At 67.6% G+C, this 56091-nt stretch carries 49 protein-coding genes, 2 tRNA genes and 1 riboswitch (1 of these 52 running past the window's edge); of the genes, 38 read left to right on the top strand and 13 right to left on the bottom strand.

Annotated elements, in window-relative coordinates:
• A riboswitch (cobalamin riboswitch) is annotated at window positions 1-133 on the top strand (it extends 122 nt beyond the left edge of the window).
• Between the two features lie 102 nt (window positions 134-235).
• The 17 genes from BLQ28_RS16475 (at window position 236) to BLQ28_RS16395 (ending at window position 17565) form a co-directional block, all read left to right on the top strand.
• A complete protein-coding gene (locus BLQ28_RS16475; protein ID WP_093241319.1) occupies window positions 236-2155 on the top strand; it encodes a TonB-dependent receptor domain-containing protein in 1920 nt (639 codons plus the stop codon).
• Window positions 2140-3579 carry a cobyrinic acid a,c-diamide synthase CobB gene (locus tag BLQ28_RS16470; RefSeq protein ID WP_093241316.1) on the top strand — a complete coding sequence of 480 codons (1440 nt, stop codon included), beginning with the start codon at window positions 2140-2142 and terminating at the stop codon, window positions 3577-3579. The genes BLQ28_RS16475 and BLQ28_RS16470 overlap by 16 nt, the downstream gene beginning before the upstream one ends.
• Window positions 3569-4141, top strand: a complete 573-nt coding sequence (locus BLQ28_RS16465) for a bifunctional adenosylcobinamide kinase/adenosylcobinamide-phosphate guanylyltransferase (RefSeq protein WP_093241314.1) — start codon at window positions 3569-3571, stop codon at window positions 4139-4141. The genes BLQ28_RS16470 and BLQ28_RS16465 overlap by 11 nt, the downstream gene beginning before the upstream one ends.
• Window positions 4138-5007, top strand: a complete 870-nt coding sequence (locus BLQ28_RS16460; RefSeq protein ID WP_093241311.1) for an ABC transporter substrate-binding protein — start codon at window positions 4138-4140, stop codon at window positions 5005-5007. Before BLQ28_RS16465 ends, BLQ28_RS16460 begins: the two co-directional genes overlap by 4 nt.
• An 11-nt stretch (window positions 5008-5018) precedes the next feature.
• Window positions 5019-6029, top strand: coding sequence for a FecCD family ABC transporter permease (locus BLQ28_RS16455; RefSeq protein ID WP_093241308.1), 1011 nt, complete (start codon window positions 5019-5021; stop codon window positions 6027-6029).
• A complete protein-coding gene (locus BLQ28_RS16450) occupies window positions 6026-6811 on the top strand; it encodes an ABC transporter ATP-binding protein (protein WP_093241305.1) in 786 nt (261 codons plus the stop codon). Before BLQ28_RS16455 ends, BLQ28_RS16450 begins: the two co-directional genes overlap by 4 nt.
• A gap of 238 nt (window positions 6812-7049) precedes the next feature.
• Complete coding sequence (gene cobO, locus BLQ28_RS16445) at window positions 7050-7619, top strand: cob(I)yrinic acid a,c-diamide adenosyltransferase (protein ID WP_093241302.1); 570 nt, start codon at window positions 7050-7052, stop codon at window positions 7617-7619.
• Between the two features lie 5 nt (window positions 7620-7624).
• Window positions 7625-8323, top strand: coding sequence for a 5,6-dimethylbenzimidazole synthase (gene bluB / locus BLQ28_RS16440; protein ID WP_093241299.1), 699 nt, complete (start codon window positions 7625-7627; stop codon window positions 8321-8323).
• Window positions 8323-8796: a MotA/TolQ/ExbB proton channel family protein gene (locus BLQ28_RS16435; RefSeq protein WP_093241296.1), complete on the top strand. Its 474-nt coding sequence runs from the start codon at window positions 8323-8325 to the stop codon at window positions 8794-8796. The genes bluB and BLQ28_RS16435 overlap by 1 nt, the downstream gene beginning before the upstream one ends.
• Window positions 8793-9146 carry a DUF2149 domain-containing protein gene (locus BLQ28_RS16430; protein ID WP_093241293.1) on the top strand — a complete coding sequence of 118 codons (354 nt, stop codon included), beginning with the start codon at window positions 8793-8795 and terminating at the stop codon, window positions 9144-9146. Before BLQ28_RS16435 ends, BLQ28_RS16430 begins: the two co-directional genes overlap by 4 nt.
• Window positions 9143-13183 (top strand): cobaltochelatase subunit CobN, encoded by a 4041-nt coding sequence (gene cobN / locus BLQ28_RS16425; RefSeq protein WP_093241290.1) that lies wholly within the window; start codon window positions 9143-9145, stop codon window positions 13181-13183. The genes BLQ28_RS16430 and cobN overlap by 4 nt, the downstream gene beginning before the upstream one ends.
• Window positions 13184-13204: 21 nt before the next feature.
• Complete coding sequence (cbiB, locus tag BLQ28_RS16420) at window positions 13205-14179, top strand: adenosylcobinamide-phosphate synthase CbiB (RefSeq protein ID WP_093241287.1); 975 nt, start codon at window positions 13205-13207, stop codon at window positions 14177-14179.
• The gene (locus BLQ28_RS16415; protein ID WP_093241284.1) at window positions 14176-15198 is read left to right on the top strand and encodes an aminotransferase class I/II-fold pyridoxal phosphate-dependent enzyme; all 1023 of its coding nucleotides are present in this window, start codon (window positions 14176-14178) and stop codon (window positions 15196-15198) included. The genes cbiB and BLQ28_RS16415 overlap by 4 nt, the downstream gene beginning before the upstream one ends.
• Before the next feature lie 25 nt (window positions 15199-15223).
• Window positions 15224-15574: a CidA/LrgA family protein gene (locus tag BLQ28_RS16410; protein ID WP_093241281.1), complete on the top strand. Its 351-nt coding sequence runs from the start codon at window positions 15224-15226 to the stop codon at window positions 15572-15574.
• Window positions 15575-15641: 67 nt separating this feature from the next.
• Entirely contained in the window at window positions 15642-16370 is a 729-nt protein-coding gene (locus BLQ28_RS16405) for an LrgB family protein (protein ID WP_093241771.1), read from the top strand.
• A gap of 61 nt (window positions 16371-16431) precedes the next feature.
• Window positions 16432-17022, top strand: coding sequence for a GNAT family N-acetyltransferase (locus BLQ28_RS16400; protein ID WP_256327325.1), 591 nt, complete (start codon window positions 16432-16434; stop codon window positions 17020-17022).
• 78 nt (window positions 17023-17100) lie between these two features.
• Window positions 17101-17565, top strand: a complete 465-nt coding sequence (locus tag BLQ28_RS16395) for an OsmC family protein (RefSeq protein ID WP_093241275.1) — start codon at window positions 17101-17103, stop codon at window positions 17563-17565.
• Between the two features lie 45 nt (window positions 17566-17610).
• Here the strand turns inward: BLQ28_RS16395 and BLQ28_RS16390 are convergent, their stop codons facing one another.
• Window positions 17611-18525 carry a LysR family transcriptional regulator gene (locus tag BLQ28_RS16390; RefSeq protein WP_093241272.1) on the bottom strand — a complete coding sequence of 305 codons (915 nt, stop codon included), beginning with the start codon at window positions 18523-18525 and terminating at the stop codon, window positions 17611-17613.
• 237 nt (window positions 18526-18762) lie between these two features.
• Here BLQ28_RS16390 and BLQ28_RS16385 point away from each other — a divergent pair, with 237 nt between their 5' ends.
• The 4 genes from BLQ28_RS16385 to BLQ28_RS16370 all read left to right on the top strand — a co-directional run bounded on the left by BLQ28_RS16385 (window position 18763) and on the right by BLQ28_RS16370 (window position 25879).
• Window positions 18763-19647, top strand: coding sequence for an alpha/beta hydrolase (locus tag BLQ28_RS16385; RefSeq protein ID WP_093241269.1), 885 nt, complete (start codon window positions 18763-18765; stop codon window positions 19645-19647).
• 147 nt (window positions 19648-19794) lie between these two features.
• Entirely contained in the window at window positions 19795-21045 is a 1251-nt protein-coding gene (locus BLQ28_RS16380) for an efflux RND transporter periplasmic adaptor subunit (protein WP_093241266.1), read from the top strand.
• A gap of 40 nt (window positions 21046-21085) precedes the next feature.
• Window positions 21086-24361: an efflux RND transporter permease subunit gene (locus tag BLQ28_RS16375; RefSeq protein ID WP_093241263.1), complete on the top strand. Its 3276-nt coding sequence runs from the start codon at window positions 21086-21088 to the stop codon at window positions 24359-24361.
• A gap of 24 nt (window positions 24362-24385) precedes the next feature.
• The gene (locus BLQ28_RS16370) at window positions 24386-25879 is read left to right on the top strand and encodes an efflux transporter outer membrane subunit (RefSeq protein ID WP_093241260.1); all 1494 of its coding nucleotides are present in this window, start codon (window positions 24386-24388) and stop codon (window positions 25877-25879) included.
• Window positions 25880-25949: 70 nt separating this feature from the next.
• Here BLQ28_RS16370 and BLQ28_RS16365 read toward each other — a convergent pair whose 3' ends face one another.
• Complete coding sequence (locus BLQ28_RS16365) at window positions 25950-26177, bottom strand: hypothetical protein (RefSeq protein WP_093241258.1); 228 nt, start codon at window positions 26175-26177, stop codon at window positions 25950-25952.
• Window positions 26178-26264: 87 nt separating this feature from the next.
• Here BLQ28_RS16365 and BLQ28_RS16360 point away from each other — a divergent pair, with 87 nt between their 5' ends.
• The 4 genes from BLQ28_RS16360 (at window position 26265) to BLQ28_RS16345 (ending at window position 30463) form a co-directional block, all read left to right on the top strand.
• Window positions 26265-27725 carry a cobyric acid synthase gene (locus BLQ28_RS16360; RefSeq protein ID WP_093241768.1) on the top strand — a complete coding sequence of 487 codons (1461 nt, stop codon included), beginning with the start codon at window positions 26265-26267 and terminating at the stop codon, window positions 27723-27725.
• A complete protein-coding gene (gene cobT / locus BLQ28_RS16355) occupies window positions 27722-28768 on the top strand; it encodes a nicotinate-nucleotide--dimethylbenzimidazole phosphoribosyltransferase (protein ID WP_093241255.1) in 1047 nt (348 codons plus the stop codon). Before BLQ28_RS16360 ends, cobT begins: the two co-directional genes overlap by 4 nt.
• 340 nt (window positions 28769-29108) lie before the next feature.
• Complete coding sequence (locus tag BLQ28_RS16350; protein ID WP_093241252.1) at window positions 29109-29903, top strand: adenosylcobinamide-GDP ribazoletransferase; 795 nt, start codon at window positions 29109-29111, stop codon at window positions 29901-29903.
• Window positions 29900-30463, top strand: coding sequence for a histidine phosphatase family protein (locus tag BLQ28_RS16345; RefSeq protein WP_093241249.1), 564 nt, complete (start codon window positions 29900-29902; stop codon window positions 30461-30463). The genes BLQ28_RS16350 and BLQ28_RS16345 overlap by 4 nt, the downstream gene beginning before the upstream one ends.
• 12 nt (window positions 30464-30475) lie before the next feature.
• Here BLQ28_RS16345 and BLQ28_RS16340 read toward each other — a convergent pair whose 3' ends face one another.
• The gene (locus BLQ28_RS16340; RefSeq protein WP_093241246.1) at window positions 30476-33244 is read right to left on the bottom strand and encodes a LuxR C-terminal-related transcriptional regulator; all 2769 of its coding nucleotides are present in this window, start codon (window positions 33242-33244) and stop codon (window positions 30476-30478) included.
• 142 nt (window positions 33245-33386) lie between these two features.
• Here BLQ28_RS16340 and BLQ28_RS33450 point away from each other — a divergent pair, with 142 nt between their 5' ends.
• Window positions 33387-34949: a methyl-accepting chemotaxis protein gene (locus tag BLQ28_RS33450; protein WP_093241243.1), complete on the top strand. Its 1563-nt coding sequence runs from the start codon at window positions 33387-33389 to the stop codon at window positions 34947-34949.
• 28 nt (window positions 34950-34977) lie between these two features.
• Here BLQ28_RS33450 and BLQ28_RS16330 read toward each other — a convergent pair whose 3' ends face one another.
• Window positions 34978-35820, bottom strand: coding sequence for an Ivy family c-type lysozyme inhibitor (locus tag BLQ28_RS16330; RefSeq protein WP_093241240.1), 843 nt, complete (start codon window positions 35818-35820; stop codon window positions 34978-34980).
• 15 nt (window positions 35821-35835) lie between these two features.
• A complete protein-coding gene (gene nth / locus BLQ28_RS16325; protein ID WP_093241237.1) occupies window positions 35836-36483 on the bottom strand; it encodes an endonuclease III in 648 nt (215 codons plus the stop codon).
• Between the two features lie 141 nt (window positions 36484-36624).
• On the opposite strand from nth, the gene BLQ28_RS16320 reads away from it, so the two are divergent.
• The gene (locus tag BLQ28_RS16320) at window positions 36625-37812 is read left to right on the top strand and encodes an aminotransferase-like domain-containing protein (protein WP_093241235.1); all 1188 of its coding nucleotides are present in this window, start codon (window positions 36625-36627) and stop codon (window positions 37810-37812) included.
• A gap of 15 nt (window positions 37813-37827) precedes the next feature.
• Here the strand turns inward: BLQ28_RS16320 and BLQ28_RS16315 are convergent, their stop codons facing one another.
• On the bottom strand, window positions 37828-38055 hold the full coding sequence (locus BLQ28_RS16315) for a hypothetical protein (protein WP_093241232.1): 228 nt from the start codon (window positions 38053-38055) through the stop codon (window positions 37828-37830).
• Between the two features lie 61 nt (window positions 38056-38116).
• Between BLQ28_RS16315 and BLQ28_RS16310 the strand changes: the two genes are divergently transcribed.
• Window positions 38117-38443: a DUF6172 family protein gene (locus tag BLQ28_RS16310; protein WP_093241230.1), complete on the top strand. Its 327-nt coding sequence runs from the start codon at window positions 38117-38119 to the stop codon at window positions 38441-38443.
• Window positions 38444-38447: 4 nt separating this feature from the next.
• Here the strand turns inward: BLQ28_RS16310 and BLQ28_RS16305 are convergent, their stop codons facing one another.
• From BLQ28_RS16305 to mfd, 3 genes are read right to left on the bottom strand one after another with little or no spacing between them, the layout of a single operon-like run.
• Window positions 38448-39530, bottom strand: a complete 1083-nt coding sequence (locus tag BLQ28_RS16305; RefSeq protein WP_093241227.1) for an Ldh family oxidoreductase — start codon at window positions 39528-39530, stop codon at window positions 38448-38450.
• Entirely contained in the window at window positions 39527-40240 is a 714-nt protein-coding gene (gene serB / locus BLQ28_RS16300; protein ID WP_093241763.1) for a phosphoserine phosphatase SerB, read from the bottom strand. The genes BLQ28_RS16305 and serB overlap by 4 nt, the downstream gene beginning before the upstream one ends.
• A gap of 5 nt (window positions 40241-40245) precedes the next feature.
• The gene (mfd, locus tag BLQ28_RS16295) at window positions 40246-43740 is read right to left on the bottom strand and encodes a transcription-repair coupling factor (RefSeq protein WP_093241224.1); all 3495 of its coding nucleotides are present in this window, start codon (window positions 43738-43740) and stop codon (window positions 40246-40248) included.
• 116 nt (window positions 43741-43856) lie between these two features.
• Here mfd and ispD point away from each other — a divergent pair, with 116 nt between their 5' ends.
• Window positions 43857-44579 carry a 2-C-methyl-D-erythritol 4-phosphate cytidylyltransferase gene (ispD, locus tag BLQ28_RS16290; protein ID WP_093241221.1) on the top strand — a complete coding sequence of 241 codons (723 nt, stop codon included), beginning with the start codon at window positions 43857-43859 and terminating at the stop codon, window positions 44577-44579.
• Entirely contained in the window at window positions 44576-45064 is a 489-nt protein-coding gene (gene ispF, locus BLQ28_RS16285; protein WP_093241218.1) for a 2-C-methyl-D-erythritol 2,4-cyclodiphosphate synthase, read from the top strand. The genes ispD and ispF overlap by 4 nt, the downstream gene beginning before the upstream one ends.
• 46 nt (window positions 45065-45110) lie before the next feature.
• On the opposite strand, the gene BLQ28_RS16280 is transcribed toward ispF, so the two are convergent.
• Window positions 45111-46535: a sensor histidine kinase gene (locus BLQ28_RS16280; RefSeq protein ID WP_093241760.1), complete on the bottom strand. Its 1425-nt coding sequence runs from the start codon at window positions 46533-46535 to the stop codon at window positions 45111-45113.
• 74 nt (window positions 46536-46609) lie between these two features.
• Complete coding sequence (gene ompR / locus BLQ28_RS16275; RefSeq protein WP_007837017.1) at window positions 46610-47341, bottom strand: osmolarity response regulator transcription factor OmpR; 732 nt, start codon at window positions 47339-47341, stop codon at window positions 46610-46612.
• 193 nt (window positions 47342-47534) lie between these two features.
• On the opposite strand from ompR, the gene BLQ28_RS16270 reads away from it, so the two are divergent.
• Together BLQ28_RS16270 and BLQ28_RS16265 are read left to right on the top strand one after the other, a co-directional pair.
• The gene (locus tag BLQ28_RS16270) at window positions 47535-47870 is read left to right on the top strand and encodes a hypothetical protein (RefSeq protein ID WP_256327323.1); all 336 of its coding nucleotides are present in this window, start codon (window positions 47535-47537) and stop codon (window positions 47868-47870) included.
• Between the two features lie 50 nt (window positions 47871-47920).
• A complete protein-coding gene (locus tag BLQ28_RS16265; protein ID WP_093241212.1) occupies window positions 47921-48628 on the top strand; it encodes an SIMPL domain-containing protein in 708 nt (235 codons plus the stop codon).
• A gap of 146 nt (window positions 48629-48774) precedes the next feature.
• On the opposite strand, the gene BLQ28_RS16260 is transcribed toward BLQ28_RS16265, so the two are convergent.
• Complete coding sequence (locus BLQ28_RS16260) at window positions 48775-49545, bottom strand: 3-hydroxybutyrate dehydrogenase (protein WP_093241758.1); 771 nt, start codon at window positions 49543-49545, stop codon at window positions 48775-48777.
• Window positions 49546-49571: 26 nt separating this feature from the next.
• On the opposite strand from BLQ28_RS16260, the gene BLQ28_RS16255 reads away from it, so the two are divergent.
• From BLQ28_RS16255 to rimO, 6 genes are all read left to right on the top strand, one after another.
• Window positions 49572-50567, top strand: coding sequence for an alpha/beta fold hydrolase (locus tag BLQ28_RS16255; protein WP_093241209.1), 996 nt, complete (start codon window positions 49572-49574; stop codon window positions 50565-50567).
• Window positions 50568-50611: 44 nt separating this feature from the next.
• Entirely contained in the window at window positions 50612-52816 is a 2205-nt protein-coding gene (locus BLQ28_RS16250; protein WP_371126674.1) for a RelA/SpoT family protein, read from the top strand.
• A gap of 48 nt (window positions 52817-52864) precedes the next feature.
• Window positions 52865-52941: transfer RNA gene (locus BLQ28_RS16245), tRNA-Val, on the top strand.
• 170 nt (window positions 52942-53111) lie between these two features.
• Entirely contained in the window at window positions 53112-53480 is a 369-nt protein-coding gene (locus BLQ28_RS16240; RefSeq protein WP_093241203.1) for a hypothetical protein, read from the top strand.
• A gap of 75 nt (window positions 53481-53555) precedes the next feature.
• Window positions 53556-54116 carry a polyhydroxyalkanoate synthesis repressor PhaR gene (gene phaR / locus BLQ28_RS16235; protein WP_093241199.1) on the top strand — a complete coding sequence of 187 codons (561 nt, stop codon included), beginning with the start codon at window positions 53556-53558 and terminating at the stop codon, window positions 54114-54116.
• A gap of 99 nt (window positions 54117-54215) precedes the next feature.
• Entirely contained in the window at window positions 54216-55622 is a 1407-nt protein-coding gene (rimO, locus tag BLQ28_RS16230; RefSeq protein ID WP_093241196.1) for a 30S ribosomal protein S12 methylthiotransferase RimO, read from the top strand.
• Window positions 55623-56006: 384 nt separating this feature from the next.
• Here rimO and BLQ28_RS16225 read toward each other — a convergent pair.
• Window positions 56007-56091 (bottom strand) — tRNA-Leu (locus BLQ28_RS16225).

The raw sequence follows: 56091 nt of genomic DNA, 5'->3' as shown, positions 1-56091 counted from the left end.
GGTCAAGCAGACGGCGCCGCAAGGCGCCAACCCCTTTCCATCCAGCCACTGGGCGCCCTGAAACAGGCGCCTGGGAAGGCGGCGAGGGGCCGTTCTGCCAGCCCGGATACCGGCCAACGAGGCGGCTGCCGCATGCATGACGATGAATCGCATCATCGATGCACCAGGCAGCCATGGCGCCCAGGCGCCGGCGGGGAGGCCGGCAAGGGGCATTGATGTTCGTCCGGCTCAATTCATGATTTCCTGCGTTTCTCTTTCTCGCGGCCGCGCCCCTGTGCGCCGCAGCCACCTCGCGTGCCTGCCGCTCGCGCTCGCCTCGGCCTTCGGTGGCCTCGCCCATGCCCAGGAGGCGCCGACGCTCGGCGAAACCGTGGTCACCGCGAACCGCACGCCGCAGGCGCTGTCGGACATCGTGGGCGACGTGTCCATCATCGACCGCCAGACCATCGAGCGCAGCGGCGCGACCGGCGTGGCCGACCTGCTGGCGCGCCAGCCGGGCATCGAGATCACGCGCAATGGCGGCATAGGCAACAACACCAGCGTGTTCATCCGCGGTGCCGAAACGCGCTTCACGGCCGTGTACATCGACGGCGTGCGCATCGACTCGCAATCGACCGTCGGCGCCGGCTGGGAAGGCATTCCGCTCGCTCAGATCGATCGCATCGAAGTGCTGCGCGGCCCGGCCGCCGCGGTGTACGGCTCCGACGCCATCGGCGGCGTGATCCAGCTTTTCACCAAGCGCGGCGAAGAAGGCGTGTCGCCCTACGTGGGCGTGGGCATCGGCAGCAACGACCTGCGCAAGCTCGAAGCGGGCCTGAGCGGCAAGTCGGGCGCCTTCGACTACTCGCTCGGCGTGGCGCATGAAGAGAGCAAGGGCTTCAACATCCAGCCGGCGTCCAAGCGCGTGCTGTCGAAGGACGGCTACACCAGCCCCGACCGCGACGGCTATCGCAGCAACTCGGGCAACGTGAAGCTGGGCTACCAGATCACGCCCGACCAGCGCATCGAAGCCTCGGTGCTGTCCAGCGACATCCTGGCGGGCTACGACACGACGATCCCCTTCAGGACCAAGCTGCCGTTCCTGTTCAAGGACGACCTGTCGAGCAACACCTTGCGCACCGCCGCCCTGACGTGGTCGGCCAAGTGGAACGAGATCTACAGCACCCGCGTGCAGGTGACCGATTCACGCTCGACCTACGAGACCGATCCTGCCTACTACCGCACCGAGACGCACCTGCGCGGCTACCTGTTCCAGAACGAGTTCCGCTTCGGCCCCCATCTGGTGACGGCCGCGCTCGAACGCCGCGAAGACGGGCTGGTGAACCCGGCCGCCACCACCACGGCCAAGCTGCTGGCGCGCGACCGGTCGCAGGATGCCATCTCGCTCGGCTATGGCTTCGTGCAAGGCCCGCACTCGCTGCAACTGCATGTGCGCCACGACAAGGACAGCGAGTTTGGCGGCAAGACCACCGGCAGCGCCGCCTACGGCTACGCCATCACCCCCACGCTGCGCGCCACCGTGTCGGCCGGCACGGCCTTCCGGGTGCCCACCCTGTACCAGCGCTTCAGCGAGTACGGCCTTGCGAGCCTGAAGCCCGAGTCGAGCCGCAACGTCGAGCTGGGCCTGAAGTACACCGAAGGCGCCACCAGCGCGGGCATCGTCGTCTACAGCAACCGCGTGCAAAACCTGATCGTGTTCGACGGCAGCGCCAAGGGTTGCGCGTCGTCCTTCGGCTGCTATGCCAGCACGGCGCGCGCCCGCTACCAGGGCGTCACGCTGTCGGGCGGCCATCGCATCGGCGACGTGACCCTGCGCGCCTCGCTCGACTACCAGGACCCGCGCGACCTCTCCACCAACAACCTGCTGGCCCGCCGCGCACAGCGCCATGCCACCTTCGGCGCCGACTGGCGCGTTGCCGGCTGGACGCTGGGCGCGGAAGTGCAAACCTCCAGCAAGCGTTACGACGATGCCGCCAACACCGTCAAGCTCGGTGGCTACACCCTGCTGAATCTGTCGGCCAGCACGCAGATCACGCGCGACCTCAACCTGATTGCGCGCGTCGACAATGTCGGCAACAAGGACTACCAGTACGCACGGCTCTACGCCACGGCGGGCCGCACCGCCTACGTCGGTCTCAAGTGGACACCGCAATAAGCCAACCCTCGCAACGAAGCGACGCCGACGGCGCCGCGGCCCCCGCCTGCGCCGCGGTGCTGGTGGCGGCCCCTGCCTCGGGGCAGGGCAAGACCACCGTCGCAGCCGCGCTCGCGCGGCTGCATGCGCGCCAGGGCCGGCGCGTGCGGGCCTTCAAGTGCGGGCCCGACTTTCTCGATCCGCACTGGCTGGCGCTAGCCACCGGCGCACCGGTGCATTCGCTCGACCTGTGGATGACGGGCGAGGCCGATTGCCGCGCGCGCCTGCGTGCCGCGGCGGCCGAATGCGACCTGCTGATCGTCGAAGGCGTGATGGGCCTGTTCGATGGCACGCCCAGCGCGGCCGATCTAGCCGAGCGCTTCGGCCTGCCGGTGCTGGCGGTGATCGACGCGGGCGCCATGGCCGGCACCTTCGGCGCGCTGGCTTTCGGCCTGCAGAACTTCCGCCCCGGTTTGCCGTGGGCCGGCGTGCTGGCCAATCGCGTGGCCAGCGAGCGCCATGCGGGCATGCTGAAAGACGCATTGCGCGAACCCTCGCAATGGCTGGGCGCCTTGCCGCGCGACCCGGCGTTCTCGCTGCCCGAGCGGCATCTGGGCCTGGTCCTGGCGGCTGAACTTGGGGACGCTATGGCCCGGCTCGATGCGACAGCCGATGTGCTGGCCGCAACGCCGCTGGGCCGGATGCCGGTCGCGCAATTGCCGCAGGTTCGCTTCGAAGCAGAAGCTTCGGTGGCGCCCGTGCCGCCTCTGCTGGCCGGCCGCACCATCGCCATTGCGCGCGATGCGGCCTTCTCGTTCATCTACCCCGCGAACCTCGACGTGCTCACCGCGCTCGGTGCGCGGCTTTCCTTTTTCTCTCCGCTCGCAGGCGATGCCTTGCCGGCCTGCGATGCCGTCTGGCTGCCCGGCGGCTACCCCGAACTGCATGCCCAAGCCCTGGCCGGGTGCTCGCAGATGCGCGATGCGCTGGCCAGGCACATCGCGGACGGCAAGCCGATCTGGGCCGAATGCGGCGGCATGATGGCGCTGTTCGACGAACTGGCCACGCACGCCGATGCCACGCGCCCGCCAGACGTCCACCGGCTCTGGGGCCTGTTGCCGGGCCGCGTGACGATGCAAAAGCGCCTGGCCGGCCTCGGCCCGCAGCAGCTCACGCTCGGCAGCCACACCTTGCGCGGCCACACCTTCCACTATTCGAGCTGCGACACGCCGCTCGTGCCCGCCGCCCACACCGGCCGGCCCGATACGGCCCAGGCCGTGGGCGCGCGCGGCGGCGAAGCCTTCTATGTGCATGGCCCGGTGCGCGCGAGCTATTTCCACGCATGGTTCGCCTCCAGCCCCGAAGCCACGGCACGGCTCTTCGGGGCCATGCCGATCGAACTCGACGGCCACGACGCCGAGAAGGAAGACAGCGATGCCCGTTGAACGTGAATTCATCCTCGGCGGCCAGAAGAGCGGCAAGTCGCGCCGCGCCGAGCAGCGTGCCATCGACTGGCTCGCCGCCGAATCGAAGGGTCGCCGTGCCGTGCTGATCGCCACCGCGCAGGCCTACGACGACGAGATGCAGGAGCGCATCGTGCGCCACCAGGCCGACCGCGCCGAGCGCGTGCCCGGCATGCGAACCATCGAAGAGCCCATCGAACTGGCGCGGGCCGTCGTCACGCAGAGCACGCCCGAGACGCTGGTGGTCATCGACTGCCTCACGCTGTGGCTCACCAACCTGCTGATGCCGATGGAAGACGCGCGGCCCGCCACGCGCACGCCGGCCACGCACGTCGCCATGCTGCTGATCGCACTGCGCGAGGCGCGCGGTCCCGTCGTGCTGGTCGGCAACGAGATCGGCCTCGGCGTGATTCCCCTGGGCCGCGAGACGCGCGCCTTCGTCGATGCGCTGGGCCGCCTGAACCAGGAAGTGGCCGCCGCCTGCGACCGCGTCACACTGATGGCGGCCGGCCTGCCGCTGAGCCTGAAAGCACCCGCTGCATGAAGAAACTGATCCGTTCGCTGTCGTTTGCCCTCGGCCTGGCCGCGTTCGCGCTGGGCGCGCACGCCTTCGACGTGGTCGACGAACGCGGCGTGACCGTGAGCCTGCCGCAACCGCCGCAGCGCATCGTCTCGCTGCTGCCGTCGCTCACCGAGTCGGTCTGCGCACTCGGCGCCTGCGCGCGGCTGGTGGGCGTCGACCGCTATTCGAATTCGCCCGAGCAGGTGAAGGCGCTGCCGCAGGTCGGCGGCGGGCTCGATCCGAACGTGGAGGCCATCGTCGCGCTCAAGCCCGATGCGGTGCTGCTCGCCAAGTCGTCGCGCGTCACGCAGCGGCTCGAAGCGCTGGGCATGAAGGTGCTGGTGCTCGAGCCCAAGAGCCATGCCGATGTGCGGCGCGTGCTCGACAAGCTCGACCAGGTGCTCGGCACGCACGAGGCACCCAAGGTCTGGCGCGTGATCGATGCCAGCGTGTCGGCCGCCGCGCAGTCGCTGCCGCCGGGCGCGAAGGGCCTGCGCGTGTACTTCGAGGTCAACAACGCGCCCTACGCGGCAGGCGAATCGTCGTTCATCGGCGAAACGCTCACGCGGCTCGGCGTGAAGAACATCGTGCCGGCTGCGCTCGGCCCGTTCCCCAAGCTCAACCCCGAATACGTGGTGCGCGCCAACCCCGACCTCATCATGGTGAGCGTGCGCAGCGCGCAGGGGCTGGAACAGCGCCCCGGCTGGGCCGGCATCCGCGCGGTGCGCGAGGGCCGCATCTGCCGCTTCAGCGCGGAGCAGTCCGACGTGCTCGTGCGCCCCGGCCCGCGCATGGACGAGGCCGCGCGCCTGATGGCGCAGTGCCTCGCCGACAAGGGCAAGAGGTGAGCGGGGCACGCATGCACACCGCCCATCTGCGCCGCGTGCTGCTGCTCGGCATCGGCCTGCTGGTGCTGGGCGCCGCGCTGCTGCTGTTCGGGCTGGGCATCGGCAGCACCGGCTTCGAGAGCCTGCTGTCGGCGCGCCACGACCCGGTCGCGCTGCAGATCGTGTGGGACATCCGCCTGCCGCGCACGCTCGGCGCGTGGCTTGCCGGCGCACTGCTCGGACTGGCGGGCGCGGTGGCGCAGGGGCTGTTTCGCAACCCGCTGGCCGACCCTTATCTGCTGGGCAGCGCCTCGGGCGCCTCGCTCGGCGTGGCGGTGGCGCTGCTGATGTTCGGTGGCTCGGCCGCGAGCATGCAGTGGGTGATGCGGCTCGGGCTCACGGGTGCGGCCTTCATCGGCGCGGTGCTCGCGGTGATGCTCACGCTGATGCTGGCGCGCGGCGTGCAACAGACGCTGCGCCTGCTGCTGGCGGGTGTGATCGTCGGCGTGGTGCTCGGCGCAGCGAAAGACCTGATCACCATTGCGTCGGCCGACATCCTGCAGGCCCTCCAGGGCTTCGTGCTCGGCAGCACCGGGCTGGTCGGCTGGAGCGCCTGCGCGGTGATGGCCATGGTCGGTGTGGTCTGCGTGCTGCTGGGCTGGGCGCTGGCGCCGGTGCTCGACGGGCTGGCGCTCGGCGAGGCCACCGCGCGCAGCCTGGGCCTGCCCTTGGGCGCGATGCGCGCGGCCCTCGTGGTGGTGCTGGCGCTGGCCACCGGCGCGGCCGTGGCGCAGACCGGGCTGATCGCCTTCGTCGGGCTGGCGGCGCCGCATCTCGTGCGCTCGATCGTCAAGACCACGCATGCGCGGCTGATCGTGCTGTCGACGCTGATGGGCGGCCTGCTGCTGATGGCGGCCGACCTGCTGGCGCGCTGGCTGATCGCCCCGCAAGAGCTGCCCGTGGGCGTGCTCACTGCCGTGCTCGGTGGCAGCTACCTGCTGTGGCTGATGCATCGCCGCAGCGCAAGAGGTGGCCTGGCATGAGCGACAACGACCTCGTTCCGGCCCTCGAAGCACGCAGCGTGAGCGCCACGCTCGGCATGACCGAGGTGCTGCACGGCATCGACTTGAGGCTTTCTTCCGCACGCTGGACCAGCATCGTCGGGCCGAACGGCGCGGGCAAGTCGACGCTGCTCAAGGCGCTGGCCGGCCTGCTCGCCCACCGTGGCGAAGTGCGCCTGTTCGGTGAAGCGCAAGGAAAGATTCCGGCCCGCGTTCGCGCCCAGCGTCTCTCGTGGCTCGGCCAGAGCGGCTCGGGCGAGGGCAGTGCCGACGACCTGATGGTCTACGACATCGCCATGCTCGGGCGCCTGCCGCACCAGCGCTGGCTGGCCGCCCCGAGCCCAGCCGACCGCGAGGCTGTCGAGCGCGCGCTGTGCAGCACCCAGGCCTGGGACTGGCGCGACCGCCCGCTGGGCCAGCTCTCGGGTGGCGAACGCCAACGTGTGCTGTTGGCGCGGGCGCTGGCGGTCGAGGCCGATCTGTTGCTGATGGACGAGCCGCTCGCCAACCTCGACCCGCCGCATCAGGCCGACTGGATGCAGACCGCGCGCGCTCTCGTTGCCGAAGGCAAGACGGTGGTGAGCGTGCTGCACGAACTGCCGATGGCGCTGGCCGCTGATGAACTGGTCGTGATGAATCTTGGCCGCGTGGTGCACCACGGAGGCTGTGGCGACCCCGTCACGCATGCGGCGCTGGAGCAGGTGTTCGACCATCGCATCCGGGTGCATCGTGTGGCCGATCAATGGATCGCGTTGCCGTTATGAAATGCGCGGGCGAGCTCGTTGGTATGCGGAAGGGCCATTCAAGGCGCGCGCACGCCGACGGCGTACTCTGCTCCGCGAATGTCCCCCGGGGCTTCGCCCCTCCTCCTTTATTTCGCTGCGCAGAGCACACCATCGACGTGCGCGTTTTCAGAGCACGAGTTGATCGGCTGCACACCAGCAGCGCGCCCCGAACCTCCACGCCTCTAACAACAGCCAGCGCAACCGAATTGGAGTCCCCATGCAAATAGAAACCCCTCCCAGCGAAAAACCCTACGAAAAGCCAGAAGGCGAACGCCGCGGCATCGTCATCGTCAACACCGGCGACGGCAAGGGCAAGAGCACCGCGGCCTTCGGCCTTGCGCTGCGCGCCCATGGACGCGGCAAGGCCGTGAAGATCTACCAGTTCATGAAGGTGCCCTCGGCGCGCTTTGGCGAACACCGCATGTTCGAGCAGATCGGCATTCCGATCGAAGGGCTCGGCGACGGCTTCAGCTGGAAGAGCCAGGACCTCGAACGCTCGGGACAGCTCGCGCGCGACGGCTGGGAAAAAGCCAAGGCGGCGATCCTCTCGGGCGACTTCTTCCTCGTCGTGCTCGACGAGATCACCTATCCGCTCATCTACGGCTGGCTGCCGCTCGAAGGCGTGCTTGAAACACTGCGCGCGCGGCCCAAGCACGTGCACGTGGCGCTCACCGGCCGCCGCTGCCCGCCCGAGATCATCGAGCTGGCCGACACCGTGACCGAGATGACCATGGTCAAGCACGCGTTCAAGGCCGGCATTCCTGCCCAGCGCGGTATCGAGGACTGAGCCCGATGGCGCAGGCATTTGCAGCCGATGAGGTGGACGCGGTCTACCGCGCCATCCACGAGCGGCGCGATATGCGCCACTTCGCGGGCGGAGAGGTCGCGCCCGATGTGCTGCGCCGTTTGCTCGAAGCCGCGCACCACGCGCCCAGCGTCGGGTTCATGCAGCCGTGGCGTTTCATCCGCGTGCGTGGACAGGCTTTGCGCCAAAGCCTGCACGACACCGTCGAGCGCGAACGCGTGCTCACCGCCCGTGCACTCGGCCAGCGCGAAGACGAGTTCATGCGCCTGAAGGTGCAAGGCCTGCTCGATGCAGCCGAGCTGCTGGTGGTGACGCTGGCCGACGGCCGCGAGAAGCACATCTTCGGCCGCCGCACCTTGCCGCAGATGGACCTGGCCTCGGCCTCTTGCGCCATCCAGAACCTCTGGCTCGCGGCGCGCGCCGAAGGGCTGGGCATGGGCTGGGTGTCGCTGTTCGATCCGGCCGAGGTGTCGGTGTTGCTCGGCCTGCCGGACGATGCCGAGCCCATCGCCTTGTTGTGCCTGGGCCCGGTGCACGATTTCTACGAAGAGCCGATGCTGCAGCGCGAACGCTGGGCCCGGCGCGAGCCGCTGTCGGCACTGGTGTTCGACGAATGCTGGGGCCGGGCGGCGGACCTGTTTGCCGATGGGCCATCCATCAATCCGTCGCTTGTGGAGCCCACCTGATGCTGGCCTTCGATACCGTTCTGTTCGAGCTGGCGCGCCTGTTCCTCTGGCCCGTGACGCTCGGTGTGCTGCTGTCCTTTGTCTACGCGGTGTATTGCCTCGGTGCCTTCGGCATCGAGTACCTGCAGCGCCGCCGCGACCCGGCACGTGTGCTGACGCTGCAGCGCCATGCCGATGCGAGCCAGGAGCAGATGGAGCTGGTGGTGCTCAAGCAGCTCGAAGGCGTGCGCCTGTGCAGCCGCGTGGCGCCGATGCTGGGGCTGATCGCGACCATGATCCCGATGGGTCCGGCGCTGGTGGCCGTGGCTTCGGGCGAATCGCAAGGCGTGGCGCAGAGCCTGGCACCCGCGTTCGCGAGCGTGATCGTGGCGCTGGCTTCGGCCTCGATCACCTTCGTGGTCTACACCGTGCGCCGGCGCTGGCTGATGCGGGAGCTGGTGACGGTGCTCGATGCGCGGGATCGGCTGTCATGAGTCGTCGCCAGTTTTCCATTCTGAGCAGCCTCGACAGCGATGACGACGACCCGGTGTTGTCGACCATCAACCTGATCGACGTGTTCATGGTGGTCATCGGCATGCTGATGATTGCGGTCATCAACAACCCGATGAATCCGTTCGCGCAAGACAAGCTCACCATCATCCGCCACGAAGGCCAGCCGGACATGGAGATCATCACGCGTGAAGGCCAGAAGATCACGCGCTTCAAGGCCAGCGGCGCGACGGGGCAGGGCGATGGCGAGAAGGCCGGCACTGCTTGGCGATTGAAAGACGGCACGATGGTCTATGTGCCGGCTGATGCGGTGCCTGCGCAGGGCGGGAAGTGACGCGGTTCTTTTTCTGGCTCCTGCTGATGGGGCTGGGCTTCCTGGCGCCGGCACAGGCCGGGCAGACGGCGGCTTCGCGCGTCGTGGTGTTGAGCACATCGCTCGTTTCTCCGGCGCGCGTGGTGCGACTGCAGGCGGCCGCACGCGAGGCGGGGCTGCCGATGCAGGTGGTGTCCGCTTCGCAGGATGCTCCTGAGGCGTTGTCTGCCGCACTCGAAGGCGCGCGGTTGCTCGTGATCGACGCGCCGCACATCAGCGTGGCACAGGCCGCCGCGGCACGTTTCGGTGATGCGATCTCGCGCAGCGCCGTGCCCTATGTGCTGATCGGTGAGTTCGCACCCGTGGCCAAGGGACAGGCTTCCAGCGCCCCTCCGTTGATGGCCGAGCGCGGTGTCGATGCCGCATGGGCGCAGCGCTTGCGCGAGTACTGGCGCTTCTCCGGTAGCGCGAACCTCGATGCGGCGATGAAGGCGATGGCGCAGGTGGGCGACCTCGCTCGATTGCCCGAACCCGTGCCACTGCCGCTAGCTGGTCTCTATCACCCAGGCTGGCCGCGCATCGAAACCGACATCACCGCGCTGGACCGCCTGCCGGGCGCGAATGGCACGGTCGCCATAGCGATCAACAGCGCCACCGTGACCAGCGACGACACCGGCTGGCTCGACCGCCTGATCGCCTCGCTCGAGCAGCGCGGCCTGCGGGCCTATACCTTCTACGGCCCGCGCCAGCAGAAGGATCTGTTCTTCCGCATGACCCACCGCACGAGCGCGGACGAGAAGCGCGTGGCCGACCTGATCGTCAATGCCTCGCTGGTCTTCAGCCCCAACGAACGCAAGGCCGAGCTGGAGCGCATAGGCGTGCCCGTCCTGCAGACGCTGCCTTCGCTGGCGATGGATGCCACGCAGTGGGCGCAGAGCAAGGACGGGTTGGCGCAGACCGACATCGCGTCGTACTACAGCCCGAGCGAGCTGGCCGGCATGACCGACCCCATGCTCGTGAGCGCCCGCGATGCCGCGAGCGGCACGCTGCAGCCGCTGCCCGCGCAGATCGATGCGGTGGCGGACAAGGCCGCCGCCATGCTGCGCCTGCAGCGCACGCCCGCGGCGGATCGCCGTGTCGCGATGCTGGTCTACAACTACCCGCCGGGCGAGGCCAACTTCGGCGCTTCTTTCCTCAACGTGCCGCGCAGCGTGAACAACATGTTGGCGGCGATGAAGTCCGCGGGCTACCGCACGGGCATTCCCGGCGCCGACGCGCTCATCGCGCAGGTGCAGGCCACGATGAAGGCCTACTACCCGACGGCGCAGGGCGATTCGCTGCAGCCGCTGCTCGACAAGGGGCTGGCCGATGCGCTGCCGCTGTCGCACTATGTCGCGTGGTTTCGCGCGCTGCCTGCGGACACGCAGCGCCGCATCGAAACTTACTGGGGCCCGCCCGAGAAGTCGACCATGCTGCGCCCCGTTGCGGGCGAGCCGTCTTTCGTGATCCCGCGCGTGCAGTTCGGCAACGTGGTCGTGCTGCGCCAGCCACCGCGCTTCGAGCCCGGCACGGCGGTGGCGGGCAAGGCCGAGCAGGTCTATCACCGCTCGGCCATTCCGCTGAGCCACAGCTACCTGGCCACCTACCTGTGGCTGCGTACGCAGTTCGGTGCCAGCGCGGTCGTGCACGTGGGGACACATGGAACGGTCGAATGGTCGGCGGGCAAGGAGCGTGGCCTCTCGGTGCAAGACGATCCGCTGCTCGCGCTCGGCGACCTGCCCAACGTCTATCCGTACATCATGGACAACCTCGGCGAGGCCACCACCGCCAAGCGCCGTGGCCGCGCGACGATGGTGAGCCACTCGACGCCGATGTTCGCGCCTGCAGGCTTTCGCCCCGGCGTGCAGGCGATGCACGAGCGCATGCATGACTGGGAGACGCTGTCGCCCGGCCCGGTGAAGACCGCGATGGAGCGGCAGCTCACGGCCGAGTTCGTCGAGCAGCATTTCGACCGCGACCTGAAATGGACACCGGCGCAGATCCGCGCCGACTTCGCAGGCTTCATTGCCGTGCTGCACCCGTACCTCGACGAACTGGCGCAGACCGCGCAGCCGCTGGGCCTGGCGACCTTCGGGCAGGCGCCGGATGCGGAGCGCCGTCGCATGACGATCCTGCAGATCCTCGGCAAGCCGCTGGTGGAAGCCTTGGGCGAAGACATCGACGAGGCCTTCCTGATCGACGCGAAGAACGTGGCCGCCTCCCGGCCGGCGCGTTGGGTCGAACTCGCCCTGACGGATGCGCAAGCGGCCGGCGCCATGGGCAAGACGCCCGCCAACGTGCAAAGCCTTCTCGCACTTGCTCAACGCGCGCAGAAGCTCGATGCCGTGCTCGCGCACAACGAGGAAATCGAAGGCCTGCTGACCGCGCTCGACGGTCGTTACCTCAAGGCCAGCTACGGCGGTGACCCGGTACGCAACCCCGACAGCCTGCCGACTGGCCGCAACCTCTACGGCTTCGACCCGAGCCGCGTGCCCACGCGCGCGGCCTGGGAGACTGGCGTGGCCGCGATGGACGCATGGATCACCGAACACGCGAAGAACCACGCTGGCAAGGCACCCGAAAAGATCGCCTTCACGCTCTGGGCTGGCGAGGCATCGCGCCACCAGGGCGTTCTGGAGAGCCAGGCCTTCTACGCCATGGGCGTGAAGCCGCGCTGGGACGATGCCGGCCGCATGACCGGCATCGACGTGATCCCCGCGCAGGTGCTGGGCCGTCCGCGCATAGACGTGCTGGTCAGCGTCACCGGCTCCTACCGCGACCAGTTCCCGAACGTGATGCGCTGGCTCGATGAGGCGGTGCAGCAGGTGGCCGCATTGCCCGAGGCCGGCAACGCCGTCGCGCGGCACAGCGAGGCGCTGGCGCGCAAGCTGCGCGCGGAAGGCGCGACAGCGGCCGAGGCCACGCGCTGGTCAACCGCACGCGTGTTCTCGAACGAGCAGGGCAGCTACGGCGCCGGGCTCGAAGAGGCAGCGCTGGCGAGCGACGTGTGGGCCAACCAGCGCCGGGGCGGCGGCGATGCGCAGATGGCGCAGCTCTACATCGACCGCATGGGACACGCCTACGGCAAGGGCCTCGACGGCGTGGCCCGCCCCGGCGCCTATGCGGGCAACCTCGTGCAGGTCGATGCGGCGCTGATGGCACGCAGCTCCAACCTCTACGGCGTGCTGACCAACGACGACCCGTTCCAGTACCTGGGCGGCATTGCGCAGGCCGTGCGGCAGCTCACGGGCAAGGACCCCGCGCTCTATGTGCAGAACCTGCGCGATGGCAGCGCGGTGCGCACCGACACCGCCGCCGGCGCCATCGCACGCGAGATGCAGACGCGCTATCTGCATCCGCAGTGGATCGCGGCGCAGAAGGCCGAGGGCTACAGCGGCACGCTGCAGGTCTTGAAGACGGCGCAGTTCTTGTGGGGCTGGCAGGTCACGGCCCCGGGCACCGTGCGGCAGGACCAGTGGCAGTCGCTGCACGAGGTCTATGTGCGCGACAAGTACAAGCTGGGCACGCGCGAATGGCTGGAAGGCGACAACCGTGCCGCCTTCGCGCAGACGCTGGAACGCATGCTCGATGCGGTGCGGCTGGCCTACTGGAAGCCGGACGCCAAGACCCGGCGCGAGCTGGCGCAGGCTTATTCGGAGGCGGTGCGTGCCACCGGGATGCGTGAACGGAATACGGCGGTGCAGCGGTTTGCGCAGGCGGAGTTGTCATCGGCCGTGGCACCCGTGGCGCCGAAGTTGAATGCGCCGGTGGTGCCCGTGGTCGTCGCTTCGCCATCTGCTGCACTCGCTCCTGCGCCCGAGCCCACAACACCGATAGCCGAGCCGGCACCGGACAGCACGCAGCCCGTCACCGGCCTCAAGCTCGAACCCGCAGCCGACGCGGCACCCACCCCGACGGCCGACACGCTCGTCTTCCGCTTCTGGATCGCATTTGGTGCAGCGCTGCTGGTGGCGCTCGGTGCATGGGTGCAGTGGCGACGCGGCAAAGTCCCCGCCTGATTCGCGAGAATGGCGGCTCTCATGCCCTACGCCACTCTTGAACATGCCCTTGCCGTCGTCGCCGCCCTGTGGCTCGCACTGGCCATCGACCGCTGGCTCGGGGAGCCGCCCGCGCGCTGCCATCCGGTCGTGTGGATGGGGCAGTACCTCGGATGGATCGGCTCGCGTGTCGCGCCAATGCAGAAAGATGCGAAGCCCATCGATTTGCCGGCCTTCTTCATCGGTGCGCTGACCTGGTGTGTGGGCGCGGCCGCCGTCGGTGGCGTGGCCATGATGTTGCAGGGGCTGCTCATGACGTGGCTGCCCCTGTGGGCCATGGCCATGCTGCTGGGCCTGTTGCTGAAGCCGCTCTTTGCATGGCGCATGCTGCGCGACGAAGTGCTGGCGGTCGATGCCGCGCTGGCCGTGTCGCTCGACGCCGGTCGCAAGCAACTGGCGAGGCTGGTGAGCCGCGATGTGTCCACGCTCAGCGAGCGTGAGGTGCGCGAGAGCGCCATCGAATCGCTCGCTGAAAACCTCAATGATTCGCTGGTGGCCCCGCTGTTCTGGTTCGTGCTGCTGGGCCTGCCGGGTGCGGCGGTCTACCGTTTCGCCAACACGGCCGATGCCATGTGGGGCTACCTCGGCGAGCGCAATGGGCGCGACTGGACGTGGTTCGGCAAATGGGCCGCGCGCGCGGACGATCTGCTCTCGTGGCTGCCCGCGCGGCTCACTTCACAGCTGCTCATGCTCGCGGCTTGGCGCTGGCCGGTAGGTCTGACCGACGAAGCGCGCCGCACGCCGTCGCCCAACAGCGGTTGGCCGATGGCGACGATGGCGCTGCTTCTCGGCGTGCGGCTCGCCAAGCCCGGTGTCTATGCATTGAATGCCGAAGGCCGCGCGCCGACCGCCGCCGACATGCAGCGCACTGCGCAGCTTGGCGGCCGGGCCGTCTTCGCTGTGGCTGTCCTTGCATCGCTGGTTATCGTGGCGGCCACGGGCTGGAGGTGGGCATGACATCAGATCGCATCGCCGACGTTGTGCATGGCGGCCCCGACGAATCCGGTGCCGCATTGCACGACTTCTCGACCAATGGCAATGTGGTGGGCTCGTGCCCTGCCGCCGTGGCCGCGATCCGCGCCGCCGATGCCGCGCACTACCCGGACCCGCGCTACACGACGCTGCGTGCGAGGCTCGCGCACTTTCATGGCGTGGCGACCGAACGCATCTTGATCGCGGCGAGTGCGAGCGAGTTCATCCATCGCATCAGCGCCGCTGTTGCACAAGGCGGTGGCTCGCAGGTCTGGTTGCCGGCGCACAGCTACGGCGACTACGAGCGCGCGGCGCAGGCCTGGGGCTTGCAGTCGGTGCGTGCGCCGGCATCGCACGCGTCCGCAGCGCTTCGCTGGTGCTGCGAACCGTCGAGCCCGCTGGGACAGGCGCAGGCCGATCTGGTGCAGCACGCCGAAAGCACGAACGGCATCTGCGTGCTCGACATGGCCTATGAGCCGTTGCGCCTCGAAGGCCGCGCATCGCTCGATGCGACGCGACGCGACCGCGTCTGGCAGTTGTGGACGCCGAACAAGGCGATGGGCCTGACCGGCATTCGCGCCGCCTACGCTATCGCACCCGATGGCGAAGATGCCGCGCCGATGCTGCAACGCCTGGACCGGCTCGCACCATCGTGGCCGCTGGGCACGCACGGCGTCGCGCTGCTCGAAACCTGGACCGGCGATGAAGCGCAGGCCTGGCTCGCGCAGAGCCTCCAGACTCTGCGTATGTGGAAGGCCGAACAACGCGCCATCTGCGAATCGCTGGGCTGGCACTGCCTGCCCAGCGATGGCAATTTCTTCTGCGCACGCACCGACCGGCCGTATCCCCCGCTGGCCACCGCGCTGCGCGCCGAGGGCATCAAGCTGCGCGACTGCGCCTCCTTCGGCCTGCCGGGCCATGTGCGCCTGGGTGTCCTGTCGCCGCAGAGCCAGCAGGCCCTGAAAGAGGGCTGGACACGGGCCACCGCTTCCAACGAACATTGATCGAACGGACAACCAGAACAACACGATGCTCTACGCCATCACCACGCTTTTTCTTTGCCAACTGGCCGGCGAACTGCTCGTGCAGTGGCTCAGCCTGCCGATCCCCGGGCCGCTGATCGGCATGGTGCTGCTGTTCGTCGGGTTGCTGGTGCGCGGCGGCGTGCCGCAGGTGCTGACCGACACCTCCGGCCATTTGCTGCGCAACCTGATGCTGCTGTTCATTCCCGCGGTGACGGGCGTCATGCTGCATTTCGAGCGGGTAGGGCGCGAGTGGCTGCCGTTTCTTGCAGCCGGCATCGTGGGCGCGGCCTTCACCATGACCGTGACCGCGCTCACGTTCCGCTGGATGATCCGCGTCACCGGCAATGACGCTTAATGAGCGCCGCGCCGGGCCGCCCCAGGCAAGCGCGCACCGCAGCGCGAAGCGCGGAGATTTTTCAATGATGACCGCGCCTGCCAAGCTCTCCGAAATCTGGGTCTTCCTCGCCCAGTCGCCGCTGCTGTGGCTGTCGCTCACGCTGCTGGCCTACCTCGGCGCACTGTGGCTGCACACGCGCAGCGGGCGCAACCCGATGGTGAATCCGGTGCTGGTGTCGGTCATCGTCATCGTGGGTGTGCTGCTCGTCACGCGCACGCCTTACGACACGTATTTCGAAGGCGCGAAGTTCGTGCACTTCCTGATCGGACCGGCCACTGTGGCGCTGGCGGTGCCGCTCTACAGCCAGGTGGGCCGGCTGCGGCGGCTGTGGCTGCCGATCGGCGTGGCGCTGCTGGTGGGGTCGGTGGCGGCCATCGTGTCGGCCATCGGCATCGCGTGGGTGCTGGGTGGCTCGCACGAGCTGATCATGTCGCTCGCGCCCAAGTCGGCCACCATGCCCATCGCCATGGGCGTGGCCGAGAAGATCGGCGGGCTGCCGTCGCTCGCGGCCGTGGCGGCGGCCATTGCCGGCATCTCGGGCGCGATCATGGCGACCGGCCTGTTGAACCTGCTGCGCATCAAGGAGCCGGCGGTGCGCGGCTTCGCGGTCGGCCTAGCCGCGCACGGCATCGGCACGGCGCGCGCCATCCAGGTCAACGAAACGGCGGGCGCGTTCTCCGCGCTGGCGATGGGGCTGAACGGCATCGCGACGGCCTTGCTGGTGCCGCTGCTCGTGAAGCTGCTGGGCGCATGAGGGCCGCACGCGAACGTCGCACACAGGCGCGCACCGCGGTGCGAAGCGCGGAGGCGACCCCATGAGCAAGATGCCGCGCGCGGATGTCACACCTCGCCCGATGGAACTGGTCTGGCCGTCGAAGGCCGGCCTGGGCAGCTATGTCTCGGCCCTGAACCGGGGTTGGGCGCGGGACGAATCGCGCCCCGAGTCGGGCTCCGAAGAGCGTGCCCTGATCGAGGCCGATGCCGCGCTGTTCCTGGCGAGCCTGGTGGACCGCGACGCCAAAGGCCCGCCCGTCACCATGCCCGACGGCTCGCAGGTGCCGCGCCTGCCGGGCTACAAGTGCTGGATGTGGGACGGCGAGTTCTGCGGCAGCATCGACCTGCGCTGGCAGCCGGGCACCGAGGCCTTGCCCGCCTACTGCCTGGGCCATATCGGCTACAGCGTCGTGCCGTGGAAGCAGCGCAGGGGCTATGCCACACAGGCGCTCGGCGCCATGCTGAAGCGGGCGGCGGGCGAAGGGCTGCGCTGGGTCGAGGTCACGACCAGCCCCGACAACTTCGCGTCGCAGAAGGTGATCGAGGCCAACGGCGGGGTGCTGGTCGAGAGCTTCATCACCTCGCCGAGCCAGGGCAGCCTGACCAAGTTTCGCTACCGCATCGATCTCTGAGCCTGGGCCGCCCCGGGCATCGCCATGGTGCGGCCGTGGCGCAAAATTGCGCTCCCCCAACGCGTCGGAGCGCAATCCATGGCCCAGTACACCGCAGAAATCCTCTGGCAGCGAGGCGAGCAGGATTTTCTCGGCAACACCTACAGCAGGCGGCACTCGCTGCGCTTCGACGGTGGCGCGGAAGTGCCGGGTTCTTCGTCGCCGCACGTGGTGCCGCTGCCGATGTCCGATGCGTCGGCCGTCGATCCGGAAGAGATGTTCGTCGCCTCGCTGTCGAACTGCCACATGCTGTGGTTTCTCACCATGGCGGTGAAGCGCAAGTTCGTCGTCGACCGCTACTTCGATGCGGCCATCGGCGTGATGGAGAAGAACGCCGAGGGCAAGACCGCGATGACCGTGGTCACGCTCCGGCCGCAGGTGACGTTCTCGGGCGCGAACATGCCGACGCGCGAGCAGATCGACCAGATGCACCATCGGGCGCATGAAGAGTGCTTCATCGCCAACTCGGTGAAGACCGAGGTGCGCTGCGAGCCGGTTTACTGAGACCCTTGACCGGCTGCGGCCCTTGCAGGCCGCGTGCAGGCGGATTCAGCGGCGCTGCAGGCGCGGGTTCTTGGCGAACAGCTCGGCCGCCCAGTCGACGAAGGCCCGCACCTTGGCGCTCAGGTGGCGGTTGGGCGGGTAGACCACGTGGATCGGCAATGGCTCGCGGGTCCAGTCGGACAGCACCTCGACCAGCGCGCCGCTTTCCAGCAGCGGATCGGCCATGAAGGTGATGCACTGCGAAATGCCGAAGCCGCCGAGCACCGCCGCCATGTGGGCATTGCTTTCGTTGACCGACACGCGGTAGGGGCCGTTCAGCTCGATGCGCTCGTCGCCCTTCTGGAACTCGTGCGGGTACACGCGCCGCGTGGTGCCCGAGAAGTAGCTCACCACGTGGTGGCGCTTCTCGATGTCGTTCGGATGCTGCGGCGTGCCGTAGCGCTTGATGTAGGCCGGCGACGCCACGGTGACGAAGTGCAGCGTGCCGATGCGGCGCGCCACCAGCGACTGGTCGCTGAGTTCGCCGGCGCGCAGCACGCAGTCGACGTTGTCGCTGATCAGGTCCACCGTGCGGTCGCTCACGCCCAGGTCGACCTGGATGTCGGGGTAGCGGTCGCAGAAGGTGGCCAGGGCGGGCAGGATGATCTGCTGCGCCACCGAGGTGCCCACGTCGATGCGCAACCGCCCCGTGGGGCTGGCCTGCGCATTCGTCATGCTGGCTTCCATGTCGTCGAAGTCGTTCAGCAGGCGCGCCGCCCGCTCGAAGTAGGCCGCGCCGTCGGGCGTGACCGTGACGCGGCGCGTCGTGCGGTTGAGCAGCTTCACCCGCAGGCGCGATTCCAGCGCCTGGATCTGCTTGGTGACCGTGCCCTTGGGCAGGGCGAGCGAGTCGGCGGCCCGGGTGAATGTGCCGGCTTCCACGACGCGGACAAAGATCCGCATGGCCTGGATTTGATCCATTGAATGCCTGTTCTGGGATACCCGGCCCACACCGGGGGGAGCGGATTCTCACATAAGCGGGTAATCCCCTAAGACCCGTTCGAAGGGAGACCTTGCCGCACGGACGCCGGGTGCCAAACCGACCCGATGTGCATCCGATTGTTAGCTGTTTGGAAACAGAGTAGGGGCATGTTCCCTGTTTAACGGCACAGTGGGCGACTTATATTTCAACCATCGCCCATTCCCCTGAGGTCGCCCATGTCACCCGCTCCATCGTCCCGCTCTGCCGAAGCTGCTGCTCTCGCCGCGGCACAAGGCGTGGAAGCCGATCTGTCGATCGAGTTGCCCGGCCGCGCGCCGGTCGGTGCGCGTGTCTATGGGCAGCGTGCCCGGGGTGAAACGGTGCCGCTGGTGCTGCACTTCCATGGTGGCACCTTCATTTGCGGCAACCTGGACAACGGTCGCAACGTGGCGCGGCTGCTGGCGGGTTCGGGTGCAGTGGTGGTCTCGCTGGCATACCCGCTGGCGCCCGAGTCGCCTTTCCCGGAACCGATCGAAGTCGGCTATGCCGCCCTCGAATGGCTCTACAAGCAACGCGTCAAGCTCGGTGGCAAGGGTGCGCAGGTGTACCTGGCTGGCGAAGAAGCCGGCGGCAACCTCGCTGCCGCAGTGGCGCTCATCGCCCGCGACCGCGCGCATCCGCCGTTGGCAGGCCAGATCCTGCTGTCGCCCATGCTCGATCCGTGCGCCGGTACGGCCTCGCTGCGCAAGGCCACCAACGATGCGCCCGAATGCCGCTGGGCCACGGGCTGGGAGAAGTACCTCAGCTGCCCCTCGAATGCCACGCACCCCTACGCGGTGCCGAGCGGATCGCTGCGGCTGTCGGCCCTGGCGCCCGCGCTGGTGCTGGTTGGCACGGACGACGCCATGCGCGACGAGGCCCTGACCTTCGCGGGCCGCCTGCGCGCCGCCGGCATCGAGGTCACGAGCAGCGTGCTGCCCAGTGCCACCGATTGGCCGAAGGCGCTGTACGACACCGAAAACACCGGCTGTGTGGCCTGTGAAGCGACGGTGCAACAGCACTTCCGCGAATTCTTCAGTGCGACCACGCCGCCTCCTGCGGCGCCCAACCACCCCAGCTAGTTCCAGCCCGCCCAGGCTGCCTGATTGACACGCTGCCAGCGCGGCAGCGTGCAAGGGCCTCTTTTTCCCCGAAATCCGCCTCCCGGTGCCGAAAAGCGCCGGGGTGGCCTGTTGCATCCCAAAAGTCATCGAGAAGGACGAACCATCATGTCGAACAACAAGCAAAAGCTCTCTTCCGTGGCCCGCAAGGGCCTCTGGCCCGCCGTCACGGGCGTGACCGCGCTGCTGGCCGTGGCGGCCGCCGTGCTGGGCATGCACAGCTTCAAGGCCGAGGCCACGGCGCCGGTGGCTGCGCAGCAGGGCACCCCGGTGTCGGTGGCCATCGTGGCGTCGAGCGAGATCAATGCCTGGGACGAGTTCTCGGGCCGGCTCGAAGCCGTCGAGCGCGTCGACGTGCGATCCCGCGTGGCGGGGGCGGTGCAGTCGGTGCATTTCCGCGAAGGCGCGCTGGTCAAGCAGGGCGACCTGCTGGTCACCATCGACCCCGCGCCGTACGCGGCCGAGGTCGAGCGTGCCGAAGCGCAAGTGGCATCGGCGCAGGCCCGCCAGTCGTTCAGCCGCAGCGAGCAGGAGCGTGCCAAGCGCCTGTGGGACGACAAGGCCATCGCCCAGCGCGAATACGACGAGCGTGTGAACGCCGGCCGCGAAGCCGAAGCCAACCTGCGTGCGGCGCAAGCCTCGCTGCAGACCGCGCGCCTGAGCCTGGGCTACACGCAAGTGCGCGCCCCGGTGTCGGGCCGCATCGGCAAGATCGAGGTGACGGTGGGCAACCTGGTGGCGGCCGGTCCGGGTGCACCAGTGCTGACCACGCTGGTGTCGGTGAGCCCGATCTACGCGAGCTTCGACGCCGACGAGCAAGTCATCACGCGGGCCCTGAAAGACCTGCCGAGCGGCTCCAGCGCACGCGGCCAGATCGACACCATTCCCGTGCAGATGGGCACCGCCGGCCTCGACGGCACGCCCTACACCGGCAAGCTGCAGCTGATCGACAACCAGGTCGACGCCAAGAGCGGCACGGTGCGCGTGCGTGCCTCGTTCGACAACAAGGACGGCTCGCTCATCCCCGGCCAGTTCGCCCGCATCCGCATGGGCCAGGCACGCAACGACACGGCGCTGCTCGTGAGCGAACGCGCCATCGGCACCGACCAGAACAAGAAGTTCGTGATGGTCGTGGGTGACGACAACAAGGCCGCCTACCGCGAAGTGGCGCTGGGCGCTTCCATCAACGGCCTGCGCGTCGTGAGCAAGGGCCTGAAGGCGGGCGACCGCATCGTGGTCAACGGCCTGCAGCACATCCGCCCGGGTGCGCTGGTGGTGCCGCAGCAAGTGACCATGGACGCCAAGGCCGACACGAAGCAACAACAACCGGAACGCGTGGCCGAGGCCGCGAAGTCCTGAAACCGGAGGGGAGCGCACCCGCGCTCACCGGAGAACCAACATGAATCTTTCTAAATTCTTCATCGACCGGCCGATCTTTGCCGGCGTGCTGTCGCTATTGATGCTGATAGCCGGCCTGATCGCGCTGCGCGGGCTGCCGATCTCGGAGTACCCGGAAGTCGCGCCGCCTTCGGTGGTGGTGCGCGCCCAGTACCCCGGTGCCAATCCGAAGGTGATCGCCGAAACCGTGGCCACCCCGCTCGAAGAGCAGATCAACGGCGTCGAAGGCATGCTCTACATGGGCAGCCAGGCAACGACCGACGGCGTGCTGACGCTCACCGTCACCTTCCGCCTGGGCACCGATCCCGACAAGGCACAGCAACTGGTGCAGAACCGCGTCTCGCAAGCCGAGCCGCGCCTGCCCGAAGAAGTGCGGCGCCTGGGCATCACGACCGTCAAGAGCGCCCCTGACTTGACGATGGTGGTCCACCTCGTTTCGCCGAACAACCGCTACGACATCAACTACCTGCGCAACTACGCGGTGCTGAACGTGAAGGACCCGCTCGCGCGCATCGAAGGCGTGGGCCAGGTGCAGATCTTCGGCGGCGGCGACTACTCGATGCGCGTCTGGCTCGACCCGCAGAAGGTCGCGCAGCGCGGCCTCTCGGCGAGCGACGTGGTGGCTGCGATCCGCGGCCAGAACGTGCAAGCCGCGGCCGGCGTGGTCGGCGCTTCGCCAGGCAACTCAGGCGTGGACATGCAGCTGTCGATCAATGCGCAAGGGCGCCTGCAGAGCGAAGAAGAGTTCGGCGACATCATCGTCAAGAGCGGCACCGACGGCGCCGTCACGCGTCTTCGCGACATCGGCCGCCTCGAAATGGGCGCCGCCGACTACTCGCTGCGTTCGCTGCTCAACAACGACCCGGCCGTCGGCATGGGCGTGTTCCAGGCACCGGGCTCCAACGCGCTCGACATCTCGTCGAACGTGCGCAAGACCATGGCCGAGCTCAACAAGAACATGCCCGAAGGCCTGGAATACCGGATCGCGTACGACCCGACGCAGTTCGTGCGTGCGTCGATCGAATCGGTGATCCACACGCTGCTCGAAGCCATCATGCTGGTGGTGCTCGTGGTCATCCTGTTCCTGCAGACGTGGCGCGCGTCGATCATTCCGCTGCTGGCCGTGCCGGTGTCGGTGATCGGTACCTTCGCGGTGCTGCACATCCTCGGTTTCTCGATCAACGCGCTGAGCCTGTTCGGGCTGGTGCTGGCCATCGGCATCGTGGTGGACGACGCCATCGTGGTGGTGGAGAACGTCGAGCGCAACATCGAGGCGGGGCTCACGCCGCGTGAAGCAACGTACCGAGCGATGCGTGAAGTGTCGGGCCCCATCATCGCCATCGCGCTGGTGCTGGTGGCCGTGTTCGTGCCGCTGGCTTTCATCAGCGGCCTCACGGGCCAGTTCTATCGCCAGTTCGCGGTGACCATCGCGATCTCGACGGTGATCTCGGCGATCAACTCGCTCACGCTGTCGCCTGCACTCGCCGCCTTGCTGCTGCGCCGCCACGACCAGCCCAAGGACGCGCTGACGCGCGGCATGGACAAGGCTTTCGGCTGGCTGTTCCGCGGCTTCAACCGCTTCTTCCATCGCGGCTCCGAGGCCTACAGCGGCGGCGTCAAGCGCGTGATCTCGCGCAAGGCGCTGATGCTCGCGATCTACGTCGCACTGATCGCCGTGACCTTCGGCCTTTTCAAGGCGGTGCCCGGCGGCTTCGTGCCGGCGCAGGACAAGCAGTACCTGATCGGTTTCGCGCAGTTGCCTGACGGCGCCACGCTCGACCGCACCGACGAAGTGATCCAGCGCATGGGCGAGATCATGAAGCAGAACCCGAACGTGGAAAGCACACTCGCCTTCCCGGGCCTGTCGATCAACGGCTTCACCAACAGCTCGAATTCGGGCATCGTGTTCGCCATGCTGAAGCCCTTCGATCAGCGCAAGCGCCCCGACCAGAGCGGCGGTGCCGTGGCGGGTCAGCTCAATGGTGCCTTCGCCGGCATCCAGGACGCGTTCATCGTGATGTTTCCGCCGCCACCGGTGGCGGGCCTGGGCACCACGGGCGGCTTCAAGCTGCAGCTGGAAGACCGCGCATCGGTGGGCTACGAACAGATGGACGCGGCAGTGAAAGCCTTCATGGCCAAGGCACAGCAGGCGCCCGAGCTGGCCGGCATGTTCACGAGCTGGCAGGTCAACGTGCCGCAGCTGTATGCCGACATCGACCGCACCAAGGCCCGCCAGCTCGGCGTGCCGGTGACGGACATCTTCGACACGATGCAGATCTACCTGGGTAGCCTGTACGCCAACGACTTCAACAAGTTCGGCCGCACGTACTCCGTGCGCGTCCAGGCCGATGCGCCTTACCGCGCCCGTGCCGAAGACGTGGGCCTGCTGAAAGTGCGCTCGACCTCGGGCGAGATGGTGCCGCTGGCCGCGCTGATGAAGGTCAATTCGACCTTCGGCCCGGAACGTGCCATGCGCTACAACGGCTATCTGGCCGCCGACATCAACGGTGGTCCGGCCCCCGGCTATTCGTCGGGCCAGGCACAGGACGCGATCACCAAGATCGCGGCCGAGACGCTGCCCAAGGGCGTGAGCTTCGAGTGGACCGAGCTGACCTACCAGGAGATCCTGGCCGGCAACTCCGCCTTCCTGGTGTTCCCGCTGGCCATCCTGCTGGTGTTCCTGGTGCTCGCCGCGCAATACGAGAGCCTGACGCTGCCGATCGCGATCATCCTGATCGTGCCCATGGGCATCATGGCCGCGATGACGGGCGTGTGGATCTCGGGAGGCGACAACAACGTCTTCACGCAGATCGGGTTGATCGTGCTGGTGGGGCTGAGTGCGAAGAACGCGATTCTGATCGTGGAGTTCGCACGGGAGCTCGAATTCGCCGGCAGAACGCCGATACAAGCGGCCATCGAAGCCAGCCGCCTGCGCCTGCGCCCGATTCTCATGACCTCGCTGGCCTTCGTGATGGGCGTGCTGCCCCTCGTGCTGTCGACCGGCGCGGGTTCCGAGATGCGCAAGGCCATGGGCGTGGCGGTGTTCGCCGGAATGATCGGCGTGACGGCCTTCGGCCTGTTCCTGACGCCGGTGTTCTACGTGCTGCTGCGCCGCCTGGCGGGCAACCGGCCGCTCAAGCTGCATGGCGAAGTGCCGCATGGCGACGACTTCGTGTCGGCCGACCATCCGGTGGCTCCGGCCCACGGCGGCTCGGGCGGTGGCGGCCTGCACCCGGTGCCTGCGTCGCCGCGCCCCTCGCACGGCTCGCATGACTGATCGAGAACGAGAAGAAAGCGAATCATGAAATTCTCAGTACAACCTTTGGTGAAGCCTCTTCGGACCGCGTTGCTGCCGCTGATGGCCGCCCTGGTGCTGGCCGGCTGTGCCACCGTGCCTTCGGGCCTGCCCGAGATCACGACCACGGCGCAGTTCAAGGAGCAGGGCCCCACGCCGCCCGCGGGCTTCACGCGCGCCGTGCCTTCCGAGGCGCAGGCCCGCGGTGCCTGGTGGCTGGCGTTCAACGACCCGGTGCTCAATGGCCTGGTCGAGAAGGCCGACGTCAGCAACAACAACATCCAGGCCGCAGCTGCGCGGCTGGCCGAGGCCCGCGCGCTGGCGCGCAGCGCCAACGCCGACCGCCTGCCGCAGATCGGCCTGAACGCCGGTGCCAACCGTGGCGCGGGCCTGGACAAGGCCACGGCCAGCACCCGGCCGGCCACCATGACCAACGCGGGCGCGACCTTCTCGTACGAGCTGGACCTGTTCGGCCGCCTCTCGGGCGCCAGCAACGCGGCCCAGCTCGACGCGGCCGGCCGCGAGGCGCTGCTGCAAAGCACCCGGCTCGCGGTGCAGGCCGAGGTGGCGCAGACCTACCTGCAACTGCGCGCGCTCGACGCCGAGCGCGCCCTGGTGCGCGAGCAGGTCGAGGCCTACCGCGACACGCTGCGCCTGTCGCAGCGTCGCGAGCAGGCCGGCGACATCGCCGAGCTGGATGTGGCGCGGGTGCAGACCGAGGTGTCGTCCACCGAATCGGACGCATTGGCGCTCGACCGCCAGCGCGCCCAGGTGGAGCACGCGCTCGCGGTGCTGGTGGGCGATTCGGCCTCCAGCTTCGGCCTGCGCACCGACGAATGGGCCACGGCGCTGCCGTCCATTCCGCCGGGCGTGCCCGCCACGGTGCTGACGCGCCGGCCCGACGTGTCGGCCGCGCAGAGTGCGGTGCTGGCGGCGCAGGCCCGTGTCGGCGTGGCGCAGGCCGCGTGGTTCCCGGACATCTCGCTCACCGGCGCCGCCGGCTATGCCTCGCCCGAGATCGGCGACCTGTTCAAGTGGTCGGCCCGCTCGTGGGGCGTGGGCGCGCTGCTGTCGCTGCCGATCTTCGACGGCGGCCGCCGCGAGGCGGGCGTGCAGGGCGCCAACGCGCAGCTCGACGGCGCGCTGGCCAGCTACCGCTCGCAGGTGCTGGTGGCCTTCCAGGAGGTCGAAGACCAACTGGCCGCCATCCGCACGCTGCAGGAGCAATCGGTGGTGCAGGCGCAGGCCGTCACGTCGGCCCAGCGTGCCACGAGCTTGTCGGACACGCGCTATCGCAACGGCTACATCAGCCAGCTCGACCTGCTCGACGCCCGCCGCAGCGAACTGCGCAACCGGCGCCAGGCACTGCAGGTGAAGTCGGCGCAATACCAGGCGGCGGTCGGGTTGATCCGTGCCATCGGCGGTGGCTGGGAGGTTCCTGCGGCCGCTGCCACGGCTTCGGCACCCGCCGCGGCGACGCAGGCGGTTGCCACGCGCTGAGAAGGAAAAGCCAGAGTTTCAGTTTGAAAGCCTGAAAGCCGCAGCCATGCGGCCTTGCGCCGCCGCAGATTCAGCCGTGACTGGCCGGGTCTGCGGCGGCGCTTATTTTTTGCAGCTCCAGCACGCCCAGGGCCAGGGCACTCGAATGGCTGGCCTGCGGCCTGGTCGCCGAGCGGTAGACCCGGTAGTCCAGGGTTTCGGAGGCTTCGTCGCCGTGGAGGGCTTCGAGCACGGTCCAGAAGAACTGGCCCGGTTCGCGTTCCTCGACGGCAATCGCCAGATCGTTCAGGGCAGGCATGGGTCAGGTTGCAAAGTTGGATGTTGGCGCATGTACGCACCAACGATGGCTTTGGATTCACCGGTGGCGCTCAACGACAATTCGCCGATGAGTTCAAAGGCAAAGAGCGGGCCGGCGCGTTGCGTCATGGTCCTGGGCACCACCAGCGGGGCCGGCAAGAGCTGGCTGGCCACGGCGCTGTGCCGCTGGTATGCGCGGCAGGGCCTCAAGGTGGCGCCCTTCAAGGCGCAGAACATGAGCAACAACGCGCGCGTGGTCGACGGCGGCGAGATCGGCAGCGCCCAGTACTTCCAGGCCCTGGCCGCGAATGCCGTGCCCGAGGTCCGCATGAACCCGCTGCTGCTCAAGCCCGAGCGCGACACCCACAGCCAGGTGGTGCTGATGGGGCAGGTGAGCGAAGAACTCTCGACCTTGCCCTGGCGCGGCCGCAGCGAGCGCGTCTGGCCGCAGATCGCGCAGGCGCTCGACGAGTTGCGCGCCGAGAACGACGTGGTCGTGATCGAAGGCGCGGGCTCGCCGGCCGAAATCAACCTGATGGCCAGCGACATCGTCAACATGCGCATCGCCCGCCATGCCCAGGCCCGCTGCCTGCTGGCGACCGACATCGACCGCGGCGGCGCCTTTGCCCACCTGTACGGCACCTGGGCGCTGCTGCCCGAGGCCGACCGTGCGCTGCTGCGCGGCTTCGTGCTCAACAAGTTTCGCGGCGACGCCTCGCTGCTGGCCCCCGCGCCGCAGCAACTGCAGGAGCTGACCGGCGTGCCCACCGTCGCCACGCTGCCGATGTGGTGGCAGCACGGCCTGCCCGAGGAAGACGGCGTGTTCGACGACCGCAGCCGTAGCAGCGGCACCGTCACCCGCACCGTGGCAGTGGTGGCCTATCCGCGCATCAGCAACCTCGACGAATTCCAGGCCCTGAAGAACGTGCCGGGCGTGCGCCTCGTCTGGGCCCGTACGCCGGCCGACGTGGCCGGCGCCGACTGGATCGTTCTGCCCGGTTCCAAGCACACCAGCGGCGACCTGGCCTGGCTGCGCGCGCAGGGGCTCGACCGCGCCGTGGCCGCCCACGCCGAGCGTGGCGGCGCGGTGCTGGGCATCTGCGGCGGCCTGCAGATGCTGGGCGAGGCGTTGGTCGACCCCCACGGCATCGACGGCAACGCCCCGGGGCTCGGCCTGCTGCCGCTGGTGACGGTGTTCGAGCGCGAGAAAACCGTGCGCCACCGCGCCGCCACCTTCGGCGAGCTGACCGGCGACTGGGCCGCGCTGTCCGGCGTGCCGGTGGCGGGCTACGAGATCCACCACGGCCAGACCGCCGCGCACCCCCAGATGGCGAACGATGGCCGCCCCGTCATGCCCGAGGGGCTGGCGTGGCAGAACACGCGCGGCAACGTGCTGGGCCTTTACCTGCACGGCCTGTTCGAGGATGCTGGCGCATTGCATGCGTTGTTCGGCGCCACGGCGCCCACGCTCGACGCCACCTTCGACGGCCTGGCCGACTTCATCGACACCCACTTCGACGCCGGCGTGCTGGCCGGACTGATTGCATGACCGACAACAACGACCTGATCCCCACCATTCCCGACATCGTCGACGCCGCGCTCGCGGCCCGGCTGCAAAGCGCGATCGACAACAAGACCAAGCCGCTGGGCGCGCTCGGCCGGCTCGAAACGCTGGCGCTGCGCATCGGCCTGATTTTGGGGAGCGAAGCGCCCGTGCTCGATGCCCCGCAGATGCTGGTGTGTGCCGGCGACCACGGGCTGGCGGCGCGCGGCGTCTCGGCGTACCCGAGCGACGTCACCTGGCAGATGGTCGAGAACTTCCTGGCCGGCGGCGCGGCCGTCAGCGTGCTGGCACGCCAGCACGGGCTGGCGCTGACCGTGGTCGATTGCGGCGTGGCGCGCGACTTCCAGCCCCGGCCGGGGCTGGTGCAGCGGCGCATTGCCGCAGGCACCGCCGACGCATCCACCGGCCCCGCCATGACGCCCGAGCAATGCGCCCAGGCCATCGCCAACGGCCGCGAGGTGGTGCGTGCGCTGCCGGGCAATGCCTTGCTGCTGGGCGAAATGGGCATCGGCAACAGCTCGTCGGCGGCATTGCTGCTGTCGCGGCTGGGCGGCCTGAACATCAACGACTGCATCGGCATCGGTACCGGCCTCGATGCGGCGGGCCTGGCGCGCAAGCGCGAGGTGCTGCGCCAGGTGCTCGCATTGCATGCATCCGCAACCGCGCCGCTCGATGCGCTGGCGGCTTTCGGCGGCTTCGAGATCGCCACGCTGGTCGGTGCGGTGCTGCAGGCGGCGCAGGAACGGCGCGTGATCGTGGTCGACGGCTTCATCGCCAGCGCGGCCGTGCTGGTGGCACAGGCGCTGCAGCCCTCCGTGGCGCAGCGCTGCGTCGCGGCCCATTGCTCGGCGGAGCCGGGGCACCTGCTGCTGCTGGAGTGGCTGGGGCTGGAGCCGCTGCTCAACCTCGACCTGCGCCTGGGCGAAGGCTCGGGCGGCGCGCTGGCGTGGCCACTGCTTGAATCGGCCTGCCGCATCCTGCGCGAGATGGCGAGCTTCGAGGCGGCGGGTGTGTCGCGCAAGGCATGACGGCTGGGTTTCTTGCCTGTCGCGTTGGGGGGCGAGGGCATTCGGGGCGCGCTCGCGCCGACGGTGTGCTCTGCTCCGCGAATGTCCCCCGCTGCGCTCCTCCTTTATTTCGCTGCGCAGAGCACACCGCCGGCGCAAGCGTTTTCAGAGCACTGGTTGATCGGCGCGAACCGGCAGCGTGCCCTGTGCGCATGGCACCGGGTGGTCCCCGCAGTGAAATAAAGGAGGAGGGGCGCAGCCCCGGGGGACATTCGCGGAGGGGACCACCCGGTGTCATTCGCACGCGCCCCGAATGCCCCCGCACCGAGGCAACCACCACGCGCCTGAAGAGACAGAAACGATGAACGGCGTTCGCCATTTCCTGCTCGCGTTGCAGTTCTTCACGCGCGTACCGGTGACGGGCGCGCTCGCAACCTGGGTCGGCTTCAGCCCGCAGATGCTGCGCGCGAGCGCGGCGCACCTGCCGGGCATCGGATGGCTGGTGGGCGGAGTGGCTGCAGCGGTTTTCGTTGGCGTGGGCATGGGGCTGGCGGGTACAGCGGGAGCGCTCGTCGCCGCCGTGCTGAGCACCGTCGCCACCGTGATGCTGACCGGTGCCTTCCATGAGGACGGCCTCGCCGACGTGGCTGATGGCCTCGGCGGCTCCGCCAACCGCGATCGGGCGCTCGAAATCATGAAGGACTCGCGCATCGGCGCCTTCGGCACGGTGGCGCTGGTGCTGGCACTGGGCCTGAAGTTCGCGCTGCTCGCCACGCTGGCTGGGCGCGGGTTGACGGCTGTGGCGGTTGCCATCGTCGGTGCGCATGTGCTGTCGCGGCTGGCACCGCTGTTCCTGATCCGATGGCTCCCCTATGTGGGCGACAGCGGGGCGAGCAAGGCCAAGCCCCTGGCCGACGCCATCAGCCGTGGCGCGCTGGCGATGGCCGTGGTGTGGTCGATTCCCGCTGTGGCGCTTCTGCTGTACGCGCATGACCCCGTTCACGTGGCGGCGGCGCTGGTGGTGGCGGCACTGGCCGCAGGCTGGATGGCTCGGCTCTTCATGCGGCGCCTGCAGGGCTTCACTGGCGATGGCCTGGGCGCGACACAACAGGTGTGCGAGCTGGCGATCTACCTCGTTCTGGCGTGGCGGGCATGAGCACGCTCTGGCTCCAGCGTCATGCGCCCGTGGTGGCCGAACCCGGCCTTTGCTACGGCGCCACGGACCTCGAAGCCCATGCGGACGCCACGCAGGCCGCGGCGCAGCGCATCGCACCCTTGCTGCCGGTCGGCATCGTGCTGCTGAGTTCGCCGCTGCGGCGTTGTGTCGCGCTGGCCAATGTCATCGTGGCCCTGCGCCCGGACCTGCAACTGCGCCACGACGCGCGCCTGGCCGAGATGAACTTCGGCGCCTGGGAAGGGCGCCCGTGGTCCGCGATCCCGCGCGAAGACTTCGAAGCCTGGACCGCCGATTTCGCCGATGCGCGCGCCGGTTCTCACGGTGAAAGCGTGCGCGTCTTCATGCAGCGCGTGGCCGATGCGCACGACGAATGGCGTGCGGCAAAGGGCGATGCACTGTGGGTCACGCATGCCGGCGTGTTGCGCGCGGTGTCGCTGCTGCAGCGCGGTGTTCGTTGCGTTGAAACCGCCGCCGATTGGCCTGCGGACGAAATGCCGTTCGGCGGCTGGCTGACTTTCGGCAACACGCCAGTCGCCTGACGCCGGCCGCGGCTACTTGCCGCTGCCGCTCTCGTCGTGCTCCAGTTCGAGTTCGTGCCGCATGCGCGCGGCGACCGCTCTGCGCCCGTGCGCATCCAGCTTCATGTAGATGTTCTTCAGGTGCCACTTGACCGTGTCGAGCGACAGCCCGAGCGTCAGCGCGATCTTCTTGTTCGGCAGCGATTGCTGCAGCAGCTCGGCAATCTCGGCTTCGCGCAGCGTGAGCAGGCGGGTCAGCCGGCGGTCGTCGCGAAAGCGTTGGGTGGGCGGTGGCTCGGTCTGTTCGTCGTGCTGCGATTGCGCCAGCGCTTCGATGCGCTCGATGAAGAAGGCCAGCACCGGGTCGAGCTTGGGAATCGCGGCCGCCGTGCGGATCAGCGGCAGCGCGTCGTCATGCGCGTTCAGCAAGGTCTGCATCAGTCCCAGTCGGTGGCCCAGGCGCAGGGCTGCGCACACGCGCGTCTTCGAGGCTTCGGTGTGGCCGAGCCTGCGCTCGACCTCGGCCGCCTGCAGCAGCAGCGCCGCCACGATGCCGACCTGGCCGCGCTGCTCGTAGCGCCTCAGCAAGGTCTCGATCTTGGCGAGCGCGAGCGGCAGTTCGCCGTCGTGCATCGCAAGGTGAATGCGCGCGCGTTCCCCGACGTCGGCCACCCGCCGCAGGATGCTGCTGGCTTCGGCGTCGGGGCGGCGGGCCTGCAGCGCCTCCATCTTTCGCAGCGTTGCGCGCGCCGCGTCGGCGTCGCTGCTTTTCAGCTGGATGCGCAACTGTTCCAGCAGCACGCAGGCCAGTGCGCGGTCCATGTGAAAGCGTTGCAGCAGGCCGTCGGCCTGTGTCAGGTCGGCAAGATGGGCCAGGGCTTCGGGCCACCTGCCGGCGGCTTGTTGCGCCCGGTTCGACACCAGGATCATCCGCAGCGTGGTGTCGGGGATCAGGCCGTCGGGCGTGCCCAACTGCTCCTGGATGAAGCGCGTGGCCACCAGCGGGCCGTGCTGTTCGTACAGCACCTCGACGAGCAGTTGCGCCGTCAGCCGCGCCGCTTCGGCGCAGTGCGCACCGCGCTCCTGCGCCTCGCGCAGCACCTGGCGGTAGACGCGTTCCGCGCGGTGGATCTGGCCTTCGATGGCGAACGAGAGCCCGACCAGGCACTGGCCCACCAGCGAACCGAAAAGCGTGCCGATGACCGGTTCGCCGTCGACCAGGGGCAGCGGATCGTCGCGCTGGATGCGCCGCGCCTGCTCGAAATCGCCGGTGTGCAGGTACAGCCAGGTCAGCACGTTGCGCCGCCCGGCCAGGGCGAAGTCGTCGGCCGCGGCCGGCGGTGCCAGCAGTTCGGGCAGCAGTCGCGAGACCGCGTCGTTGTCGTCGCTGCGGATGGCCAGCAGGCAACCCAGCAGCGTCAGCCGGTAGCGCATGGCCGGATCGAGGCGCCCGGGCGTCGCGCGCAGCCGTTCGATGCTGCGGGCGCAGTCGTCGAGCCGGTAGTCGGCCAGTTCGACCCAGGCCATCCAGAGACCGAGATGAACGTTGTCGCCGATCGTGCAGGCGTCGAGCTGGCGCACCAGCGCGATCATCTCGGCGAGCCGGCCCTTGACGAACAGCGTCACCGCGCCGTGCTCGGCCAGCCGCGCGGCCGTTTCGCAGTTGCCGGCGGCCAGCGCGTGCCGCACGGCCTGGTGATGCATGCCGCGAACCGCGAACGACTGGCAGGCCGTGGCGTGCAGCTTCAGGCGCTCGGCCTCGGGCCATGCCGCGAAGTGCGACAGCAGCACGCTGCACAGCAGCGGGTGCAGGTGCCACCAGCGCTCGCCGCCCGTGGCCGGCGCCTGCGGTGCTTCGGACAAAAGGCCTTCGCGCGTCAGCGGTTCGAGCAGCGACGCGCACATCGCGGGGGTGAAGCTCTCGCCCGCAAGGTCGGCGCACAGCGCCGCGCTGAAGCGGGTGGGCGCGGCGCAGCAGGTGAGCAGGCGCAGTTGCGTTGCCGACAGGCGCGGGAACACGTGCGCATGAAAGTACGCGGCGAACGGCTCGGGGTCGGGCACGCCAAGGGCCAGCGGCGAGTGCACGCCGCGCCGGCGGCGCACATCGACGCTCGCCAGCCGCAGCAGCGCCGGCCAGCCTTCGGTCAACCGGTGGATCGCGGCGGCGGCGCGCGCGTCGAGGTCGGGCAGGCGCATGCCGAGGTAGGCGATCGACTCCGGCAGGCTGAAGCGCAGGTCGTCGTTGCGCAGCTCCAGCACCGCCTTCGAGGCGGGGGCGTGCGCCAGGGTCATGGGCAGCTCGTCCTGGCTGGCGAACACGCACAGCAGGTTGGGCGGCGCGTACTCCACGAGCAGTTGCAGCGCGTGCAGCACGTTGCCGCTTTGCGCGCAGTGCACGTCGTCCACGATCAGCACGAGCTTGCGGCCGCGCGCGGCAATGCCCCGCACCAGCGCGATGACCAGCCGCTCGATCGCGTCGGCGTCCGGCCGGGCGTGCGCCACGGCGTGACGGGTGATGGCCGCGTCGATGTCGCCCAGCGCGGCCATGAGCGCCGCCATGAAATGCAGGTCGCCCCCGGCCAGGTTCGCGAGCCGCACCCAGGCGATGTCGGTGTCCGCCGAGACCAGTTCGCGCTGCCAGCTGAGCAGGAGGGCGCTCTTGCCGAAACCGGCGGGTGCCTGCAGCACCACGCAACGGCGATCGCCCGGGCCGGCGAGCTTGTCGAGCAAACCCTGGCGCGCCAGCAGGCGGCGGCTTCGGGTGCGCAGCGCCGGTGTTCCGTGGGAGGAGGCAGGTTGCATCTGCCCGAATTCTCATTCATCGCGCGCGCCGCGGGCATCCCATGTTCGAGGGTTTGCCCATCCCACCCTTCTCGGGTGGGGTGGCGCGCAGCAACGCTGCCGATGACCGAAAAAGATCCCGCCACACTTTGGAGTTCACCGCATGTTCGATCTCTCGAATCTCAAAATCGGCGCCCGTCTGGGACTGGGGTTTGCGCTGTTGCTGTTGCTTCAGCTCGTCATTACCGGCATCGGCCTGCACGAGATGGCGAACCTGTCGGACCGCATCGCCTTTGCGACCGAGGTGGGCGCGCGCAAGCTGGACCAGCTGAACAACGTGCAGTCGGCCATCGGCAAGCGCGCCATTGCGGCGCGCAACCTGGCGCTGGTGGAAGGCGCGGCCGCGCAGAAGGGCGACATCGAACTCGTCGGGACCTCGCAGCGCGAGATCGACAGCGGGCTGCAGAGCCTTGCGACGGTCATGGCCGACCCGGCCTCCGCGAGCGCCGAGGAGCGCAAGATGCTGGAGAAGCTGCGCACGCTCGAGGCGCAGTACCTGCCCATCGCCAAGAACGTCGTGGCGCTGGCCACGTCGCACCAGACCGAGGCAGCCGTGAAGGTGCTGACGCAGGAATGCATGCCGCTGCTGAACCAGGTGCTGGCGCACGTGTCGGCCTTCCAGGAGCTGCTGAGGAAAAGCGCCGATGAAAGCTCGGCGTCGGCCCAGGCTGCCTATCAGCGTGCCAAGTGGATCATCCTGTCGATCTGTTGTGCGTCGCTGCTCGGTGGACTGCTGCTGGCGTTTCGCATGACGCGCTCGATCACCCGCCCGCTCGGGCAGGCGGTGACGGTGGCGCAGCAGGTGGCGTCGGGCGACCTGACGGCGCGCATCGAAGTGGCCGACACCTCGGAGTCGGGCATGCTGATGCGGGCGCTGCGTGCCATGAACGACGAACTGGCCAAGGTGGTAGGGCAGGTGCGCGAGGGCACCGATTCGATTGCCAGCGCATCGAGCCAGATCGCCTCGGGCAACCGCGACCTGTCGTCGCGCACCGAGGCGCAGGCCAGCTCGCTGGAGGAGACGGCGGCGTCGATGCAGGAGCTGACCTCCACCGTCAAGCAGAACGCCGACAACGCGCGGCTGGCCAACCAGCTGGCCGACTCGGCCTCGCAGGTGGCCTCGCGCGGCGGCGCGGTGGTCGACCAGGTGGTGGAGAAGATGGCGTCCATCAACGCGTCGTCGCGCAAGGTGGTGGAGATCATCGGCGTGATCGACGGCATTTCGTTCCAGACCAACATCCTCGCGCTGAACGCGGCGGTGGAGGCAGCACGCGCGGGCGAGCAGGGACGGGGCTTCGCGGTGGTCGCGTCGGAGGTGCGCAACCTGGCGCAGCGCTCGGCGGCGGCCGCCAAGGAGATCAAGACGCTGATCGGCGACTCGGTGGTCGAGGTCGATGCGGGCAGCACGCTGGTCAACGAGGCCGGAAAGACCATGGAAGAGATCATGGGCAGCGTGCGCCGGGTGACGGACATCATGGCCGAGATCACCGCGGCCAGCCAGGAGCAGTCGGCCGGCATCGAGCAGGTCAACGACGCCATCAAGCAGATGGACCGCACCACGCAGCAGAACGCGGCGCTGGTGGAGCAGGCCTCAGCCGCCGCGCAGTCGATGAACGATCAGGCGGCGGGGCTGGTGCATGCGGTACGCATGTTCAAGCTGGCCTGAACGGCGCCGGGCCTGAAGAGGCGGCCGCTCAGTTCTTCGAGCGCCACTGCTCGCGCCAGAGCTTGTCGAGCTGGGGGGCGAGCGCGGCGGGCGGCGTGCCCACCAACTGGTTCTTGCCGTTGCGCTGCACCAGGCCGTAGATGTGGCCCGAGCCCTGGTCGTACAGCGCGATCGCGTTGTTGTCGAAGCAGTCGTGCGGCTTGCAGAAGGCATGCAGCAGGTAGCGCGTGCCATCGACCGTGACCCATTGCGGCTCGGGCGCCGGGCCTTCGCGGCGCACCAGCCAGCGGTCGTTTTCGCGTGTGCCCAGCGCTGCGCGCCAGGCTTTCTGCATGGCCGGGCCTTGCGCCAGCGCGGCGGGGCTGCCCGTGGGCGGTGGCGGCAGCTTGGCGGCCGGCGGCTCGACGGGGGGCGTTGCGGCGCGGGCGGCGCCATCGCAATGCCAGTAGCGCTGCTTCATCAGCTCGGGGCCCAGTTGGCCGGCAACCGGCTTGTCGGCGTCGAGCGTGATGGACTGCCCGCGTGCCTCGCGGAAGACCAGGAAGTTCATCGCGCCGGCCTTGCCGACCTTGCCCATCAGCGCCAGGTCGAAGTTTTCCGGTGGCTTGCTGTTGCCGAAGAAGCTGTGTGCCGTCAGCGGCGCGTTGCCGACCACGCGGCGCTTGCCGCTTTCTGCAATCAGCATGTCCTGGCGCACCTGCAGCGTGGGCGCGCCCGCATCGGCGCAGGCGGTCGACCAGCGGCCGCCGTAGAGCGCCATGGCATCGGGCGGCAGGCCGGCACCCTGCGACCAGGCGGCGGCGGGAAGGGCGGCCACGGTGGCAAGCAGGGCTGAGGCAAGAAGGGCGCGGTGAATCTTCGGGATCGTCATTCGTTCGTTGTCGTGTCAGGCCGTTTTCGGCGCAGGAGTCTTGGGTTTGTAGTCGCAGAAGGCGGCGACCGCGCATTCCCAGCAGCGCGGCTTGCGTGCCACGCAGATGTAGCGCCCATGCAGGATCAGCCAGTGGTGCGCGTGCAGCCGGTACTCGGGTGGGACGCGCTTCTCGAGCTTGAGTTCCACCTCCAGCGGCGTCTTGCCCGGCGCCAGCCCGGTGCGGTTGCCCATGCGAAAGATGTGCGTGTCGACCGCGATGGTCGCCTCGCCGAAGGCCACGTTGAGCACCACGTTGGCGGTCTTTCGGCCGACACCAGGCAGCGCCTCGAGTTCGGCGCGCGTCCTCGGTACTTCGCCGCCGTGCTGCTCGACCAGGATGCGGGAGGTCTCGATCAGGTGCTTGGCCTTGCTGCGGTACAGCCCGATGGTCTTGATGTATTCCTCGAGCCCTTCCACGCCCAGGTCGTAGATTGCCTGCGGCGTGTTGGCCACCGGAAACAGCTTGCGGGTGGCCTTGTTGACGCCCACGTCGGTGGCCTGGGCCGAGAGCAGCACGGCGGCCAGCAGCTCGAAGGGCGTGCTGTATTCGAGTTCGGTCTCGGGCGTGGGGTTGGCCGCCTGCAGGACGGCGAAGAAGGGGGCGATGTTGTCTTTTTTCATGGGGCTCGGTAGGGCGCGGCACCCGCCTGCCGCGCGCAGGAAGGCTGTCGTAGCGCAATATATCGTTGAAAGCCGATAGCCTTACGCAGCTTTATTGCCTGCGGCTTTCGCGACAATGACGCCCAGAAAGTGAGACTGACCATGCAATTCGCCTCCCGCCTCGACAACGTCGAAACCTCCGCCATCCGCGAACTCTTCAAGCTGTTGGGCAAGCCCGGCATCATCAGTTTCGCGGGCGGTTTCCCGGACAGCGCCATGTTCGACGTCGAGGGTCTCAAGGAGGCGAGCCAGAAGGCGCTGGCCGAAGAGCCCGGCGCGGCCCTGCAATACGGCGCCACCGAAGGCTACGAGCCGCTGCGCACGCAGCTCAGTTCTTTCATGAAGACCAAGGGCGTCGACGTGGACCCGAGCGGCCTGATCGTCACCACCGGCAGCCAGCAGGCGCTCGACCTGCTGGGCAAGACCATGATCTCGCCCGGCGACAAGGTGATCGTCGAAGGCCCGACCTTCCTGGCCACCATCCAGTGCTTTCGCCTGTATGGCGCGCAGCTCATCAGCGCGCCCATCGACGCCAACGGCGTGAAGACCGACGAGCTCGAAAAGCTCATCGCCGAGCACAAGCCCAAGTTCGTCTACCTGATCCCGACCTTCGGCAACCCCAGCGGCGCCATGCTGAGCCTGGAGCGCCGCAAGAAGGTGCTGGAGCTGGCCGTGAAGTACCAGACGCTGATCGTGGAAGACGACCCGTACGGCGACCTCTACTTTGGCGAAGCCCCGCCGCCGTCGATCATGTCCCTCAGCAAGGACGTGCCCGGCAGCCGCGAACTGCTGGCGCACTGCGGCAGCCTGAGCAAGGTGCTCAGCCCCGGCCTGCGCATCGGCTGGATGATCGCGCCGCCCGAACTGCTCGCGAAGGCCACCATGTGCAAGCAGTTCAGCGATGCCCACACGAGCACCTTCTCGCAGGCCACGGCCGCGCAGTACCTCAAGAGCGGCCGCATGCCCGCCACGCTGGCGCATGTGCGCGAGGTGTACGGCCAGCGTGCGCAGGCCATGGGCGCAGCGCTCAAGCGCGAGCTGGGCGAAGCCGTGAGCTTCACGCAGCCCAATGGCGGTTTGTTCTTCTGGGCGCGCCTGACGGGCGCCAACGGCAAGCTGGCCGATGCCAATGAACTGGCCAAGCGCGCCATCGAAAAGCTGGTGGCCTTCGTGCCCGGCGCGCCGTTCTTTGCCGAGAACCCCGATGTGGCGACGCTGCGCCTGAGCTTTGCAACGGCCGACGTCGCGAAGATCGAAGAAGGCGTGAAGCGCCTCGGTCAGGCGCTGTAAAGCCTCAGGGCGGGTTCAGGGCGAGCGGTGCAGGCGGGGCGCCGCCAGCAGGTCGAGGTTGTCCGCAATGGCCGCATCCACGTTCGGATAGCGGCCTTTCATTTTCGAGAGCGTCATGATCGTCTGCAGCGCCTTCAGGTCCTTGACCGAGGGCGCCACCTTGATCTGCGCGATGGCCGCGGGCGCGTTGCCGCCGTTCACCAATGCCATCACCTTGCTTGCCCAGTCGTTTGCGCGCGCCATGTCTTCACCTGCTTTCAATTGAACCGCCGACTGTACACAGCGCGGCGCGTTACGATCACCTATGAGAAAAACCTTTCAGCTCCAGGTCGAGGGCAAGCACCCCGACCGGCTTCTCGAAGCCATCAAACACGAGATCCGCAAGTACATCAAGCGCGAACGCCGGCGCGTTCTGCCCGAAGGCGCCGACTTCTGGGACTTCGATTGCAAGTTCGGCGCAGCCGAAGAATCCGCCCAGGTCGTGCACCTTTCCGCCATCACCGGCCTGATCGACGGTGTGGTCAAGGAAGCCGGCAAGCAGTTCTACGTCGAGGTCGTGGCCAAGCCCGGCAAGCGCACGCCCCGCCCGGCTGGGCAAGGGGCGCAAGAAGAGCCGTCCGAAGAAGACTGACCCGTCAGACCCACAGCGCGCGGGCCAGCGCCAGCCCGTGGCGCTGTTCCGCCTCCTGCAGCGAACGCGCAATCGACGGGTGCAGCCGCACCCCGTTCTTCGATTGCCCCTCCCGACGCTTCAAACCGCCTTCACCCGGCAGCCGGACCGGCTTCGCAGGGTCGATGGGCGTGTTGCTCCGGCACTGGGCCGCCACGTGGTCCATCTGGCGCAGGAAGGCTTCTTTTCCACCGAATGCGTGCAGGTCGTGCAGCGTGATGTGCACGGTGGCGCCCCAGCCTTCGGGCGGGTCCGCGCGGCCGAAGCCGGCCAGGCCGCCGGTCAGTGTTTCGACCAGCAGCGCCATCCCGTAGCCCTTGTGCCCGTGGCTCAGGCCGCCGACCGGCAGCAGCGTGCCGGGCGGTTGGTCGAACAGGACCTGCGGGTTGTTCGACGGCTTGCCGGTGGCGTCGATGAGCCATTCTTCGGCAAAGGTCTCGCCGGCTGCCCGCTTGCGGTTGCTCATGCCGTTGGTCGTGATCGAGGCCGAAATGTCGACCATCACGCCGCCTGTCGAGAGCGGAAAGCCCATCGCCAGCGGATTCGGCGTGAACACCGCCTGCGTGCCGCCGAAGGGCGCGACGCTGGCCGTGTTCGGGTCGGAGCAGGCCAGCAGCATCAGCATGTCTTCCTGCAGCGCACGCAGCATGTAGACCGCGAGGCAGGCGATGTGGTGGCTGCGGCGAATGACCAGCGAGGCGGTGCCGAGTTCGCGCGCTCGCGGAATCAGCAGGTCCATGCCCTGGTCCATGAGCCAGGGGCCGGGCAGGCGCTTGCCGTCCCACAGCACGGCGGCGGGGCGGTCCGACAGGACCTCGGGGGCGCCGTCGCGGGCCATGCCGCCCGATTCGATCTCCTTCACATAGCCGGCCAGCAGCGCCAGACCGTGCGTGTCGTGGCCCAGCAGGTCGCCTTCGACCAGCGTGCGCGCGACGCTATCGGCCATCGCTGCGGCGAGCCCGGCTTTCTGCAGCAGGGCGCTGGCGTAGTCCTGGAGCGCGTCGGCGCGGTAGAGCAGCGGGGCGGTGGTGTCTGCGGGTGTGGTCATTTGACGATGTCCAGCAGGCGATCGAGCCCGCCTTCGTTGATGGCCACCATGGCCTGTTCGCGCACCTTCGGCTTGGCGTGATAGGCCACCGAAAGGCCCGCTTCGCCCATCATCGGCAGGTCGTTGGCGCCATCGCCCACTGCGATGGTCTCCTGCGGCGAAATGCCCATCAGTGAAGCGATCTCGAGCAGCGTGCGGCGCTTTTCTGCGCCGTCGCAGATGTCGCCCCAGCTTTGCGTGACGACCTGTCCGGTGAGGTGGCCGTCGGCTTCGTCGAGCAGGTTGGAGCGCGCGAAGTCGATGCCCAGCCGCTCCTTCACGCGGTTCGCGAAGAAGGTGAAGCCACCCGACACCAGCAGCACCTTGAGGCCGGCCTTCTTGCAGGCGGCGACCAGCTCGGTCGCGCCCGGGTTGAGCTGCAGCCTCTCGTCGTACACCTGCTGCAGCGCCGCGACGGGCACGCCCTTGAGCAGCGCCACGCGGCGGCGCAGGCTTTCCTTGAAGTCCTTGATCTCGCCGCGCATCGTGGCTTCGGTGATCGCGGCCACTTCGGCCTTCTTGCCGACGGCATCGGCGATCTCGTCGATGCATTCGATGTTGATCAGCGTCGAGTCCATGTCGAACGCGATCAGCTTGAAGTCGGCCAGCACCAGCGGCGGCTTCACGCGCTGGATGACGAGGCCGGGGGAGATTTCTTGAGTTGCGCTCAGGGGGCTCATGCGGGGGCAGGTTCCTTGACGAGGGGTTGACCGAGGCTGCGCAGCACATCGCGCACCATCTGCGCACGCTCCTTCGGCTCTTTCAGTTCGCGCTCGATGCGCAGCTTTTCGTTGCCGGCGAGCTTGATGTGCTTGTTCTTCTGGATCAGCTGGATGATGGCCATCGAATCGACCGGCGGATCTTTCTTGAAGGTGATGTTGATGATGCCCGGCGCCGCATCGACCTTGACCACGCCATACGGCCGTGCCAGCACGCGCAGCCGGTGCGTGTCGATCAGCGTCTGCGCCTGCGGCGGCAGCTTGCCGAAGCGGTCGACGATCTCTTCGAGCAGCGTGTCGATCTGGTCGGGCGTCTTCGCGGTGGCCAGCTTCTTGTAGAACGACAGCCGCAGGTGCACGTCGCCGCAGTAGTCGTCGGGCAGCAGGGCGGGGGCGTGCAGGTTGATCTCGGTCGTGACCGACAGCGGCGACAGCAGATCGGGCTCCTGCCCGGCCTTGAGCGCTCGCACGGCCTCGCTCAGCATCTCGTTGTAGAGCTGAAAGCCGATCTCCATCATGTTGCCGCTCTGGTTCTCGCCGAGCACTTCGCCCGTGCCGCGGATTTCCAGGTCGTGCATCGCGAGGTAGAAGCCGGAGCCCAGCTCTTCCATCTGCTGGATGGCGTCGAGCCGCTGGGCCGCCTGCTTGGTCAGGCCTTCGGTGTCCGGCACCATCAGGTACGCATAGGCTTGGTGGTGCGAGCGCCCGACGCGGCCACGCAACTGGTGCAACTGCGCCAGGCCGAACTTGTCGGCGCGGCTCATCACGATGGTGTTGGCGGTCGGCACGTCGATGCCGGTCTCGATGATGGTCGAGCACAGCAGCAGGTTGTAGCGCTGGGCCACGAAGTCGCGCATGACGCGCTCCAGCTCGCGCTCGGGCATCTGGCCGTGGGCCACGGCGATGCGGGCCTCGGGAAGAATCTCTTCGAGCTTCTGGCGCCGGTTCTCGATGGTCTCGACCTCGTTGTGCAGAAAGTAGACCTGCCCACCGCGCTTCAGCTCGCGCAGCACGGCTTCGCGGATCACGCCCGTGCCTTCGTTGCGCACGAAGGTTTTGATGGCAAGACGTCGCTGCGGTGCGGTGGCGATCACGCTCAGGTCGCGCAGGCCTTCGAGCGCCATGCCCAGCGTGCGCGGAATCGGCGTGGCGGTGAGCGTGAGCACGTCGACCTCGGCGCGCATCGCCTTCATCGCCTCTTTGTGGCGCACGCCGAAGCGATGCTCTTCGTCGATGATGAGCAGGCCCAGGTTCTTGAACTTGACCGACTGCGAGAGCAGCTTGTGCGTGCCGACCACGATGTCGACCTGGCCTTCGGCCAGCCCCTTGGCGGCGGCGGTGATCTCCTTGGCCGAGCGGAAGCGGCTCATTTCGGCCACCTTCACCGGCCACTTGGCGAAGCGGTCGACCAGCGTCTGGTAATGCTGTTCGGCCAGCAGCGTGGTCGGCGCAAGAAAGGCGACCTGCTTGCCGCCGGTGACGGCGATGAAGGCCGCGCGCAGCGCCACTTCGGTCTTGCCGAAGCCCACGTCGCCACACACAAGGCGGTCCATCGGCTGCGGCGAGATCATGTCCTGCACCACGGCGTGGATCGCGGCCTTCTGGTCGGCCGTTTCCTGGAAGCCGAAGTCGTTGGCGAACACTTCGTAGTCGGCTGGCGAGTAGCGGAAGGCGTGGCCTTCGCGCGCGGCGCGGCGGGCGTAGATGTTGAGCAACTCGGCGGCGGAGTCGCGCACCTGTTCGGCGGCCTTGCGCTTGGCCTTTTCCCATTGGCCGGAGCCCAGCTTGTGCAGCGGGGCCTCGTCGGCGCTGACGCCGGTGTAGCGGCTGATCTGGTGCAGTTGCGACACGGGCACGTACAGCGTGGCCTTGTCGGCGTACTCCAGGTGCAGCATTTCCTGCAGCAGCGGCTTGCCGTCGGGGCCGTTGCCCTGGCCCAGGTCCATGTGGATCAGGCCCCGGTAGCGGCCGATGCCGTGCGCGGTGTGGACCACCGGGTCGCCGACGTTCAGCTCCGACAGGTCCTTGATGAGCGCCTCGACGTCGCTGACCTGTTCCTGCTTCTTGTTGCGACGGCGGGTGGTCGGCGCGGTGGCGAACAGCTCGGTCTCGGTGACGAGGTCGATGCCTTGTTCGCGCCACGCAAAGCCCGAGGCCAGCGCGGCGGTGGCGATGCCGATCTTTTCGTCGGGCGAGGCCTCGAACTCGGCCAGCGAATCGAAGGCCGGCGGGCTCACGCCGCTGGCGCGCAAGAAGTCGAGCAGGCTCTCGCGGCGGCCGTCGCTTTCGGCGATCAGCAGCACGCGATGCGGCGTGCTGGCGATGTGTGCCTTCAGGCCGACCAGTGGATCTTCGGCACCGCGCACCACGGCGAACGGCGGGAGCTTGTCGAACTCGGCGTAGGGTGTTTCGATGGCGTCGCCGCCGCCTGCCTGGCCGCGAATCGCGAGCTGGGCGTGCGGCTTGGCGCGCTGGTAGAACTGCTCGGCGTTCAGGAACAGCGCTTCGGGCGGCAGCGCCGGGCGCTCGGGGTCGCCCTGTACCAGCCGGTAGCGCTCGTTCGTGTCTTGCCAGAAATGCTGGAACGCCGGTTCGAGGTCGCCATGCAGCACCACGGTGGCGTCGGGGCCCAGGTAGTCGAACACCGTAGCCGTCTCGTCGAAGAACAGCGGCAGGTAGTACTCGATGCCGGCGGTGGCCACGCCGTTGCCCATGTCCTTGTAGATGCGGCTCTTGGTCGGATCGCCCTCGAGCAGTTCACGCCACCGGCTGCGAAAGCGCCCGCGGGCGTCGTCGTCCATCGGGAATTCGCGGCCGGGCAGCAGGCGCACTTCGGGCACCGGGTACAGGCTGCGCTGGGTGTCGGGGTCGAAGGTGCGGATGGTGTCGATCTCGTCGTCGAACAGGTCGACGCGGAAGGGCACCGGCGAACCCATGGGGAACAGGTCGATCAGCCCGCCGCGCACCGCGTATTCGCCGGGGCTCACCACCTGCGTCACGTGGCTGTAGCCGGCCAGCGTGAGTTGGGCCTTGAGCTTGGACTCTTCCAGCTTCTGCTTGGCCTTGAAGTGGAAGGTGTAGCCCGCCAGGAACGCTGGCGGCGCGAGCCGGTAGAGCGCGGTGGTGGCGGGCACCAGCACAACATCGGCTTCTTTCTGGCTGATGCGCCAGAGCGTGGCGAGCCGTTCGCTGATCAGGTCCTGGTGCGGCGAGAAGCTGTCGTAGGGCAGCGTCTCCCAGTCGGGGAAGAGGGCGCAGCGCAGCTCGGGCGCAAAGAAGGCGATCTCGTCGATGAGCCGCTGCGCGTCGTTGGCGTCGGCCGTGAACATCGCGGTGGCGCGGCCCGCGGTTTTCTCGCGCATGCCCAGCTGCGCGAGCAAGAGGGCATCGGCCGACAACGGGGGACGCGGCAGCGTGAAACGCTTGCCTGCCGTGAGATGGGGGAGGTCCATGGAGCGGTTCGAAAAATGCACAACACCCCGCGCCGGCTGGCGAGGGGTGTGCGAAGGGCAATTCTAGAATGGCGGCCCTTTATCCGCTTGTCGGCCATCGGCCCGTACAGGAGCTCATGTCTTCTTCCCGACTTTTCGTGCTGATTCCCTGCGCCGGCTCCGGCCACCGCGCGGGACATGCCCAGTCCACGCAGCCCAAGCAATACCGGCGCCTGGCCGGCCAGCCGATGGTGGCCCACACGCTGGAGGCCTTTCGTGCACTGGCGGGCCGTTTTGCGGGGCTGGCGCTGGTGGTGTCGCCGGACGACCGCGATGTCGACGCCGTGCTGCCACGCTTTCCGGCCCAGGGCGAGCACCTGCTGCGCGTGGGCGGCCTGACCCGCGCCGCCACGGTGCGCAATGGCCTGCTGGCGCTGCGGCAGAAGGGCGCCGGCGCGCACGACTGGGTGCTGGTGCACGACGCGGCACGCTGCCTCGTCACCTCGAGCCAGATCGAGGCGCTGATCGCCGCCTGCGAACATGACGCCGTGGGCGGGCTGCTGGCCCACCGGCTGGCCGACACGCTGAAGGCATCGACCACCGAAAGCCGCGTGGCCCAGACCCTGCCGCGCGCCGACAAGTGGCTGGCGCAGACGCCGCAGATGTTCCGCCTGGGCATGCTGCTCGATGCGCTGGAGCGCGTGGGCGACACCGTGACCGACGAGGCCAGCGCGATCGAGGCCATCGGACTGTCGCCGCTGCTGGTGCCGGGCAGCGCGCAGAACTTCAAGGTCACGTTTCCCGAAGACTTCGTACTGGCCGAGGCGGTTCTGCTCGGCCGCAAGAAAGCCATGGCATGACGACTCCGTTCAACATCCGCGTCGGCGAAGGCTGGGACGTTCACCAGCTCGTCGAAGGGCGCAAGCTGATCCTGGGCGGCGTCGAAGTGCCGCACGTCACGGGCCTGCTCGGGCATTCGGACGCCGACGTGCTGCTGCATGCGATCACCGATGCGTTGCTCGGCGGTGCCGGGCTGGGCGACATCGGCCGGCATTTTCCCGACACCGATCCGCAGTTTCGCGGTGCCGATTCGGCGGTGCTGCTGGCCGAGGCGGCGCGCCGCGTGCGGGCGGCGGGCTGGGAGATCGGCAACGTCGACAGCACCGTGATTGCACAGGCGCCCAAGCTGGCGCCGCACATTCCGGCCATGTGCCAGCGCATCGCCGGCACGCTGGGCCTTGCGGTCGATCAGGTGAACGTGAAGGCCAAGACGGCCGAGAAGCTCGGCCCGGTGGGCGAGGGCCGCGCGATGGAAGCACGCGCGGCCGTCTTGCTGCACCGCTGAAGCCAGCCCCTGCGGCCCTGGTGGCAGGGCGGCAGCAGGAGCTTCTTCAGATCTTCTTGCCCGGTGGCAGCTCGCCCGGTTTGGGCGCCGGTTTGCCTTCGGGCATGGCGCGCGGCATCCGGATGTGCGCGGCAAGGCCGCGCCCCGGCGTGCTGGTCAGCGCGAAGGTGCCGCCCATGCGCTCGATGTTCTTCGCCACGATCGACAGGCCCAGGCCGGCCCCTGCCGCCGAAGTGCGCGCCGCGTCGCCGCGGAAGAAGGGCTTGGTCAGCTGTGAGAGCAGGGCGGGCTCGACGCCCGCGCCGTGGTCGCGCACCTTGATCAGCACCGCATCGTTGTTGGCTTGCGCCTGGATTGTGACGTCGGCCACGCCGGTGGACGGCGTCTTGCCGTAGCGCCGCGCGTTCTCGACCAGGTTGGAGATCACGCGCGTGAGCTCGACCTCGTCGCCCAGCACCCGCAGGTCGGCGGGCACGTCGACGGTGATGTTCATCTCTTCGTAGTCCTGCACCGCGTAGGTGCAGGCATCGACCACGTCGCGCAGCAGCACAGGGCGCGGATCGACATGGTCGGGGCGGGCGTAGTCGAGGAACTTGTCGATGATCGCGTCGAGCTGCGCGATGTCGGCGGCCATGTGGTCGCGCGCGTCTTCGTCGGCCACGCTCATCTCGGTTTCGAGCCGCAGCCGCGCCAGTGGCGTGCGCAGGTCGTGCGAGATGCCGGCCAGCATGATGGCGCGGTCTTGCTCGATCTTGGCGAGCTGGTCCGCCATGCGGTTGAAGCCGATGTTGACCGCGCGGATCTCGTTGGTGCGGGCGCGCTCGTCGAGCCGGTGCGCCTCGTACTCGCCTTCGCGCACCTGCATCGTCGCGCGCGACAACTGCTTGAGCGGCAGGTTGATGAGCCGCGTGATCAGCGCCGCACCGGCCAGCGACAGCGCCATGGCCGTGCTGAGCCACACCAGCCACGTGCGTCCGCCCACGCGGCTGAAGCGCGTGGGGTCGAGCAGCAGCCAGTAGGTGTCGCTCTCGATGGTGAAGCCGATCCACAGGCCCGCTTCGTCGTTCACGCGGCTGGCGACCGTGGTGCCTTCGCCGAGCTGGTCGATCAGCTCTTCGGTCACGCGCAGGTCGAGCGCGCCGCTGGTGTAGGGCTGGAAACGGTCATTGGGCTCGCGCGGCAGGATGCGCACGCCTTCCTGGTCGGCCAGCGTCTTGATGAGCGACACCCGGGTGATGGCGTCCGAATACACCAGCGCCGCGCGCGTGAGGTTCACGAGCGAGGCGATCTGGTGCGCGGTCTGGATGGCGCGTGGCTCGTATTCGAGCGAGCGGAAGGTCTGCAGCCACGCGACCGTGCAACCGATCAGCAGCAGTGCGAGCAGAAAGAAAGTGCGCCAGAAAAGGCTGAAGCCCAGCTTGAGGCCGGGGCGGCGGTCGCGCGTGCCACTGCCCTCGAGAGGGCTGGGCATCGTGACCTGCGCACCGTCTTCCTGCGCATGGCCGGGTCTGGCGGATTGGCCGATGGCCACCTTTCAGCGGGGCGTCAGGCCGTGCCGTCCGGCACGAACACGTAGCCCACACCCCAGACGGTCTGGATGTAGCGTGGCGCCGCGGCGTCGGACTCGACCAGCTTGCGCAGGCGCGAGATCTGCACGTCCAGGCTGCGGTCGAAGGGCTCGAACTCGCGGCCGCGCGCCAGCTGGGCGAGCTTTTCGCGCGAGAGCGGTTGACGCGGATGGCGCACCAGCGCCTTCAGCATCGCGAACTCGCCGGTGGTCAGCGAGAGCTCTTCGCCATCCTTCTTCAGGGTGCGCGAGCCGAGGTCGAAGGCGAACGGGCCGAAGGTGACGGTCTCGTTCTCGGTGGAGGGGGCGCCCGGCGCTTCGAGCGGCGGACGGCGGCGCAGCACGGCGTGCACGCGGGCCAGCAGTTCGCGCGGGTTGAACGGTTTGCCCAGGTAGTCGTCGGCGCCGACTTCGAGACCGACGATGCGGTCCACGTCTTCGCCCTTGGCGGTGAGCATGATGATCGGCGTGCGGTCGTTGGCGGCACGCAGGCGGCGGCAGACCGAGAGGCCGTCTTCGCCGGGCATCATCAGGTCGAGCACGATCAGGTCGACCGTGTCGCGCAACAGGATGCGGTTGAGCGCCTTGCCGTCTTCGGCCACGATCACTTCAAAACCTTCCTGCGTCAGGTAGCGGCGCAGGAGGTCGCGGATACGGGCGTCGTCGTCGACGATCACGATCTTGTCGGTGCGAGCGGGAACTTGAGTCATTTCTACAACGTTGAATTTGTAACAGGGCCGATTCTGAAGGCGTTAAGGCTTCGTTGAGCCAGATTTACTTATGGTTTGACACTAAGTTACAAAACTTGCGGACGCTCGCGGTCTGGTCATCCGATGTTCTTCCAGCAGTGGCAAAGTCGTCGCTCCCCAGTGACTTTGCTCAATGAGACTACCTTTCTCCGCCTTGCCGTTCATCCTTGTTTTCGCCTGCGGTCCGACGCTGGCGGCTTCCGGTGATTTCTTAAGGATCGGCGAGGTGCGCCGCAGCGAAGTGCGCGATGCGGTGGCCGCCCACCGTGCGGCGCAACGCGAGGAGATTCGCCGCGAAGAGGCCATTGCGGGCCGCCGGCTCACGGCCGCCGAGCTGTTCGAGCTGCGCCAGCAGGTGCGGGGGCAGTGGACGCCGCCCGCAACGGGAACCTTGTTGAACTCGGCAGAATCACAGCCTGCCGAGCGGATCGCGCCGACACCACCGACCGCGGCCCGCCCGCTGATCGCACCGCGCGGCCAACGCCCATGAGGCGCTGGCGCGGGGTTTGTCTTTCATTCCAACAAAGGGAGTACATCGTCTTGAAGAACACCATCAAATTGCTCGCCGCCTGTGCCGCCCTGGCCGTGGCCGGTACCGCCCTGGCCCAGAACGTGACCACGCCCGCGCCGCAGAACGTGCTGCAGCTCACGGCCTCCGGCACGGTCGAGGTGCAGCAGGACATGCTGAGCATGACGCTCGTGACCACGCGCGATGCCGCCGATGCAGCCACTGTGCAGACGCAGTTGAAGGCCGCGCTCGACGCCGCGCTCACCGAAGCCAAGAAGAACGCGCAGCCGGGCCAGCTCGACGTGCGCACTGGCAACTTCAGCCTGTCGCCGCGCTACTCGAAGGACGGAAAGATCAACGGCTGGCAGGGTTCGACCGAACTGGTGCTGGAGGGCCGCGACTTCCCGCGCATCACGCAGACCGCGGGCCGCATCACGACGCTCGGCGTGGGCAATGTGGGCTTTGGTCTGAGCCGCGAGCAGCGTGCCAAGACCGAGACCGAGGCGCAGAACATCGCCATCGAGAACTTCAAGCAGAAGGCGGCCGAGCTGGCCAAGGGCTTCGGCTTCGGTGGCTACACGCTGCGCGAGGTGTCGGTGAATGCCAACGACAGCGGCCCGATCCACCCGCGCATGATGGCGATGCAGGCCAAGTCGTTCTCGGCCGATTCGGCTGTGCCAGTCGAAGCCGGCAAGACCAATGTGGTCGTGAGCGTGTCGGGCTCGGTGCAGCTCAAGTAAATGGCGAGCAGGCGGCGCCGGCGGATGCGGGCGCTGCCGGGCTGCTCTCACGGTGGCTTGTGCCACCTCGCCGCCTCAGGGGATGGAAGGTGGTGGATTTCACGCCGCGCCTTGGCGTGAAATCGGGCAGTCTCTTTTCTTCTTTTCTATTGGGCGGTCCACCCGCCGTCCATGGCCCAGGCGACGCCCCGCACCTGATCGGCCGCCGGCGAGCACAGGAAGACGGCAAGGCCGCCCAACTGCTCGACGGTCGTGAACTGCAGCGAAGGCTGCTTTTCTCCCAGCAGTTCGTTCTGGGCCTGCGCCGCGGTGATGCCTTCGCGTGCCGCGCGGTCATCGATCTGCTTTTGCACCAGCTGCGTCAACACCCAGCCAGGGCAGATGGCGTTGACGGTGACGCCGGTGGTTGCGGTTTCGAGCGCCACCGACTTGGTCAGGCCGACGATGCCGTGCTTGGCCGCCACGTAGGCCGACTTCTGTGCCGATGCCACGAGACCGTGCGCCGACGCGATGTTGATGACGCGGCCCCAGTTGGCTTCGCGCATCGCTGGAATCGCCAGCCGCGTCGTATGGAATGCGCTCGTGAGGTTGATGGCGATGATGGCGTCCCAGCGTTCGGTGGGAAAGTCCTCGACCTTGGCGACATGCTGGATGCCGGCGTTGTTCACGAGGATGTCCACGCGGCCGAACTTCGACGCGGCGAACTTCATCATGTCTTCGATCTGGTCGGGCTTGCTCATGTCGGCGCCGTGGTACTCGGCGCGAACACCGAGCGCTTCGATCTGGGCCTTGGGTGTTTCGGCATCGCCGAAACCGTTGAGCACGATATGCGCGCCTTGCTGGGCGAGCGACTTGGCGATGGCCAGGCCAATGCCACTGGTGGACCCCGTGACAAGCGCGGTTTTGCCTTTGAGCATGAAGATCAATCTCCGGATGAATTAGGATGCGACGAACCCATTATCCGCACCAGGACCCCACTGTTTTCATGACTGAACCGACGCTTCATTACGTGGCGTGCGACGACGCCCAGGGCGGCCATCGCATGGCCTATTGGCAATGGGGCGATGCACGCAGCGCGCGCGTCGTGATCTGCGTGCACGGGTTGACCCGCCAGGGGCGCGACTTCGACATGCTGGCCCAGGCCATCGTGGCGCGCGCGGGTGGCAACGTGCGCGTGATCTGCCCTGATGTGGTGGGGCGTGGCCGCAGCGATTGGCTGCGCGACCCGGCCTTCTATCAAGTCCCGGTGTATGCGGCCGACATGGTGGCGTTGATTGCACAGCTGCAGCGCGAACAGGCGATCGATACCCTCGACTACCTCGGTACCAGCATGGGCGGCCTGATCGGCTTCGTGCTGGCGGGCCACAAGGAATTGCCATTGGCGCGGCCGATCCGGCGCTTCATCGCGAACGACGTGGGCCCCACGATCGAACCCGCAGCCGTGCAACGCATCGGTGCCTACGTGGGGCAAAGCGGTCGCTTTGCCAGCGTGCAGGCGGCTGCAGATGCGATGTGGGCATTGTCGACCACGTTCGGCCCGCACACGCCCGCTCAATGGCTGGCACTGTCGCAACACATGGTGGTGCCTGCATCGCAGCGCACGGCGGATGGCGCGGCCAAGATCGATGCGGGTGACGACAAAGCTTCCGAATCGTGGGTGCTTCATTACGACCCTGCCATTGGCGTTGCGTTGCGCGCCATCACGCCTGAAGCCGCGGCGCAAGGCGGCGCGATCATGTGGGGTCTGTATGACGCCATCGACGCACGCACGCTGCTGCTGCGCGGCGCTGTCTCGGACCTGCTGTCGCGCGAGACGGCGTTGGCCATGACCCAACGCGGCCCGCATGCAAAGCTGGTCGAATTCGACGGCGTAGGCCACGCGCCGACCCTTGTCGATCCTGCGCAGATCGCTGTCGTCACCGACTTTCTCTTCGATTGAGTGGAAGCGTGAAGCGCGAGTCTTCGAATCTTCAGACGGCACCCATGTCCGAGGGGATCATGGTCGACTATCCGTTGTCCGCCGCAACGGCCGACCGCACGCCCGTGATCGAGAACATGCTCGCGCGCGCCCGTGCGTTCGCCGAGCCGCTGATTGCCGATGAGAAGCTCGATACGGGCGAGAACACGCTCGCACATGCGGATGCGGTGGCCGCCATCGTCGCGAAGATGGGAGGCTCGGAAGCCATGCAGGCGGCGAGCTATCTGGTCTATGCCTGCCAGCACCTGAACCGTCCGCAGGAAGTCATCGCCAAGGTCTTCGGCGACAACTTCGCGGCGCTCGCCGTCGAAACCACCAAGCTGGTTCGCGTGCAGGAGCAGGCGCGTGCGGCGTCGCAGGGCAATCACCTGGAAGGCGCGGGCGCGCAGACCGAGAACGTGCGCAAGATGCTGCTCGCGTTCTCGCGCGACCTGCGGGTGGTGATGCTCCGGCTGGCCTCGCGCCTGCAGACCCTGCGCCATGCCGCCGCGAGCAAGCAGCCCGCGCCCGAGAGTGTGGCGCGCGAGTCGCTGCAGGTGTTCGCGCCGCTCGCGAACCGGCTGGGCATCTGGCAGGTGAAGTGGGAGATCGAGGATCTTTCCTTCCGCTTTCTCGAACCCGAAACCTACAAGCTGATCGCGCGGCTGCTCGACGAGAAGCGCATCGAGCGCGAAGGCCACGTCGAGCAACTGCGTTCGCAACTGGAACGCGAGCTGCAGGCCGAGGGTGTGCATGCCGTCGTGCAGGGGCGCCCCAAGAATATCTACAGCATCGTCAAGAAGATGCGCGGCAAGTCGCTCGACTTCGCGCAGGTGTTCGACATCCTCGCGCTGCGCGTGGTGGTGTCCGACGTCAAGGATTGCTATGCGGCGCTGGCCTGGGTGCATTCGCACTTCCAGCCGATCGACGAGGAGTTCGACGACTACATCGCCCGGCCGAAGCCGAACGGCTACCAGTCGCTCCATACGGTGGTGCGGGAGCTGGTCGATGGCAAGCCGGGCAAGCCCATCGAGATCCAGATCCGCACTGAAGAGATGCACGACCACGCCGAGCACGGCGTGGCCGCGCACTGGGCTTACAAGGAAGCTGGCCACAAGGGCTATGCGGGCGTCTGGGCGAGCGGCGAGTACGACGCGAAGATCGCGGTGCTGCGCCAACTGCTGGCATGGGAGCGCGATCTGTCGGGCGGCCTGCAGGGGCAGGGCCTGTTCGACGACCGCATCTATGTGCTGACGCCCGATGCCGCGATCGTCGAATTGCCGCAGGGCGCGACGCCAGTCGACTTTGCCTACACGGTGCACACCACGCTGGGCCATCGTTGCCGTGGCGCGCGTGTCGACGGCGCGATGGTGCCGCTCAATACGCCGCTGTCGAATGGGCAGACGGTCGAGATCATCGCGGCCAAGGAAGGCGGGCCTTCGCGCGATTGGCTCAATGCGGAACTGGGCTACTTGGCCAGCCACCGTGCGCGCGCGAAGGTGCGTGCGTGGTTCAACGCGCAGATCACGCACGAGACCGTGGCGCGCGGACGCGAGGCGGTCGAGAAGCTGCTGCAGCGCGAAGGCAAGACGGCGATGCGGCTCGAAGACCTGGCTTCGCAGCTTGGGTTCAAGTCGGCAGACCATCTGTTTGAAGTCGTCGGCAAGGACGAGTTTTCGCTGCGCAACATCGAGACGCTGCTGCGTCCGCCGGAGCCAGCGCCTGGCCCCGACGATGGCGTGCTGATCAAGAAGGCGCGCGGCAGCGAGAAGTCGGGCACGGGCGGCGTGCTGGTGGTGGGCGTGTCTTCATTGATGACGCAACTTGCCAAGTGCTGCAAGCCCGCGCCGCCCGATGCCATTCGTGGCTTCGTCACCCGTGGGCATGGCGTCAGCGTTCATCGCGCCGACTGCAGCAACTTCCGCACGATGGCTGGCCGCGATGGCGAGCGCGTGATCGATGTCGAATGGGGCGCAGCAAAGAAGGGCGCCGAGGCGCCGGTCTACGCGGTGGATGTGGCTGTGGAGGCTGCAGATCGCCAAGGCCTGCTGCGCGACATCTCCGATGTGTTCGCGCGCGAGAAGATGAATGTGATCGGCGTGCAAACGCAATCGATCAAGGGCACGGCGTGGATGACGTTCACTGTGGAAATCGCCGATGCAGCGCGGCTCACGCAGGTGCTTGGCGTGGTCACTGCAGTGATTGGTGTGCGATCTGCACGTCGTCGCTGAAAACTGCGTTTTCTCCTGCTACAATAGCTGCTTCTCGGACACATCCTTAGGCGCGTAGCTCAGCTGGTTAGAGCACCACCTTGACATGGTGGGGGTCGTTGGTTCGAGTCCAATCGCGCCTACCAATTTCTGTTTCAACCCCGGCCAACCACCGGACCCGTTGAACAGAGCATGCACCGGGTTCCCCGGTGTTCAAATCGTCCCTTGTGGTGATGCAGAAAAAGACCTTGGCCATGTTGTTGTGCTACCTTGGTCGTTCTGCAAATCCTCTCCAATTTTCTTGATAAGCGATTCGATGAATACGCGATCGACGCTGGTTGATCGGGCTCATGCCGACAAGCGCCTGGCGGCACTGCTGAAGCAGGCCCCGATCGAGTTTGCGCGTGCGGTCTACGGCATCAACGACCATGCGAGTGGCCGTACCGACACCATGGCTGCGCGCGAAGTGGCGCGCGCCCAGCGGCAGGGCATGCCGTTGACCGAAGAGCGCGCCGAGCAGCGCGCTCGCGCCTATCTTCCGACGCTGGGGCAGGAGCACTGCCCGCGCTGCTGGGTGGTCTACGGGCAGAAAAACCCTCTGCGTTTTCGAGAGGCGGTCGAGGAGCGCCCCGAGTCGGCTGCTTGCCACGCCTGCGGCGCCGAGTACGCGACCTCGCCGGACTGAGCGAAAGTGCAGGCCGCGGTCAGGGTAAACCTTGTCGCGATGCAGCAAAAGCGCTCTCTAGAATCATCCGATGACATGGGCGTCCATGTGAAGGAGTCCGCAGTGCAGAGCAAGAAGTCCGGGGTCAAGCCGGTACAGCGTGTGATCAAGAAGTACCCCAACCGAAGGCTCTACGACACCGAGACATCCACGTACATCACGCTGACCGAGGTCAAGCAACTGGTGATTCAAAGCGCCCAGTTCGTGGTGCGCGACGCCAAGACGGGCGATGACCTCACGCGCAGCATCCTGCTGCAGATCATTCTTGAAGAAGAGGCGGGCGGCGCGCCGATGTTCACCGAACAGGTGCTGGCGCACATCATCCGTTTCTATGGGCAGGCCATGCAGGGCTACATGGGGCCGTACCTCGAGAAGAACATTCAGGCGATGACCGAGGTGCAGGCCCAGCTCGCCGACAAGGCCGAGGGCCTGACGCCCGAGATGTGGTCGAAATTTATGACCATGCAGTCGCCGATGCTCCAGGGCCTGATGGGCAACTATGTCGAGCAATCGAAGAATGTCTTTTTGCAGATGCAGGAGCAGATGCAGAAAAATACCGAGCAGGTGCTGGGAGCCTTTGGCATCAAGCGTCCCTGAATGTCGCCCAGTTGTGCGAGGGTGGCCGCGCCGCAGCCGGGGGAGGGGGATGCTCAATCATTGCCCGGCTGTCACCGATAGCTGGGACAATAGAGGCATATGAGCGAAGTTGCCTCCCCCGAACGTACGACCCAGTCGACTGCCCCCAAGGTCGGCTTTGTGAGCCTGGGCTGCCCCAAGGCCCTGACCGATTCCGAATTGATCCTGACCCAGCTGAGCGCCGAGGGTTATCAGACCGCAAAGACTTTCGAAGGTGCCGATCTGGTGATCGTCAACACCTGCGGCTTCATCGATGACGCGGTGAAAGAAAGTCTGGACACCATCGGCGAAGCACTGGCCGAGAACGGCCGAGTGATCGTCACCGGCTGCCTGGGCGCCAAGACCGGCGACCAGGGTGGCAATCTGGTGCGCCAGATGCACCCCAGTGTGCTGGCCGTCACGGGCCCGCACGCCACGCAAGAGGTGATGGATGCGGTGCACGCCAACCTGCCCAAGCCGCACGATCCATTCATCGATCTGGTGCCGAACACTTTCGGCATCGCCGGCCTCAAGCTGACACCGCGCCACTATGCGTACCTGAAGATCAGCGAAGGCTGCAACCATCGCTGCACCTTCTGCATCATTCCTTCGATGCGCGGCGACCTCGTGTCGCGGCCGGTCGGCGACGTGCTTGGCGAGGCCAAGGCGCTGTTCGAAGGCGGTGTGAAAGAGCTGCTGGTGATCAGCCAGGACACCTCGGCGTATGGCGTCGATGTGAAGTACCGCACCGGGTTCTGGGATGGCAAGCCGGTCAAGACCCGCATGCTCGAACTGGTGCGCACGCTCGGTGAGATCGCCGAGCCCTATGGTGCCTGGGTTCGTTTGCACTATGTGTACCCGTATCCGAGCGTCGACGAGATCATTCCGTTGATGGCGAGCGGTCAGGTGCTGCCGTACCTCGACGTACCGTTGCAGCACAGCCATCCTGATGTGCTCAAGCGCATGAAGCGCCCGGCCAGTGGTGAAAAGAACCTGGAGCGGCTGGCGCGTTGGCGCGAGGTGTGCCCTGAGCTTGTGATTCGCAGCACCTTCATTGCCGGCTTCCCTGGCGAGACGGAGCAGGAGTTCGAGCATTTGCTCGACTTCATCCGCGAAGCGCAGATCGATCGCGCGGGCTGCTTTGCCTACAGCCCGGTCGAAGGTGCAACCGCCAACGACATTCCCGGCATGCTGCCTGAGGCCGAGCGCGAGGCGCGCCGTGCCCGCTTCATGGAGGTGGCCGAAGCCGTGTCGATCGCCAAGCTGCAAAAGCGCATCGGCTCGACGATGCAGGTGCTGGTTGATTCAGCGCCGGGCATGGGCCGCAAGGGTGGAGTGGGGCGCACATATGCAGATGCACCGGAGATCGACGGCACGGTTCGCCTGTTGCCGCCCGAGAAGATCAGCAAGACGCTGAAGGTCGGCGAGTTCACTCGTGCACGCATCGTGGGCGCCGAAGGCCATGACCTGATCGCATTGCCCGTTTGATGTTTCTGATTCAAGCGGACAAGAAAAAAGCCACCGGAGACCGGTGGCTTGAATCGAATGACCTGGTAAGGGTCTGTTTGAATCCGTTGTGATTGACTCGAACCTCCACGATGTTACTCGCTAGTACCTGAAACTAGTGCGTCTACCAATTCCGCCATCTGGGCTATTTTTGCTCTTCAGCAAAGTCCACGATTATACACATTTTTGCGTGGTCGCTTTGTCGATTCGCTGAAATTCGGTGGATTCGCTCGTTCGCGCATGTGCGGCGGCGAGGGTTGCGGCTCGACCGCGTCGGCCGTTTGATGCGGATTCAAGCGGCCATGAAAAAAGCCACCGGAGACCGGTGGCTTGAATCGAATGACCTGGTAAAGGTCTGTTTAAACTTGGTGCCCAGAAGAGGACTCGAACCTCCACGATGTTACTCGCTAGTACCTGAAACTAGTGCGTCTACCAATTCCGCCATCTGGGC

It is taken from the genome of Variovorax sp. EL159, from assembly GCF_900100965.1.
In the GTDB taxonomy this organism is placed as follows: domain Bacteria; phylum Pseudomonadota; class Gammaproteobacteria; order Burkholderiales; family Burkholderiaceae_C; genus Variovorax.
This window is presented reverse-complemented; position numbering and strand designations above follow the sequence as displayed.

Excerpts from the sequence above, each read along its gene's own strand:
- BLQ28_RS16380 (WP_093241266.1), top strand. The coding sequence starts at position 19,795 with ATGTCGAACAACAAGCAAAAGCTCTCTTCCGTGGCCCGCAAGGGCCTC.
- cobO (WP_093241302.1), top strand. The coding sequence starts at position 7,050 with ATGCAAATAGAAACCCCTCCCAGCGAAAAACCCTACGAAAAGCCAGAA.
- BLQ28_RS16305 (WP_093241227.1), bottom strand. The coding sequence starts at position 39,530 with ATGACCACACCCGCAGACACCACCGCCCCGCTGCTCTACCGCGCCGAC.
- BLQ28_RS16385 (WP_093241269.1), top strand. The coding sequence starts at position 18,763 with ATGTCACCCGCTCCATCGTCCCGCTCTGCCGAAGCTGCTGCTCTCGCC.
- BLQ28_RS16455 (WP_093241308.1), top strand. The coding sequence starts at position 5,019 with ATGCACACCGCCCATCTGCGCCGCGTGCTGCTGCTCGGCATCGGCCTG.
- BLQ28_RS16465 (WP_093241314.1), top strand. The coding sequence starts at position 3,569 with ATGCCCGTTGAACGTGAATTCATCCTCGGCGGCCAGAAGAGCGGCAAG.
- BLQ28_RS16250 (WP_371126674.1), top strand. The coding sequence starts at position 50,612 with ATGTCCGAGGGGATCATGGTCGACTATCCGTTGTCCGCCGCAACGGCC.
- BLQ28_RS16390 (WP_093241272.1), bottom strand. The coding sequence starts at position 18,525 with ATGGATCAAATCCAGGCCATGCGGATCTTTGTCCGCGTCGTGGAAGCC.
- BLQ28_RS16360 (WP_093241768.1), top strand. The coding sequence starts at position 26,265 with ATGAGTTCAAAGGCAAAGAGCGGGCCGGCGCGTTGCGTCATGGTCCTG.
- BLQ28_RS16350 (WP_093241252.1), top strand. The coding sequence starts at position 29,109 with ATGAACGGCGTTCGCCATTTCCTGCTCGCGTTGCAGTTCTTCACGCGC.
- mfd (WP_093241224.1), bottom strand. The coding sequence starts at position 43,740 with ATGGACCTCCCCCATCTCACGGCAGGCAAGCGTTTCACGCTGCCGCGT.
- ispF (WP_093241218.1), top strand. The coding sequence starts at position 44,576 with ATGACGACTCCGTTCAACATCCGCGTCGGCGAAGGCTGGGACGTTCAC.
- BLQ28_RS16435 (WP_093241296.1), top strand. The coding sequence starts at position 8,323 with ATGCTGGCCTTCGATACCGTTCTGTTCGAGCTGGCGCGCCTGTTCCTC.
- BLQ28_RS16255 (WP_093241209.1), top strand. The coding sequence starts at position 49,572 with ATGCGACGAACCCATTATCCGCACCAGGACCCCACTGTTTTCATGACT.
- BLQ28_RS16395 (WP_093241275.1), top strand. The coding sequence starts at position 17,101 with ATGGCCCAGTACACCGCAGAAATCCTCTGGCAGCGAGGCGAGCAGGAT.
- ispD (WP_093241221.1), top strand. The coding sequence starts at position 43,857 with ATGTCTTCTTCCCGACTTTTCGTGCTGATTCCCTGCGCCGGCTCCGGC.
- BLQ28_RS16260 (WP_093241758.1), bottom strand. The coding sequence starts at position 49,545 with ATGCTCAAAGGCAAAACCGCGCTTGTCACGGGGTCCACCAGTGGCATT.
- cobT (WP_093241255.1), top strand. The coding sequence starts at position 27,722 with ATGACCGACAACAACGACCTGATCCCCACCATTCCCGACATCGTCGAC.
- BLQ28_RS16330 (WP_093241240.1), bottom strand. The coding sequence starts at position 35,820 with ATGACGATCCCGAAGATTCACCGCGCCCTTCTTGCCTCAGCCCTGCTT.
- BLQ28_RS16320 (WP_093241235.1), top strand. The coding sequence starts at position 36,625 with ATGCAATTCGCCTCCCGCCTCGACAACGTCGAAACCTCCGCCATCCGC.
- BLQ28_RS16340 (WP_093241246.1), bottom strand. The coding sequence starts at position 33,244 with ATGCAACCTGCCTCCTCCCACGGAACACCGGCGCTGCGCACCCGAAGC.
- BLQ28_RS16460 (WP_093241311.1), top strand. The coding sequence starts at position 4,138 with ATGAAGAAACTGATCCGTTCGCTGTCGTTTGCCCTCGGCCTGGCCGCG.
- BLQ28_RS16310 (WP_093241230.1), top strand. The coding sequence starts at position 38,117 with ATGAGAAAAACCTTTCAGCTCCAGGTCGAGGGCAAGCACCCCGACCGG.
- BLQ28_RS16410 (WP_093241281.1), top strand. The coding sequence starts at position 15,224 with ATGCTCTACGCCATCACCACGCTTTTTCTTTGCCAACTGGCCGGCGAA.
- nth (WP_093241237.1), bottom strand. The coding sequence starts at position 36,483 with ATGAAAAAAGACAACATCGCCCCCTTCTTCGCCGTCCTGCAGGCGGCC.
- BLQ28_RS16345 (WP_093241249.1), top strand. The coding sequence starts at position 29,900 with ATGAGCACGCTCTGGCTCCAGCGTCATGCGCCCGTGGTGGCCGAACCC.
- BLQ28_RS16280 (WP_093241760.1), bottom strand. The coding sequence starts at position 46,535 with ATGCCCAGCCCTCTCGAGGGCAGTGGCACGCGCGACCGCCGCCCCGGC.
- bluB (WP_093241299.1), top strand. The coding sequence starts at position 7,625 with ATGGCGCAGGCATTTGCAGCCGATGAGGTGGACGCGGTCTACCGCGCC.
- BLQ28_RS16375 (WP_093241263.1), top strand. The coding sequence starts at position 21,086 with ATGAATCTTTCTAAATTCTTCATCGACCGGCCGATCTTTGCCGGCGTG.
- BLQ28_RS16400 (WP_256327325.1), top strand. The coding sequence starts at position 16,432 with ATGAGCAAGATGCCGCGCGCGGATGTCACACCTCGCCCGATGGAACTG.
- rimO (WP_093241196.1), top strand. The coding sequence starts at position 54,216 with ATGAGCGAAGTTGCCTCCCCCGAACGTACGACCCAGTCGACTGCCCCC.
- BLQ28_RS16415 (WP_093241284.1), top strand. The coding sequence starts at position 14,176 with ATGACATCAGATCGCATCGCCGACGTTGTGCATGGCGGCCCCGACGAA.
- BLQ28_RS33450 (WP_093241243.1), top strand. The coding sequence starts at position 33,387 with ATGTTCGATCTCTCGAATCTCAAAATCGGCGCCCGTCTGGGACTGGGG.
- BLQ28_RS16370 (WP_093241260.1), top strand. The coding sequence starts at position 24,386 with ATGAAATTCTCAGTACAACCTTTGGTGAAGCCTCTTCGGACCGCGTTG.
- BLQ28_RS16365 (WP_093241258.1), bottom strand. The coding sequence starts at position 26,177 with ATGCCTGCCCTGAACGATCTGGCGATTGCCGTCGAGGAACGCGAACCG.
- BLQ28_RS16405 (WP_093241771.1), top strand. The coding sequence starts at position 15,642 with ATGACCGCGCCTGCCAAGCTCTCCGAAATCTGGGTCTTCCTCGCCCAG.
- cbiB (WP_093241287.1), top strand. The coding sequence starts at position 13,205 with ATGCCCTACGCCACTCTTGAACATGCCCTTGCCGTCGTCGCCGCCCTG.
- BLQ28_RS16430 (WP_093241293.1), top strand. The coding sequence starts at position 8,793 with ATGAGTCGTCGCCAGTTTTCCATTCTGAGCAGCCTCGACAGCGATGAC.
- ompR (WP_007837017.1), bottom strand. The coding sequence starts at position 47,341 with ATGACTCAAGTTCCCGCTCGCACCGACAAGATCGTGATCGTCGACGAC.
- BLQ28_RS16315 (WP_093241232.1), bottom strand. The coding sequence starts at position 38,055 with ATGGCGCGCGCAAACGACTGGGCAAGCAAGGTGATGGCATTGGTGAAC.
- BLQ28_RS16450 (WP_093241305.1), top strand. The coding sequence starts at position 6,026 with ATGAGCGACAACGACCTCGTTCCGGCCCTCGAAGCACGCAGCGTGAGC.
- phaR (WP_093241199.1), top strand. The coding sequence starts at position 53,556 with ATGGGCGTCCATGTGAAGGAGTCCGCAGTGCAGAGCAAGAAGTCCGGG.
- BLQ28_RS16475 (WP_093241319.1), top strand. The coding sequence starts at position 236 with ATGATTTCCTGCGTTTCTCTTTCTCGCGGCCGCGCCCCTGTGCGCCGC.
- BLQ28_RS16240 (WP_093241203.1), top strand. The coding sequence starts at position 53,112 with ATGAATACGCGATCGACGCTGGTTGATCGGGCTCATGCCGACAAGCGC.